Here is a 55,404-nt window from a genome sequence, read left to right on the forward strand (position 1 = left end):
TACGGGCTGCGGCCGGGCGGCATCGAAGCGGTCCTGCTGACGGACGAGCAGGTCAACACCGCCTATGTGCGCTGCCCGCACTGCTTCTGGGAGCAGACCGTGCCGCCCGCTCAACTGGCCCAGTGGGACGGCCAGCCCTGCCCCACCTACCGCTGCACCCGCCGCCCGGACGCGCTGCTGGTCGCCGGGGACCGGGCGGCCGAACAGAACATCCACCACCGGGACCGCGACTACCGCGACGACTACTACCGGCGGCTGTACCGCGAGGCCGGCACGTACCAGGTGATCACCGCCGAACACACCGGGCTGCTGGAGCGGGCCCAGCGCGAGGAGACGGAACGGGCCTTCAAAGCGGGCGAGCGGTTCAACGATCCGAACGTCCTGGCCTGTACCCCGACGCTGGAGATGGGCATCGACATCGGGGACCTCTCGGCCGTGGTGCTCGCCTCGCTGCCGCGCACCCCGGCCGGCTACACCCAGCGCGTGGGCCGGGCCGGCCGCCGGGACGGGAACGCCTTCCTGCTCACCATCCCGGAGCGCAAACGGCGCGACCTGTACTTCCTGGAAGAACCGGTGAAGATGATCGCCGGCGAGATCGTGCCGCCCGGCTGCCATCTGTCGGCGGTGGAGATCCTGCGCCGCCAGTACCTGGCGCACCTGCTGGATCTGGCGGCACGCGGGGAACTGGCCCATCCGGAGCAGGGCGTAGGCGCCCCGTCCTCCGGTGGCCCCGTGGCGCTGGGCGCGCTGCCCCGCAGGGCACCCCAGTTGTTCGGGCCTCTCGGCTATCTGGCCGAGCTGGTGGAGTGTGCCCTGGCCCGGGGCGAGGAACTGGCGGACCGTTTCCTGGCGTTGTTCCCCGAGGGCGTGAGCGAGGAGTCGGCGGACGAACTGCGCCGGTACGCCACGGGCGGTCTGCGCGGCGCCGCCGAGCGGGCCGAGGCGGAGTGGTGGAGCCATGACCGCGCCCTGCGGGCCCGGCTGGACGCCATCGCCGACGCCCACCAGGAGCTGACGGAACGGGAGGAACGCCAGGGCGCGGACGAGGAGGAGAAGCGGCAGCTCGCCGAACTGGACGCCGAACGGCGCGGGGTCGGCAAGCAGCTGATGCGGCTGGGCGAGGTGCCCGCGCAGCAGGCCCTGTGCGATGCCGGGCTGCTGCCCAACTACGCGCTCGCCGACACCAGGACCACCCTCAGCGCCGGCCTGTACACGCGGGACGGGGAGCACCCTGTTACCGGCCGGGCCCAGTACCGGAACGATCCCCGGACATACGAGCGGCCCCGGCGGTTCGCGGTGACCGAGCTGGCGCCGGGCAACACCTTCTACGCCAACGGCTACCGGCACCGGATCACCGGCCTGGAGATCGGCACCCCTGGCCACCGGGCATGGCAGACCTGGCGACTGTGCCAGGACTGCGGCTACGTGCGTACGGCGGACGCGGAGACCGACACCAGCCCGTGCCCCCGCTGCCACTCGATGCGGCTCGCGGACGACGGCTCCTCGCTCTTCCGGGTGATCCAGCCATCCACCGTCACCTCCTGGGACCGGGCCGAGGACGCCCGGATCCGCGACGACCGGGACGAACGCGACTTCCGCACCTACCAGGTGGTGGACGCCGTGGACATCCCGCCGGAGGCGATCGAGCCCGGGAAGTCCTGGCGGCACACCTCCCAGACGTTCGGTGTGGACTTCACCCGTGCCGCCGTGATCCGCAAGGTGAACGTCGGCGTGGCCCGCCAGGGACTGCCCGCCCGGGAGGAGATCGCCGGGCAGTCGGTGCGGCTGAACCCGTTCCACGTGTGCACGGGGTGCGGGGCAGCCACGGCCGACGGGCAGCCGCTGTTCGAGCACGAGCCGGACGGGGCCTCGTCCTCGGGCGGTCGTGAACCCCGGCTGCGGAACCACCGGCCGTGGTGTCCGCGCCGCAGGGGCCGTACGTCCTCGGCAGCGGGGGAGCCGGTCCGGGACGAACGGCTGCTGCTGGCCCACGAACTGCACACCGAGGCGCTGCGGGTGCTGCTGCCCGCGGCCACCATGCTGGTGCAGGAGAAGATCCACTCCTTCCGGGCGGCTCTGCGGCTCGGAGTGGACCAGCACTTCGGCGGCGACCCGCAGCACCTGGACACGACCATGGCCTCCATGCCCGACGCGGGGACCGGGGAGCGGCGCTGGTTCCTGGTGCTGTTCGACACGCTGCCCGGCGGCACCGGCTACCTGCACCGGCTCGTCGACCCGGACACCTTCCGGCAGACCCTGGCCGACGCCCACCGCGCGCTGACCGAGTGCCCGTGCGCGGAGGAGGAACGCCGCGCCTGCCATCGCTGTCTGCGCCGCTACACACCCGACGAGCACCAGGACGTGGTGTCCCGGCGGGAAGCCCTCGATCTGATCGAGTCGCTGCTGACGGGCCCCGACGGCGAGGACATCTGGGCAACGGAGCCGGTGGGGCACACCGGCCTCATCGGACTGGACGCCCAGGTCGAATCCGATCTGGAGGCCCGGTTCCTCGCGATTCTGCGTGACTGGTCGAAGCGGCAGGAGGACGCGGCGCTGGACGAGGACGGCCGGGCGAGCGGACATCTGCGGTTCACGGGCGGGTCCTCGGTGACGCACTGGCGGCTGACCGCGCAGCAGCGGCTGCGGGGGACGCGTACCGACTTCACCTTCACCCGCGCCGACGGTCAGGCCCGCAGTGTCAAGGTCTACCTCGACGGCCGCCGCTTCCACGCCACCGGGGAACACAACCGGCTGGCGCAGGACGCGGCGCGGCGCAACGCGCTGCGGGCGGACGGACAGGTGGTCTTCCAGCTGACGTGGGACGACCTGGACCTGTTCGAAGGGCGTTCCGGGCGGGCGCGTCCGGTGTGGCCGCCGTACGGGCCCGTCCCGCAGGAGGGTGCGAAGGACCTGTACGAGCAGTGCGGGGGCAGCCGGGCGGGCTTCGCCGGGCAGGTGTACGTCAATCCCCTGGACACGCTGCTGGCCTATCTGCGGGACCCCGAGGACCGGGTGTGGGCTCTGCGGGCCGGTGCCCTGGTCAGTGGGCTGATGGCGGTGCCGTCGGTGGAGCCGGTGGCGTCCACGCGCTCGCGGGCCGGTGTCGTCCAGGGGCTGAGGAAGGCCCTCACCGGTGACGGGACCGGGGAGAGCGAACCGGCCGAGGACGCCGTGCACATCTTCCGGGCGCACGACGCCACCGGGCTGCCGCTGGTGTTCACCACGGTGGTCGACGACACGGGGCTGCCGCGGTGGAGCCTGCTGGCCGTACTGGACGACTCGGCCCCGGCCCTGGAGCGCGAGCAGCACCGGGACCAGTGGCGCGCGTGGCTGTACTGGACCAATCTCGCCCAGTTCCTGGACCGTGCCGGCGGGGACGGTGTCCAGCTCACGACGGGCGGCGTGGACGCCTACCCGCTGGAGGCGCTCGCGGTGTGCGGCGGCGCGCGCTCCGGGAGGGAACCGGACACGGAGCCGGTCGCGCGGGCACGGGCACAGGACCCCGAGCACGCCGCCGTGGTCCGGGCGCGGCTCGCGGATGTGCTGCGCGACCCGGAGTGGGAGCGCGGCATCCTGCCGTTCCTCAACGAGGACGGCACCGAACCCGAACTCGCGGAGCTCGCCGACCGGCTGGCCGCGGCCGGAAAGAAGGCCCCGGTCTGCGGCCACGAGCTGGGATCCGGACACTGGCTGGCCGAATTCGCCTGGGAGGAGCACGGACTGAAGGTCGCTGTCGTACCCGGCGGTCATCATGGACCGGGGGCGGAGGGCGATCAGGAGGCCGAGCGGCGGGACGCGGCCTACGCCGCGGCCGGCTGGACGGTACGCACCGCCGCCGGCTGGCTGGAGCACTTCGAGTCGATGATCGCGCTGCTGCCCGACGCGCCGCAGAAACCGAAAAGTGAGGGTGCCGCCCGATGAACGCCCGGCTCAGTCTGTACCAGAAGGCCGAAGAGGAGCTGTACAAGCTCGACCGGACCGTCAAGAGCGACTTCTACAACTTCTGTCACCGGTTCCGGCTCAACCCCGATCACCCGGGGCTCGACCTCAAACCGCTCAAGGGCAACGCGCGGATCTACCGGGCGAAGCTCGGCAGTTCCTACCGCGTCCTGCTGGCACGGGCCGGAGAGGACGTCAAGGGCCTGCCGAGCTGGCTGGTGCTCGCCGTCCGGCACCGCAAGGACGTGTACGAGCAGCTCGATGTCGCCGTCAACCGGATCAGCGGCGAGATCGAGTTCGTCGATCTGTCCGTGGTCGGGGAGAGCACCTTGCGCCGGGCCGGGGTGCGGCTGACCCGGGCGGAACCCGAAGCGGCGCCGGCGCCCGAGGAAGTTCCCGCGCCCGCTGCCGAACCCGTCAGCACCCCGCCCGCCACCCCGTTGCTCACCGGGCTCACCGCCGCTGAACTGCGGGACCTCGGTGTCGCCGAGCCGCTGATCGACCTCGCGCTGGCCGTCACCGACGAGGCGGAGCTCGACTCCCTGGTCCGGGACGCCCCCCTGCTGTCCAAGGACGTGCTGTACGGACTGGCGGCCGGAATGCCGCCGGAGGACATCCGGGCCGAGATCACCAGTCAGATGCGGGCCGACTCCCCTGTGGACCCGGACGACTTCGGCTCGGCGCTGAGCCGGATGACGGTCACCACGGTGGACGAGGATGTCCAGGCCGCCATCGAGGAGGGCGACTTCCGGCTCTGGAAGGTCTTTCTGCACCCCAGCCAGGCGCGGCTGGTGGAGCGGGAGTACAGCGGCCCGGCCCGGGTCTCCGGGGGGCCGGGCACCGGCAAGACCATCGTCGCCCTGCACCGGGTGCACCACCTGGCGCGGCAGCTTCCGTCCGGTCACAGCAAGCCGATCCTGCTCACCACCTTCACCAAGAACCTCACCACCGAGCTGCGTGCCCGGCTGTCCTCCCTCATGGCGCCCGAGCTGATGGCCCGGGTGGACATCGTCAACATCGACCAGCTCGCGGCCCGGGTGGCCGGCGAGAGCGCGCCGCCCGGACGGATCAAGAACCGGGTCGAGGACCGGGTAGCGCTGCGCGAGCTGCGGCACCTCCTGGCGGAGGCGGAACTGGAATCCGGACCGGTCGGCTGGGACGCGGAGTTCCTCTTCGAGGAGTGGGAGCAGGTCATCCTCGGCCAGTCCGTGCCGACCCGCGCCGCGTACTTCCGGGCCCGCCGCGCCGGCCGGGGCAAGGCACTCACCCGCCCCGACCGGGACCGGGTGTGGAAGCTCATCGAGCAGTTCACCGCGCGGCTGGACAAGCTCGGCGTCGAAACCTGGGGCCAGTCGGCCGAGCGGGCGGCCCGTTTCGAGATCGAGCGTGCCGCGAAGATCGCGGCACGCCGTGAGCACAAGGCGGAGATCGGCGGCGGCGACCTGGTGCACCGGGACGGCGACGACGGCTCCGGCATGCGGTATCTGCGGCACCGCTACCGGCACATCGTGGTGGACGAGGCCCAGGATCTGCGGCCCGCCCACTGGAAGATGCTGCGGGCCATGGCCGAGCCGGGCCCCGACGACCTGTTCATCGCGGGCGACACCCACCAGCGCCTGTACGGCAACCAGGTCGCGCTGGGCGCCGTCGGGATCAACATCCGGGGCCGGGCCTCCCGGCTCACCCTCAGCTACCGGACCACCCGCGAGATCCTGGCCGAGGCCATGGCGGTGGTCCGGGGCGAGAGCTTCGACGATCTCGACGACGGCACCGACACTCTCGACGGGTACCGCTCGGTCCTGCGCGGCCCGGCCCCCCTGCTGGCCGGCTACGCCACCTGGGACGACGAACTGGCCGCGCTGGCACAGACCCTGCTGGCCTGGCGGACCGAGCTGACCGGGGGAGAGGGCGGCGCGGCCGGTGTTTCGGGCAGGATCGCGGTGTGTGCCGCCGACCAGGAGCGGGTCGGCCGGATCGCGGAGTACCTGGCCCGGCACGCGGGACTGACATGCGCGGAACTCACCAAGGACGGGCCGCGGGGCGGCGGCGAGATCCATGTGGGCACGATGCACCGGCTGAAGGGCCTGGAGTATCAGCGGCTCGCCATCGCCGGAGTCAGCGAGGGGGTGCTGCCGCGTTCGGCAGTGTCCGGCAGGCCGCGGACCGAGGACCCGCAGCGTTCCGCGCGCGAGCTGCGGCGGGCCCGCTCCGTCCTCTTCGTGGCGGCGACCCGGGCCCGCGACGTCCTGAGCATCACCTGGCACGGGGCCCCGAGCCCGCTGCTGGGAGTTCGCTGAGGAGAGCCCCATGGGGGGCTCGCAAGCCCATGATTTCTGTACTTGAGTGCCTTGTCATGCTCTATCCTGATGGGTTCGCCGGTTGGAGGTGAACTCCGGTGGTGCCTGGCCGGGATGAGTGATGGTGTACCCGGGAGGGGAGCTGTGAACGGCACGGACCCGTACGCACAGGTGGACAGGGTGACCGCCGAGGCGCATCAGTGGGCGGATGACCTCATCGATCTGGGGCCCAGGAACACCCTGCTGCACTTCAAGAACACCAAGACAGCAAGCCTGGATCTCACGGGTGCGCCCGCCGCTGCTCTCGGCGCACTGGTGGAGGGCCGGGGTGTCCGGCTGAAGGATCTGTTTCCGGGAGCCACCGAGCACCGCGACGCGTGCGCCAGGGCACGTGGGCTACGGCGCAAGCTTGTCGAACTGGCCGAGGAACAGGGCGTCGAAGCCGGTGGGCTCGGCCGCGGCCTGCTGTGCGTCGAACCGCCGACAACGCGCGGCACCACCCCTGTGAAGCCGCTGCGGGCCCCGCTGCTGCTGCAACCGCTGACGGTGCGGGCGCACACCGCTTCGGAGAACGACTTCGTGCTGGATGTCGGCGCCGACGCGGAGATCAATCCCGTCCTGCTGTACGCGCTGAGCCGCCTGTTCGGCCTGAACTCCGACATCGAGGAACTCACCGACAAGGCCGTAGCCGCCCTGGAGGAGTGCGCCGATTCCGCCGACCAGTTGTGTGCGGTGTACGAGGTGATCGCCAACGCGCTCACCGAAGCGGGCCTGTCCGGGACCATGGAAGACGCCGTGGTGGCGGGAGTCTTCAGCTTCGACCGCCTGCCGATGGTCAACGATCTGCGCAACGCGGGGGAACTGCTCGGCACCCATCCCATCGTCGCCGCCCTTGCCGGGGACGATGTCGCTAAACGTCAGTTGGCTGAGGGATCGGGCCTGAGTGATCCGGTCGGCGCCGACGCGCTGCCGCCGCGTCTGGAGTACCTCGTCCAGGACGCGGACGCCTCCCAGCAGCGCGCTCTCAGTACCGCGCTGGCCGGTGAGCACCTGGTCATCGAAGGGCCGCCCGGCACCGGGAAGAGCCAGACCATCGCCAACCTCATCGCCGGCTTCGCCGCGCTGGGGCAGCGCGTGCTGTTCGTGGCGGAGAAGCGGGCCGCCATTGAAGCCGTCACCGACCGACTCGCCCGCGTCGATCTCGACGGCCTCGTGTTCGATCTGCACGGCAACAAACTGAACCGGGGACAGATCGCCAAACAACTGGCGGACAGCCTGGACCGGGCCGGACAGGAACCGCAGCCCCGCCCCGGTGACCTGCACGAGCGGCTGGACCATCACCGTTCTCAGGCGATACGGCATGCCGAGGAGTTTCACCGGCGGTACGACCCGTGGGGCATCAGCGCCTACGAGGCCATCAGCAGTCTTGCCGAGTGCAGCACCGAACACCGGATCAGGCTGCGACTGCGCGGAGCGGATCTGCAGCGGCTGGGAGAAGGCCAACTGCGACAGGCCCGGCACGACCTGCGCTCGTTCGTCTCGCAACAGGGCCTTCGCGTCCGGCGCGCGGAGTCACCGTGGTCCCGGGCCCGCGTGCGCGATGAGGCGGAACTGCGCTCCGTGGTGGCCGTCCTCGACCAGTTGACCGGCACGGCCCTGCGTGACACCCGCCGCGAGATGGAGGACCTCGTCCGTGCGGCCGGACTGCGGCCGGCCACCGACCTCAACGGCTGGCAACGGCTACTCGAGTTGCTGGAGGAGATCACCGGCACTCTGGCGGTCTTCGATCAGGAGATCTTCGGAGAGCAACTGGACGAGCTGACCGCTGCGACTGCCGATCGTGCCTGGCGCAGGCATCGTGGCATACGGATCGGGTGGTGGCAGCGACGCAGACTGCTCGGTACGGCCCGGGGACTGCGCAGCGACGCCCTTCGGGACCGGCACGCACTGCACGCGGCTCTGGTCGGCGTTCAGCAACAGCGCACCGCGTGGCGGTCACTGGCCGAGCACGGTGGCACGCCGTCAGCCGTCGAGGGTCTGCCCCGAGTGCTGGCGCATTTTTCCGAACTGCGCAACTGGCTTGCCGCCGTGGCCCTCCACACACGGTTTGAGGGGATGGAATCCCGCCCTCAGGAAGAATTCGACCATGTGATCCAGCAGTTGGAGGATGACCGGGACACCCTGATGCGCATGCCGGAGCTCAACCAGCTCACCGAGCGGCTTCACTCCGTCGGTCTCGGCCCCCTGCTGGACGAACTCGCGAAGCGCGACGCCGACACGGACGCGGCCGTCCGCATCCTCGACGCGGTCTGGTGGTCCTCGGTGCTGGACGAGATCACCTTCCGGTCGCCCCACATCCGTACCTTCAACGGCGGCGAACACGGTCACACGGTGGAGGAGTTCCGCCGGGGGGACATTCAGCACATCGCCGGCAACGCCCAGCGGGTGCGCTACAAGGTCGCCACACAGCTGCGGAAGACGCGTGACCTGCATCCGGATCAGAGCGCCTTGGTACGCACCCAAGCGCGGCGCAAGAGGGGGCACCTCGCGTTGCGCAAACTGGTGGAGAAGGCTCCCGATGTGCTGCTCGCTGCCAAGCCCTGCTGGGCCATGTCGCCGCTCGTCGTGAGCCGGGTGCTCCCCTTGGAGCAGCTGTTCGATGTGGTGATCTTCGACGAGGCCAGCCAGATCCTGCCATCCGACGCGGTCACGTCCATCATGCGTGCGCAGCGCGTCGTCGTCGCCGGTGACTCCCGTCAGCTGCCGCCGACCAACTTCTTTCAGCGAGCACTCAGTGGTGCATCGGACGAGGACGGGCACGAGGAGTCGGCGGATCTGCGGGACTACGAATCGCTGCTCGATGTGCTGGGCGCCCGGTTGCCGCACCGCCAGATGCTGCGCTGGCACTACCGCAGCAGCGATGAACGGCTCATCGCCTTCTCCAACCGCGAGATCTATGACAATCAGCTCGTCACCTTCCCCGGTACCGCACTGGAGAGCCCCGTGCGCCTGGAAGTGGTGGACGGCCGTGCCGCTCCCGGCCAGAACGGATCCGCACCACAAGAAGTCGAGCGCGTGGTGGCACTGGCCCTGGAGCACGCCGCCGAACATCCTCGGCTCAGCCTCGGGGTCATCACCATGGGGCGGGCGCACGCCGACCGGATCGACATGGCGCTCCGCCAAGCTTTGACGAAAACCCCCCAGCTCCAGCCGTTCTTCAGCCCCGAGGCCGGGCCGGGACGCCGATTCTTCATCAAGAGTCTCGAACAGGTACAGGGCGACGAACGGGACGCCATCATCCTGAGCATCGGCTACGCCAAGGCCGCCACGGGCCGTCTGAGCATGAACTTCGGCCCGCTCACCAACGAGGGAGGCGAGCGGCGGCTGAATGTCGCCGTGACCCGGGCGCGGGAACTCATGACCGTCGTCAGCTCCTTCTCCCACGAGGATTTCGACCCTCGGGCCCTCGCCGCCACGAAGCATCAGGGTGCCGAGCTGCTGCGCCGTTTTCTGGAGTACTGCGCCCATCGGGGCGACACCAGCTCGGCCGGAAGGGCACAGCCTGCCTACGAACTGAACGGCTTCGAACGGCAGATCCTGAGTGCCCTGGAGCAGGAGGACGTGCCCGTCGTTCCGCAGTGGGGGGTATCGGGATATCGCATCGACTTCGCGCTCGGACACCCCGACCGTCCCGGGCAGATGGTGCTCGCGGTCGAGGCGGACGGCGACCGCTACCACCGGGCACCGAGCGCCCGGGACCGGGACCGGCTGCGGCAGGACCATCTGGAAAGGCTCGGCTGGCGCTTCCACCGCGTCTGGGCTGCCGACTGGTTCCGGGACCCGGGGAAGGAGAGCGCTCGTGTCCTGGCGGCATGGCGAGCAGCTGCCGCAGCTGTCGGTGAGCCGCTCTCCTCGGTCGACGACCCGGTCATCCACCCGGTCGCCCCCGCTGTGGTCCTGCCCGACCCGCCGACGGCGCGCCGTGCGCCGCGCCCAGCGCTGCCGTCGCACCGGAGCATCAAGGACTACACCGATCGGGAGCTCTACCGGCTCGCCCTCTGGATTCTCGGTGACGGTTTCCAGCTCGACCGGGACGCCCGCATCGGTGAGGCCATCGCAGAACTCGGCTTCAAGAAGCGGGGCCGGATCATCGTGGAACGCCTCACCCAGGCCTTCGACCAAGCCCAACGTGCCATGGACAAGGAGAGCCCCGCATGACCCAGCCGCTCGACCCGAAGACCATCGAGCGCATCGCCTGCCTGATCGTCGACATGGACGGCCCTTACGAACGCCGTGGCTGGCAGCTCGACCAGTTGCTCCGGCATGCGGGGTGGCACAACCCGCCGGAATACGACGGCAGCCAGCGCATCGCCTGGATGACAGAGGTGATCACGGAGGCAGCGGGGGACTCGGTCGCCATTGAACGGCTGTTGTGCCGTATCTGCGACCCCTTGGAGTATGACGACGGCTCCGCTACCGCGGACGTGATCCAGGAGGAGCTCAACCGCATCCTCGCGGCGGAAGGGCTGGCAGTGCGCCGGATCGCGGGCCGTCCCGCGCTCGGCCGGCTCACCGACGACAGGCAGTCCACCGTCTTCACCGCGCCGGACGACCTCGAAGCACGTCTGCGGCCGTTGGTCAGCAGCGAGGACGTGCTCCGGCAACTGCTCGACAGGGCAAACGAGGCGCGGATCTGTGAACAGGGCGGCGCCTATGTCATGGCTCTCGCCGGTATCGGCAGCTTCACCGAAGGACTCCTTCTCGATGTCCTCACCTTGAGGGACCCCGATCTGCTCAAGGGCTTCCCTTACCCGCAGAGCACCAAGCGCAAAGAGCTGAAGCGGGTGGGGCTGGCACAACTGCTTGACACAGCTCATCAGCGCGGCCTGATCCGCACAGATCGCCACGAATTCATGAAGATTGTCACCGACTACCGCAACTTCGTTCATATCCGAGCCCAGCAGACCCGCGGGGTTACGCCCGACCGGCACACGGTCGGTATGTGCTGGGGGCCGGTACGCGTCGTCTTGGAGGACCTGGAGACCAGTAACGCATCCCATTCGTAAGGGAGGGCCGGCGCTCACCTGTCGGCTGTACGGGCCCCGGCGCAGCGCGTCAGGGCCCGTTTCGGGGAGTTCTGCGCGTCAGCCGTTGACCCAGATGTTGGAGTTGCCGCTGCTCTGGTAGCCCTCGGTGGCCATGATCATGTAGTAGTTGAAGGAGCCCAGGTTCATGCCGGAGCGTGACCAGGCGTCGAAGTGGTTGCCGGTCGTGATGGTGCCGCCGACGCGCCGGGACTGGCGGACGCTCCAGTACTGGGGGAAGGTGCGGGTGCCCTCGACCGAGGGGGCGTTGTAACGCATCGTGTGGTAGATGTCGTACGTGCCGCCGTCGCTGTTGACCGAGCCGCGGTAGTCGCCGGTGGGCCGGTAGTTGCCCCAGCTGTCGACGATGTAGTACTCGACCAGGGGGTTGCTGGTCCAGCCGTACAGGCACAGGTAGCCGTTGCCCGAGGGGTTGAAGCTGCCGGAGTAGGTGACGTTGCGGCGCGAGCCGTTGGGCCAGCCCTTGCCGCAGACGAAGTTGCCGGTGTTCCGCCACGAGGTGCTGTAGTTGCCGCCGCTTCCCAGGGTCATGGAGACGGTGTTCTGGGCGTCGGTCCAGAACGAGTAGTAGAAGCCGTTGTGGGTGCCGGTCTGGTTCTGGGTGATGGTCTGGGCGTGCGCGACGCCCGGCAGCACCAGGGCCGAGGCCGAGGCGGCGGCCAGGCTCACGGCACCGGTACGGGCGATGAAGCGCCGGCGGCTGAGCGGCCGGGCGGGAGTGCTGTCCTCGTGCATGCGTCCTCCAAGCAGCGGGACATGACCGTGCGGGTCTGTCGGTGGGGGTGGTGCTCGGTGTGCCCAGAAGTGTTGGGCCGGGCCGCGGGTGCGTCAACGGTTCTCGCAAGGATTCCGGAAGGAAAAATCGCTTCCTTCGCTTGTATAGAGGGCTTTCCGGTCAATCGTCGGGCGGTTGGATAGGGATGGGTTCTGAAAATTTTCGACGTTTTTCCGGAGTGATGGCGCGCGCCGTTGACGCGGTCGCCGTGTACGCCGTCAGCCGCCCGGAAGCCCTTCCTTCCTGACGCGTCATCACTGTCAGTGACGTGTGTCACGATGCGGGTCATGGGAGGTGGTGTCCGTGGAGCCGATCGAGCCCGAGGCGCTGGGAGAGCTGGCGCGGGGTGTGGTGGCCGATCACGCCGCGGCCGTCGGCCGGGTGCGGGAGGCGGTGCGGCCGCTGCGGGAGGACGTGGTCGCCGAGCGGCTCGGGACGATGGCGGTGGAGCGGCTGCGGGAGGTCACCGAGGGGCGGTTGCGGGTGGCCGCCCTGGAGGAGGGCGGGTACCGGACGGTCGGCAGTGTGTGGGCCGCGACCGTGGGGGAGTTGCAGCTGGTCCCGGGGGTGGGGACGCAGACCGCCGGGCAGGCGCTGGCCGCCGCGCGCCGCATCGGGCGCGCGGTGGAACGCACGGTCTCGGTCTGGCTGGACGTGGAGGAGCCGGGCCCGGCGACCACCGCCGTCGTCATCGCGCTGCACCGGCTGCTGGTGGCCGGGCCCGGGCTGCGCAGGACGGTGGAGGCGGCGCGGGGTGTCGAGGAGCGGCTGGCGGAGTTGTTGCCGGCGGCCCGGCCCGCGAGGGGGCGGCTGCGGATGCTGCTCGCCGGGCGGGAGGGGCGGGCCAGGGCGCGGGCTGCGGTCGCCGCCATTGAGAAGTTGACGGCGGACGCCGAACGCCGGGGCCTGACCGGGGCGTTCCGGCAGGCAGCGGTCGATCTGCTGCGCGACCCGGCCACCGAGGTCGAGGCCTGGGTGGACTTCGAGCTGCGGTCCGCCGACTACTACAGCCTTCTCGCGGAACTCGACGGGCAGCCGCCGGACTCCGACGCCGCGCAGGGCTTCGTGCCGGCCGAGATCGGCGACCGCGTCCGGGCCTTCGAGCTGGACGACTCCCAGCTGCGGGTGTCGCTGCGCGGGTACCAGTCCTTCGGGGCGCGCTTTCTGCTCGCCCAGCGGCGGGTGCTGCTCGGCGACGAGATGGGCCTGGGGAAGACGGTGCAGGCCGTCGCCGCGCTCGCGCATCTGGCGGCGCGCGGCGAGAGCCACTTCCTGGTGGTCTGCCCGGCGAGTGTGCTGATCAACTGGACGCGGGAGATACGGGCGCGCAGCACGCTGCGGGCGGTGCCCGTGCACGGCCCGGAGCGTGCGGCGGAGTTCGCGCGCTGGGAGGCGGACGGAGGCGTCGCCGTGACGACGTTCGACGCGCTGCGCGGGACGGAGTCCGTGGTGCCCACGGCCATGCTGGTGGTCGATGAGGCGCACTTCGTGAAGAACCCGGACGCCCTGCGGTCCCGGGCCGTGGGGCGGTGGGCGGCGCGCGCCGGGCGGGTCGCCTACCTGACCGGGACCCCGATGGAGAACCGGGTGGCCGAGTTCAGGTCGCTGGTGCGGCAGTTGCAGCCCGAGGTGCTGCCACGGGTGGCCGGGCGGGAGCTGGTGGCCGGCTCGCGCGCGTTCCGGCAGGCCGTGGCCCCCGTCTATCTGCGCCGCAACCAGGAGGACGTGCTCGCCGAACTGCCCGCGCTGGTAAGGGTCGACGAGTGGGAGGAGTTCGGCCCGCAGGACGGGGCCGCCTACCGGGAGGCCGTGGAATCGGGGAACTTCATGGCCATGCGGCGCGCCGCGTACGCCTCCCCGGAGTCGATGAAGGTGCGGCGGATACGGGAGTTGGTGGCCGAGGCCGCCGACGCCGGGACGAAGGTGGTGGTCTTCTCCTACTTCCGGGCGGTGCTGGAGACGGTCGGGGCCGCGCTCGGCGCGGACCGGGTCACCGGGGTCATCAGCGGGACGACATCGGTGGCCGGACGGCAGGGGCTGGTGGACGCGTTCACGGCGGCGCGCGGGCACGCCGTGCTGCTCAGCCAGATCCAGGCGGGCGGCGTGGGGCTCAATCTCCAGGCCGCCTCGGTGGTGATCCTGTGCGAGCCGCAGATCAAGCCGACGATGGAGCACCAGGCGGTGGCGCGGGCGCACCGGATGGGGCAGGTGCGGAGCGTGCGCGTGCACCGGCTGCTGGTCGCCGACAGTGTCGACCAGCGGATGCTGGAGGTACTGGCCGGCAAGAGCACGCTGTTCGACGCGTACGCGCGGCGCAGTGAGGTGGCCGCGGCCACGCCGGACGCGGTGGATGTGTCCCAGGGGGAGCTGGCCCGGCGGATCGTGGAGGAGGAGCGGCTGCGGCTCAGCGCACGTGCCCTGCCGTCAGGGTGAGCACCAGGTCCGCCGCTGCCGCTTCGTCCGGGTGGTGGGTGGCGTGGACGACGGTGGTGCCGTCCTCCGCCGCGATCCGGGACAGGGTCGCGGTGATCTGCCGCTGGGCCTCGGCGTCCAGGGACGCGGTGGGTTCGTCCAGCAGGAGCAGCGGGGAACGCTGCGCCAGGGCCTGGGCGATCAGGGCGCGCTGGCGCTGACCGCCGGAGAGGCCGCCGAGTTGGCGGCGGGCGAGGTGGGCGATGCCCAGCCGGTCCAGGCACTCGTCCACGATCTCGCGGTCGGCGCGGGTCAGCCGGCGCCAGGGTCCGCGGTCCGCCCAGCGGCCCATGGCGACGGTCTCGCGGACGGTGAGAGGGAGGGTGTCCGGCACCGCGCTGCGCTGGACGACGTACGCGGGGCGGCAGGGGCGCGCGTACGTGAGGGTGCCGCTGGTGGGGGTGAGGGTGCCGGCCAGCAGGTTCAACAGGGTTGATTTGCCAGAGCCGTTGGGGCCCGTGAGCGCGGTGACCCGGCCGGCGGGAAGGGAGGCGCTGACGCCGTGCAGGGCGCGGTGGCCCGCGTAGTCGGCGGTGACCTCGTGGAGTGTGACCGGCATGACAGTCCTTAATCGCTGACGATAATCATTTTCATTATAGAGTGACCCGTCATGGAGTGGTTGCTCGAACCGTTCGCGGTGTCCTTCGTTCAACGGGCGCTGTGGGGCGGGATCCTCGTTTCGCTGATCTGTGCCCTGGCCGGCACGTGGGTCGTGCTGCGCGGCATGGCTTTCCTCGGCGACGCGATGGCGCACGGGATGCTGCCGGGCGTCGCACTGGCCTCGCTGCTCGGCGGGTCCCTGCTGATCGGAGCGGCGGCCAGCGCCGGGGCGATGGCCTTCGGGGTGACCGTGCTGGGGCGCTCGAAGCGGATCTCCCGGGACACGGGGATCGGGCTGCTGTTCGTCGGCATGCTGTCCCTCGGCGTCATCATCGTGTCGCGCTCGCAGTCGTTCGCGGTCGACCTGACCGGCTTCCTGTTCGGCGACGTGCTCGCGGTGCGGGACGGAGACCTGGTCTTCCTGACCGTGGCGCTGGGATGCGCGGCGCTGGTGGCCGCGCTCGGCCACCGGGCCTTCCTGGCCCTGTCGTTCGACGCCCGCAAGGCGCACACCCTGGGGCTGCGGCCCCGCTGGGCGCACGGGGTGCTGGTCGGCCTGGTGACGCTGGCGATCGTCGCGTCCTTCCATGTGGTCGGCACGCTGCTGGTGTTCGGGCTGCTGATCGCCCCGCCCGCCGCGGCGGCGCTGTGGGCGCGGCGGGTTCCGCTGATCATGCTCGGCGCGGCGCTGCTCGGTGCCCTGTCGACGGCCGCGGGCCTGGTCATCTCCTGGCACGCGGGGACGGCCGCCGGGGCCACGATCGCCGCTGTCGCGGTGGGGCTGTTCTTCGCCTCCGCGCTGGCCACCCTCGCCAAGTCCCTGCTGGAGAAGAGGGCTCAATCATGAGACTCAGGAATGTCATGCTCGCGGCAACCCTGCCCGCGCTGCTGCTGGCCGGGTGCGCCTCGGCCGACGATGGGACCGCGCCCGGAACGGAGGAGGAGAACGGGAGCGAGGCCGCCGAGTCCACCCCGCACGGCTATGTGGAGGGCGCCGAGGAGGCCGCCGAACCCCAGTCCCGGCTGGTCCTCGCCGACGCCGCCACCGGTGAGATCCGGGTGCTCGACCTCATCACCGAGGAGATCACCGACGTGGGCCACGCCCCGGAGCCCACCGGGATCCGCGGCGACGGCCGGTACGGATACCTGACGGCGGCCGACGGCTCCGTCCAGGTCGTCGACAGCGGTGCCTGGACCGTCGATCACGGCGACCACGCGCACTACTACCGCGCCGCCATCGCCCTGGGCGAGACCCTCCCGGCCGGCACCGTCCCCTACAAGGACGCCGAGGTGACCGTCGCGGACGGCACCGTACGGGCGCCCGGCGTCGACGAGTCGTGCGCCGCCCCCGCGGGCACCGCCGTCACCCGGGCCGGCCTCGTCCTCGGCTGCGCCGACGGCGCCCTGCTGATCACGGCGGCGGAGGAAACCGAGGCGGAGGAAAAACAGTTCACCGCCGAGCGGCTTCCGTACCCGGACGGTACGGCGGAGGACGAGCGGGCCGGCGAGTTCCGGCACCGGGCCGGCAGCACCACGCTGGCCGCCATCGCCGTGAACGGTGAGGGCTTCTGGACCCTCGATGTCCTCACCGGACAGTGGGATTTCACGGCCGACGACTCCGTCATCGCCGTGAACGCCGTCGGGAACGGGGGCGTGGTGCTCGCGCTCACCGACGGCGGGGAACTGCTCGCCCTCGACCCCGACAGCGGCGAGGAGATCGCACGGACCGAACTGCCGGGAGACAGCGTTGAGGTGGACAGCAGCCGTGCCTATGTCAGTGATGTGGCGGGGCAGAAGGTTCATGAGATCGATTACGCGGATGATCTCCGGATAGCCCGCACCTTCGACCTCGACATCGCTCCCTCCCACATGGTGGAGACCGGGCGATGAGGGCGCACACGATCCGCGCGGGCCTCGCGGCACTGGCCGCGGCCCTCGGGCTCGGGCTGCTCGGGACCGGCTGTTCCGCCGCCGCCGAGGACCGGGCCGGCGTGGTGGTCACCACCAACATCCTCGGCGACATCACCCAGCGGATCGTCGGCGATCAGGCCGAGGTCACCGTCCTGATGGGCGCCGGAACCGACCCGCACTCCTTCGGCATCTCCGCCCGCCAGGTCGCCGGCATCGAGAGCGCCGCGCTGCTCGTGTACAACGGCCTCGGCCTGGAGGAAGGCGTCCTGCGGCACGTGGAGGCGGCGGCCGGAACCGGCACCCCCACGCTGGAGGTCGGCGCAGGCGTCGACCCCCTCCCGTACACCTCCGACGCCATGGCCGGGGAGCCCGATCCGCACTTCTGGACCGACCCCGCCCGGGTCGCCACCGCCGTCGGTCTCATCGCCGACCAGGTCACCGAACGGGTCCCGGGCGTCGACCCGGAGGCGGTCCGCGCCAACAGCGAGGCGTATCTCGCCGAACTCGACGAGTTGGACGCCTGGATGACGGAGCGGTTCGCCGGCATCCCGGACGAGCGCCGCAGCCTGGTCACCAACCACCACGTCTTCGGCTACCTCGCCGACCGCTACGCCTTCGACGTCGTCGGCGCCGTCATCCCCAGCGGCACGACGCTCGCCTCACCGTCCGCCGCCGACCTGGAATCCCTGGCCGGCGCCATCCGGGAATCCGGCGTCCCCGCGATCTTCGTCGACGCCGAACAACCCGACCGGCTCGCCCGGGTGCTCGCCGAGGAGACCGGACTGCACGTCGACGTCGTACCCCTGTTCTCGGAATCCCTGAGTGCCCCCGGCGGCGGGGCCGAGACCTACCTCGACCTGATGCGTTCCAACACCGAAGCCATCGTCACCGGCTTGCGGTAAGAAGAGAGAAGAGAAGAGAAGAATCATGCGGAAGAAGAGAATCGCCGTGTCGGTGGCCGTGCTGGCCGCCTCGGCCCTCGTCCTCGGCGCCTGCGGATCCTCCGAGGACAGCAGCGCGGCGAAGGAGGGCGAGAAGCCGCAGGACAGCGCGCCGCCCACCGTCGAGGCCGCCGAACCGCTGGTCGTCACCTACGACGGCGGGCTGCTCGTCCTGGACGGGACCACGTTCGAGGTCGTCGGGGACCTCCCCCTCGACGGCTTCAACCGGATCAACCCCGCCGGTGACGACCAGCACGTGCTGGTCTCCACCTCCACCGGGTTCCAGGTCCTGGACGCCGTCGGCGCCCGGCTGACCGGCGCCGAGTTCGCGGGCGAGAAGCCGGGCCACGTCGTCCGGCACGGCGACCGCACGGTGCTGTTCGCGGACGGCACCGGCGAGGTCACCCTGTTCGACCCGCACGACCTGGGCGGGGACGGCCTGCCGGACACCGACACCTACCAGTCCGCCGAGGCCCACCACGGTGTCGCCGTCGAGCTGGAGAGCGGCGACCTGCTGGTCACCCTCGGCAACGAGGAGAGCCGCGTCGGCGCCATGGTCCTGGACGCCGACGGCGAGGAGATCGCCCGCAGCGAGGAGTGCCCCGGCGTCCACGGCGAGGCCGCGGCCAAGGACGACGTCATCGTGATCGGCTGCGAGGACGGCGTCCTCGTCTACCGCGACGGCGCGTTCACCAAGGTGGACAGCCCCACCGCGTACGGCCGGATCGGCAACCAGGCCGGCTCGGACGAGTCCACCGTGGTCCTCGGCGACTACAAGCAGGACAAGGACGCCGAACTGGAGCGCCCCGAGCAGATATCCCTCATCGACACGGTCGACGGTTCGCTGAAGCTCGTCGACCTCGGGACCAGCTACACCTTCCGCTCCCTGGCGCGCGGCCCGCACGGCGAGGCCCTGGTCCTGGGAACCGACGGGCAGATCCACGTCATCGACCCGGAGGCCGGCGAGGTCACGGACACCATCCCGGTGATCGACGCCTGGGAGGAGCCGCTGGAGTGGCAGCAGCCGCGCCCGGCGATCTTCGTCCGTGACCACACCGTCTTTGTCACCGAGCCGGGCAGCAAGGAACTGCACGCCGTGGACATCCATGCGGGCGAGGTGCTGAACAGCGTCGAACTGCCGCAGGTGCCCAACGAACTGAGCGGCGTGGTCGGCGCGGCCGGCCACTGACGTGCGCGAAGCGCCCGGGGGTGCGCCCCCGGGCGCTTCCCGCGCGCCGTCAAGCGCCCTGGTGAGGCGGCCGATCCGTGCTGATCATGAGGTGTGACGCAAGATCCTGTGACCTCCAACGCCGAGTACGCCGCCTCCCGGCACGCCGTATGGGTGTGTGCCACCGCGCTGATGACCGACCCGTGGGGGCGGGTGCTGCTCGTACGGCCCTCCTACCGCGACACCTGGCTGCTGCCGGGCGGCGGAGTGGAGGCGGGCGAACTGCCCAGCGAGGGCTGCCGGCGCGAGGTGTGGGAGGAGACCGGCCTCACCAGGACACCGGGCGCGGCCCTCGCCGTCGACCACGTCAGCCCGCGCATCGAGGGGCTGCCCGAGGACCTGCCGTTCCCCGGTGAGTTCCACACGGTCTTCGACGGCGGCACGGTCGGGCCCGCCGACGCGGCGCGCATCCGGCTGCCCGCCGGCGAACTGGAGGACCACGCCTTCCTCGACGCCGCCGAGGCGGCCGACCGGATGGCGGGCCCCGACGCCCGCCGCATGCTGGCCGCGCTGCGCGCCCGGCTCGGCGGCACCGGCACCGTCTACCTCCAGGACGGCCGGCACACCGGCCCGCGCCCTCCGCTGGAGGAGCACTCGGTGATCACCCGGGTCGTGCGGGGACACGACTGGCCCTGGCGCACCGACCGCCCCGTGGCGCACCGCACCCCCGTGACCCAGGTGTGGGGCTGGCTGTTCGCCCCGGACGGGCGGGTGGTGATACTCGTCGACCCGAAGGAGGGCGTGGTCCTGCTCCCGGGCGGAACGGTGGAGGCGCCGGACGGCCCCGACCCGGCGCGCACGCTCACCCGCGAGGCGTACGAGGAGGCCCGGCTCACCGTCGACGAGGCGCGCTGGCTGGGCTGGGTCCACTCCCCGGCGGGCCCGGAACGGGCGCTGGCCCGCATGGTGGGGCGGGTGACCGCGATCGGCCCGCGCGGTGTCGACCCGGCCACCGGGCTGAGGTACCACCGGCTGCTCGCCACCCCGGCACAGGCCGCCGAACTCCTGGGCTGGGGGCCGGCCGCACGCCACCAGGCGGCCGAGGCGGCCCGGATCGCCGCCGAACGCTGGGGTATCCCGTACGCCACGGACCGTCCCGTCACGGAGGTCGACGCATGAGCCCGTCCACGCACCGCGAGCCCACTCCCGTACCGCCCGAACACCCCCGGCCCCCGGCACCGCCCGACCGGCCGCCGCCGCCCACGCCCGCCGAGCCGCCGGTGCCGCCCGAGCACCCCACCCCGCCCCCGACCCCGCCGTCGCCGCAGCCGCAGGAGCGGTGAGACGCGGCGCGGCGCAGGCCCGGGCGCCGTCCTGGCCGAGAAGGCGCTCTGGCGGACGCGGGCGCGTACCTCCCACACTGGCGCGCCATGGGCGGAAAGCGGCAGAACCAGCGGAATCGGCGGAAGCGGCAGGTGCGGCGCAACCGGTGGGGCGCCACGGGGATCGCGGTGGTGGCGGCGGTGGTGATCTTCTGGCCCTACACGCTGATCGCGCTCGGCGCCGCCGCGCTCGGGGCACTCGGCTGGTGGCTGTGGCGGCGCGACCGGCGGGCCAGGGCGGCGGACCGGGAGTTCCGCGCGGCGGACCGGCGCGCGCGGGCGCGAGCCACGGTGGCGGCGCTGGACATACTGAGCTGGCGGGAGTTCGAGGAGCATGTCGCCTGGCTGTGCCGCCGCGACGGCTGCGGCCAGGTGGAGGTGACGGGGCGGGCCGGTGACCTGGGCGCCGATGTGACGGCGCTGCTGCCGGACGGGCGGCGGCTGGTGGTGCAGTGCAAGCAGTACCGGGCGGACCGCTCGGTGGGCAGCGCGGACATGCAGAAGTTCCTGGGCACGGTGTACCAGCACCACCGGGCGGACCTGGCGGTGTTCGTGACCACGGCGGGGGCGTTCACCCGGCAGGCGCTCGAACTGGCGACGCAGCAGCGGGTTCTGGCCATTCACCGCGACTATCTGGGCCTGTGGAACAGCGGTACGCCGCTCCTCGACCTGATCGCCGTCAACGGGGCGGGACAGGGCCGGCGTGAACGGCGCAAGGACGGGTAAACAGGGGGCGGGAACGGAAGGGGGGCGGTCACCCATGGTCGATCCGCTGTCATTGGCGGCCATCACCGCGGCGGTCTCGGCCGCCGCCGGAGCACTCGGCACGGAGGCGGGAACGCGCAGTTGGGCGGTGCTCGCCCGGCTGGGCCGGCGCGCCCTGGGGCGCACCGACACCGAGCCCGACCCGGACCCGGAGCCCGCGCCGTCCCCCGCCGCAGGCCCCGACCCGCAGCCCGTGCCCGCCGTACGGCCCGATGACCCCGAGGTGCAGCAGCTCGCGGCCGTCATCTACGCCCGCGCGCTCCAGGACGCCGCCTTCGCCGCCGACCTGCGGACCTGGATGCGGGAGAGCGAGGAGGCGCGCGACGCGGCCGGCGGCGTGACCGTGCACAACGTCGTCCAGGGCCATGCCCGGGTGCGCAACCTGATCCAGGCGAACGAGGTGACCTGGCACTCCACCCGGTAACGTGGCCGCTGTGTCCGGTCCCCGTCACCGGCCCGAGCGGTACGACCCCGCCTGGGCGACGCTGCGCCCCCTCCCGGCGGTTGACGTTCTCGGGGTGGCCCGCACCCTCACCTCCGCGACCCGGCTGCGCGATCTGGTGCGGCTGCTGCCGCCGCAGGACGTGGAGCTGTTCTTCACCATCAACACCGGGTCCGCGTTCTCGGCCGGCCTGGAGGAGTACGTACGGTCGCTCCCCGGCCGCTTCCTGACCTGGGAGGAGGCCACGGCGCCCGGCCGCGGCTTCGATCTGGCCGTGGCGTTCGCCGTCCACCCCAGCATGCGCGAGGTGGACGCGCCGCTGATGGTGCTGCCGCACGGAGTGGGCTACAACCGGCTGGTGCCGGAGGTCACGGGCGGCGAGCCGGTGGCCGCCGGGCTCTCCCGGGGGGAGTTGACGCACGAGGGGCGGATCGTCCCGGCCGTGATCGGGGTCTCGCACCCGGAGCAACTGGAGCGGCTGGCGCGCAGTTGCCCGGAGGCGCTGCCCCGGGCGCGCGTGGTCGGCGACCTGTCGTACGACCGGATGATCGCCAGCCTGCCGCGCCGTGACCACTACCGCCGGGCCCTGGGGGTGACCGGTGGCAGGCGGCTGATCGTCGTCAACAGCACCTGGCGCGCCCACTCGCTGCTCGCCCGCGCCACGGATCTGCCGCTGCGGCTGGTCACGGAGTTGCCCGTGGACGAGTACGCGGTGGCGCTGGTGGCGCACCCCAATGTGTGGGCCCACCACACCCCGGCCGGCGTGGACCGGCGGCTGGCACAGGCCCTCGACGCCGGACTGATGATCATCCCGCCCGAAGAGGGCTGGCGTGCGGCGCTGGTGGCCGCCGACTGTGTGATCGGCGACCACGGCTCCACCTCCTTCCTCGGCGCCGCCCTCGGCCTGCCGGTCCTGCTCGCCGCCACGGGAGAACACGAACTGGACCCGTCCTCACCCAGCCACGCCTTCGGCACCGGGGGACCGCGTCTCGACCCGGACGCGCCGATCGAGGACCAGGTGCGGCGGGCCATCGAGGACCACGACCCGGACGCCCTGCGCGGCATCACGGACGGCGGGCTCGGCGCGCCCGGCGAGGCGGCGGCCCGCGTGCGGCAAGCGCTGTACGGCTTCTTCGCCGGGCGGGGCGTACGGGAGCCGGCCGGGGACGCCCGGGAGGCGCTCGGAGCGCTGCCCGACCCGCCCCGGCGGACGGCGCACACGGACGCCCCCGGCGTGTGCACCTTCGATGTGACCGGGGACCGCACGGACGGCGTGGTGACGCTGCGCCGCTTCCCGGTCGTCGCGCGCACCGGACGGACGGAGCCGCGCGGCTTCCTGGCGGTGACCGACGGCGAGACCAGCCCGCTGTGGCGGCAGGCGGCCGAGGTCGCGGCGCGCACCGTGACCGACGCCGGACTCCCGGCGGCGGACTGGCTGGAGCGCCGCGCGGCGGACAGCCCCGCCCTGCTGGTCGCGACGGCCGCGCTGAGCCCGCACCGCTGTCTGCTGCGGCTGCGCGACGGGCGGCTGCTGGAGGCCGAGACCGCGCGGGAATGGGGCCGGCCCCGGCCGAAACTGCACCCGCTGGTGCTGGGCGCGGCGGTGAACCTGTGGCAGTACGGGGGCGGTCGCGCCGCCGAGCTGGCCACCGGCGGCCTGCTGATCCGGACCGGGGCGGCGGCCGTCCGGGTGCGGTTCGTCCCGCAGGACCGGACCGGCGACTGAGACGGTGCGCGCGCCGGCCGCGCGCCGGGACGCGCCCCGGGGTCAGCCGTCCTGACGCAGCGCGCTCCGCCGGGCCTGCGCCGCCGTGCGCAGCGCGGTGTCGCCCAGGCGCTCCGCCGCCCCGATCACCAGGGTCAGGGCCTGGTCCAGCTTGGGGTGCTGGCCCAGGCGGGCGGCCCACTGGGCGGCCGTGGTCGCGTGCCGCAACGCCGTCCGGGCGTCGTCCGCCGCCAGCGCCGCCTTGGCCAGCACGATGCCGATCCTGGACCGCATCGGGTCGTCCCCGCTCCGTTCCACCACCGCCAGCGCGTCCTCCAGCGCCGCCGTCGCGGCCGGGAGGTCCCCGGCGGCCAGGTGGGCCTGGGCCAGGTTGTAGGTCTGCACCGCCACACCGTGCCGGTCGCCGGCCGCCTCGTTGGCCGCGAGCGCGCGGGCGAACAGCGGCAGGGCCCGGCGCGGTCGGCCGTCCGCCACCCACAGCAGCCCGCCGGTCTCCCAGATCACCCCGCGCAGCACCGGCGGCACCGGACCCGGATCGCCCGGACTGTCCGCGCCGTCCGGACCGTCCGGGCCGTCCCCGTCGGCGGCGCCGAAGAGTTCCTCCGCCACCGACAGCAGTTCCCTGGCCGAGGCCCGGTGCGCCCGCGCCTCCTCGCCGTCCGCGCTCTGATCGGCCATCGCGTGGTGGTAGCGCGCCAGCTGATTGAGCATCCGCACCTGCGCGGGCGTCCGCCCCTCCCAGCGGGCGGCCTCAAGACCGAGCCGGTTGGCCTCCAGCCAGTCCGCGTACAGCAGCCGTCCGTGGTGCAGTGCCCACAGCGACTCGCTCAGCCGCCACACCGGCTCGTACCAGCCGCTCTCGTACGCCGCCCGCTGCACCGCCAGCAGATTGCTGCGCTCCGCGTCCAGCCAGCCCACCGCCGCCTCCCGGCCGGAGAAGGGGGAGGGGCCCTCGGGCGGCGGCGCGATGCGGTAGCGGTCGCCGAGCACGAGCGTGTCCGCTGCCGCCGCCAGCGTGACGTAGTCGTCGACGACGGCGCGCAGCAGCCGTTCGCGGTCGGCGGCGGTCAGCTCCCGCCGGGCGCGGTCGGCGGCGTGCTCGCGTACGAGGTCGTTGAGCCGGAACCAGCCGCTCTCCTTGGCGGGCCCCGCCAGGTGGGACCGGGCCAGCTCGCGCAGCCCCGCCCCGGCGGCCGGTCCGGCGACGCGGGTGACCAGGTCCTTCGTGAAGGTCGTACCCGGGTGGACGCCGAGCAGCAGATACGCCTGGCGCGCGGCCGGCGGGAAGTCGGCGAACGCCGCGTCAAAGACCTGGGACACCGACAATTCCCCCATCCGCTGGCGCGCGTCGCGGAGCCTGGTGAGGATCTCGGCGCTCGTGTCGCCGAAGCCGCCCTGATCGGCGAGGAGTTCGCTCACAGCGAACAATGCCTGCGGATGCCCGGCGCACAGCCGCACCAGTTCGAGCAGTTCCTCCGGCGCCGTCGTGTCCGCCGGCCCCACCAGGGTGCGGACGAGGTCGGTCCCCGCGGCGCCGTCCAGCGGTCCCACGGGCAGGGTCAGATCCGCCCGCAGCGCGAGACCGGGCAGCGCGCGCCGGGCGGCCACCACCAGAACGCCCCGGGTGGGCAGCAGCGGCAGCACCTCGGAGGCGTTGAGCACGCCGTCCACGAACAGCAGCAGCCGCCGTTCCGCCGTGAGGGTGCGGAACCGCTTCTCGCGGGCCGGCAGCGAGGCGGGCGGGCCCGCGCCCTCCCCCTCCAGCGAACGCAGCAGGTCCGTCAGCACCGCCCCGATGTCCACCGCCCCGTCCCGCCGGTGCTGGGCGAGATCGACGTACAGGTCCCCGTCCGGGGAGTGCAGCTCCCGGTCCAGGGCGTGGATCCAGTGGCCCAGCAGCGAGGTCTTGCCGATCCCGCCGAGGCCCGTGACGACCACGACCACCCGGCCGTCCCGGTGCCGGCCGGTCTCCAGCAGGGCCGCCAGCCGGGTGAGTTCGGCGGCGCGGTTGACGAACGGCCCCAGCGGCGGCCGTACCTCGCGCGGCAGCGGCCGGGGGCGGGCCGGCGGGGCGGGGTCCAGATTCATGATGACGTGCCGCGCCTGGACGATGGTGTCCGCCCGGACCTGCCCCGAGACGGAGTTGACGGACACGTCCTGGGCGTCATCGCGGCCATCCATCCGTCGGACGCTATCAGCGGGGCAGGCCCTTGTCAGGAGAGCGCACGAGGGAGGCCCCGCGGTCCGCCGGGCCCGAGGGCGCGCGGCGGCGGCTCAGCTGTTCGCAGGGGGCGTGGGGGCGGGCCAGTTGCGCAGCAGGGCGTCGAGGGAGTCCAGGATCCGGATCCAGGTCTCCTGGGTGTCGGGGGCGCTGTGGCTGAAGCCGCCGCCCAGCTCCAGGCTGACGTAGCCGTGGAAGACGCTGCCCAGCAGCCGCACGGCGTGCGTCTGGTCCGGCTCGTCCAGCGCGTACCCGCGCAGGATCGCCCGGGTCATCCGGGCGTGCCGGCCACCGGCGCTCGCCGCGGCGGCCTGCGGATCCAGGCGCAGCTGGGCGGCGGCGTAGCGGCCGGGGTGCGCGCGGGCGTAGTCGCGGTAGACGTCGCCGAGGGCGGCGAGCGCGTCGCGCCCGGACCGTCCGGCGAGGGCGGCGTCGCCGCGCTCGGCCATCTCCTCCAGGGCCAGCAGCGCGATGCGGGTCCGCAGGTCCTGGGAGTTCTTCAGGTGGGAGTAGAGGCTGGCGACCTTGACGCCGAGGCGGCGGGCGAGCGCGGAGACGGTCACCTCGTCGAAGCCGACCTCGTCGGCCAGCTCCGCTCCGGCCCGCACCACGCGGTCCGTGGTCAGCCCCGCACGCACCATGACGTTCCTCGCTCGCTCTTGTGGACCGTTTCCCGATAGCGATTATGCATTTGCCTAACATCTTTAGGCAAATTAGCCTGGCTCTCCATGAAGGCACTGACCGAGAACGAGATCCGCGCCTCCTTCGTCAACTGCTCCAAGGGCGAGACGAAGCGGCTGTACGTCCCCCTCGACCTGGCCACCCGCCCCTGGGACGAGCTGGACTACCTCGGCTGGCGGGACCCCCGGGCGCCCGACCGCGCCTACCTGGTCGCCGACGTCGCCGGCCGTCCGCAGGCCATCGCCCTGCGCAGCACCGCCCCGTCCCCCGGCCGCAAGCGGCACAGCATGTGCTCGATCTGCCTCACCACCCGGGCGGGCGGCGTCGCCCTGATGGTCGCCCCGCGCGCCGGGCGGGCCGGCAAGCAGGGCGACTCGGTGGGCAGCTACCTCTGCGACGACCTGGACTGTTCGCTGTACGTGCGCGGCAAGAAGGACCCGGGCGACGGGGCCCGGGTGTACGAGACGCTCACCGTGGAGGAGAAGATCCGGCGGACCGTGGACAACCTGGCCGCGTTCATCGCCAAGGTCACCGCCACGCCGTAGCGCGCCCCGGCGGCGCGATCACCGTCCTCGCGGCGGGAGTAGGTTTCCCCCATGCCCCGCTACCTCGCTGTCGTTCCCGTCCGCTTCACCCGCGAGCCCACCGAGGACGCGCTGAACGACTTCAACGATGCCCTCGCCGCCTACGATCCCCGCGGCCGCAGGGGCAGGATCGTCACGCGGCGCACCGACGCCGGAGACATCACCTTCAGCATCATCGTCGAATCCGCCGACGACCAGGAGGCGAAGCGCGTCGCGGGGGAGACCGCCGCCTCCGCGCTCCTCGACACCGGCCACCGGAGCGACGCCGCCACCGTGCGGGGCGACGCGATCGAGGTCATCCCCGGGTAGCGGCGGCGCCCACCCGGGGCGGGCCACCCGCGCCCGCGCCGAGTCGGGGGGCGGCCGTCAGTCCAGGCCCCGTACGGGCAGCCGCGCGGGCGCGTGGCTGCGGAAGGTGGTCCGCCACGCGGGTTCGCCCGCGAGCCGCAGGCCGGGGAAGCGGCGCAGCAGGGTGCCGAGCGCGATCTCGATCTGGGCGCGGGCCAGCGGCGCGCCCAGGCAGTAGTGCAGGCCCTGGCCCAGCGCCAGGTGGGCCTTCTCGGCACGGTGGATGTCGAAGTGGTCCGGCCGCGGGTACCGGGCCGGGTCACGGTGCGCCGCGGCCAGGCCGAGCAGCACCGTCTCACCGCGCGGGATGACGGTACCGCCCACCTCGATGTCCTCCACCGGGAAGCGGCGGATGGCCGTCACATTGGGGTGCACGTAGCGCAGGAGTTCCTCCACGGCCTCCGGCAACAGCGCGTCGGGGGCGCCGCGCACGGCGGTCAGCTGGTCCGGGTGGGTCAGCAGGGTGTAGAGGCCGCCCGAGATGAGGTGGGTGACGTTCTCGATGCCGGCGCCCACGATGAGGAAGGCGAGCGAGACCAGTTCGCTCTCGCTGAGCTGTTCGCCCTCGTCGCGGGCGGCGATCAGGCCCGAGAGCAGGTCGTCGCCGGGTGCGGCGCGCCGGTCGGCGATCAGAGCGCGCATGAACGCGGCGATCGCGTCGACGGCCTCGCCCGCCTCCTGCGGCCTGCGGGCCGAGATGACGGTGCCGATCAGCGCGGCGAAGGACTGCCGGCCCTCGGCGGGCAGCCCGAACAGTTCGCCCATGACCGTCATCGGCAGCGGTCCCGCGTAGGCGCGGACCAGGTCCACCGGCCCGGACCGTCCCGCGAGGGCCACCGCCTGCGCGAGCTGTCCGGCCGCCTCCGCGATCCGGGGCCGCAGCGCCTCCACCCGGCGCGGGGTGAACGCCTTGGAGACCAGCCGGCGCAGCCGCAGATGGTCGGCGCCGTCCATGTTGAGGAGGTTGGCGTCCAGCTCGGGCGGGAGGGAGAAGCCCTGGTAGCCGGTGGTGGAGTGCGACTTGTCGAGTGACAGCCTCGGGTCCCCCATCCAGGCCCGCACATCGGCCTCCCGCGTGATCACCCAGGCCGCCGTGCCCTCGGGGAGGGTGACCCGCGCGACGGGGGCGTCCCGGCGCAGCCGCGCGAAGGTGCCGTGCGGGTCGGCGGCGAAGACCTCGGGGTCGAAGGGCATCGGTGCCTGAGCGAGCGTCATGTGCCCAGCGTAGGGGGCGGCCCGCGGCGCGGCCCGGCGCGCGGTGGTTCGGTGCCGGCCGGTTCGGTGCCGGGTGCGCGCCGGGCCGTCGCGTGCCCGGGATCAGCGGGCGCCGGCGGTGTACTCCGCGGCTGCCGCCGCGACATCGACGGCGAAGGTGCCCTGGGTGACCGAAGTGGCGCCGCCGTCCACGGGGATGATCGCGCCGGTCACGAACTGGGCCAGGTCGCTGGCCAGGAACGCGGCGACGCGGGCGATGTCGTCCCCGGTGCCGACCCGGCCCAGGGGCTGGCTGCCGCCGAGCCGGTCGGCGAGGAACCCGGTGAACGCCTCGGCCTCCTCCATCGGTACCCCGAAGGACCGGGCCATGATCGGCGTCATGATGATGCCCGGCGCGATCGCGTTGGAGCGGATGCCGAGCGGGGCGAGTTCGGCGACGGCCTGGTGGACGACGCCGACCACCGCGTGCTTGGCGATCGTGTAGCCGGCGGCGCTCCAGCCGCCCTGGAGCGCGGCGGCGCTCGCGGTGCTGATGATCGAGCCGGGGCCGCCCTGTGCCTGGAACTGGCGGGCGGCGTACTTGTGGCCCAGCACTACGGACCGGGTGAGCAGGTCGATGGTGCGGGAGAAGCCCTCGGCGCCGATCTCGGTCAGCGGCGAGGGGTCGCCCTGCGCGCCGGCGTTGTTGAACATGACGTCGAGCCGGCCGAAGTGCTCGGCGGTGCGGCGCACGACGTTCTCGATGGCGGTCTCGTCGGTGACGTCGGTGTGGACGTACAGGGCCCGCTCGCCCAGCCGCGCGGCGAGCGCCTCGCCCGCCTCGTCCTGGATGTCGGCGATGGTGACGCGGGCCCCGTCGGCGATGAACCGCTCGGCGGTCGCCTCTCCGATCCCGCTGCTGCCGCCGGTGACGATGGCGACCTTGTTCTCCAGAAGTCCTGACATGGTGGTACCGGCTTTCCTGCGATGTGAGGCGATGCGTTGGGTGGTGGGGGGTCAGCGGGCCCCGGCGAGAGCGCCCGACGCGAAGGCGTCGAGATGGGCGTCGAATAACGGCTCGGGGTCCTGGCCGGTGCGGGCCATTCCCTCCAACGCGAGCCGGGTGGCGGAGGCCACGGCCGCCGCGGCCGTTCGGGTGCTGATGGCGTCGGGCGCGCTGCCGAGCCGGGGGGCGAGCGCCTCGGCCAGCGTGGTCTCACCGTGGTGGACGGCGCGCAGGAAGACGGACCACATGCCGGGATCGGCGAAGACCAGCGGGAACAGGGCCCGGGTGCGGGCGGCGTGCGGACCGCCGAGCATGACGCGGAAGCCGTCCCGCAGCACGCCGGTCAGCGGCCCCGGCGGGGCGGTGCGCACGTGCGTGTTGAAGGTGTCCGTCGTCCAGTCGAAGACCGGCTGGACGGTGTCGGCCTTGGTGGGGAAGTAGCGGTGGAACGAGCGCGCGGAGATGCCGATGGCCGCGGTCAGCTCGGCGACGGTGAGGGAGGTGGTGCCGCGGCTGATGTACAGCTCGCAGCACCTCTCGGACGCCCTCATCGTGGCGTCGTCCCTGACGCTTCCCATGGCTCGCACCCTACGCCCGGGTGGCAGAATCTGCCAGGGGGATCGGATGTGAGCCACGGGACGCCTGGCGGGCCCCGCCTCAGCCGGCGCGGTCCGCCTCCCCGGCGGCAGCGGCCGGTGCTGCGGGGCCGGATGCCGGTGCGGGCGCCGGTCCCGGTACGGCGGCGGGGCCGGTCTCCGGCTCCGGATCGGGCAGGGTGTACGTGCGCAGCGGCCGGTTCGCCAGCGCCACCACGCAGACCCCGGCCGCACCCGCCAGACCGCCCGTCACCAGCGCGACCGGTGCCGAGGTGAGCGAGGCGACCAGCCCGCCCCGGAAGTTGCCGACCTCGGGTCCCGCCATGCCGATGACGTGCTCCACGGAGGACACCCGCCCCCGGTACGCGTCCGGCGTCTCCAGCTGGACCAGCGCCCCCCGCGTCACCACCGAGATGGTGTCCGCGCCGCCCGCCACCGCCAGGCAGCCCAGCGCCAGCCACAGCGGCCCCGCCAGCCCGAACCCGGCCAGCGCCAGCCCCCACACCAGCGCGGCGGTCAACTGCACCGCCCCCGCCCGCCGCAGCCGGGTGACCGTGCCGGAGAACAGTCCCGCCGTGATCCCGCCGACCGCCACCGCCGACAGGAACAGGCCGAGGGTGCGCGGATCCCCGTCGAACCTGATCTCGTTGATCAGCGGGAAGAGGGAGATGGGCATGGCCAGCAGCGTCGCGGACAGGTCCGTGGCGAAGGCGCCCCACAGGGTGGGCCGGCGCAGGATGTAGAGCCAGCCGCCGCGTTCGGGCCGGCGCAGCCGGCCGGTTCCGCCGCCGTTCCCCGCGCCGGCCGCCGTCGGGCTCAGTGGCGGCATCGGTGGCAGCCGGAACAGGACGGCCAGGGAGACCAGGACGGCGCACGCCTGGAGCCCGTACGCCGCCGGGAAGTGCCACTGCGCCAGCACGAGTCCGGCCAGCGCGGGCCCGGCCAGCATCGATACCTGGAACGCCATGCCCTGCAGGGCCAGCCCCGCGGCCAGCTGGTCGGACGGCAGCAGCCGCACCGGGAACGTACGCCGGGCGGGCGCCCCCAGCGCGTTCGCCCCGCTGCTCGCCCCCACCAGCGCGAGCAGCAGCAGGACCGAACGGTTCCCGGCCGCCGCCTGCCCCACCAGCGCCAGCGCGGCCAGCAACTGGACGGCGGTGGTGGCCCGTACCAGGGAGCGCCGGTCCATCGCGTCGGCGAGCGCACCCCCGGCCACGCCCAGCACGATGGCGGGCCCGGCGGCGGCCAGGCCGATGGCCCCCGTCCACAGCGGACTGCCCGTCAGCTCCCACACCTGCGCCAGCACGGCCACCGTGGCGATCTGCTGGCCGAGCGAGCCCAGCGAGGCGCCGATCCACAGCGCGCGGAAGGGCGGACTGGTGCGCAGCGGCCGCAGGTCCAGGAACCGTGTCCGGCGGCTCACGAGGGTTCTTCGAGGCGGTCGAGGATCCGGTCCTTCATCGACCGGCGTTCCAGCGCCGCGGCCAGCGCGACGGCGGCGGCGCTCAGCGGGTACGGCAGCTCCTCGTCCAGCTCGGCGACCACCGCGTGGGTGGCCCGCCACTCCGCCTCCAGGAAGGGCACCAGCGCGCGGCCGCGCTCGGTGAGCGTGATCTTGCGGGTGCGGGCGTCCTCCTCGCCGGGCGCGGAGTCGATCAGGCCCTCGCGGCGCATGGCGGTCAGGGTCTGGCTGAGGGCGGAGTGCGAGCGGTCCAGGGAGTCGGCCAGCTCCCGGATGGTGAGCGGTCCGGTGTGCGCGAGGCGGATCAGCGGATAGGCGAACCGGGGCCGTACGCCGTGGATGCCGCGCAGCGCGTACACCTCGCCGATCTCGTCGTCCATGGCGCGGAAGAGCTGGTGCAGCGGCACCCAGCGGTCCGGCTCGGAGGTGGGGTCGCCACCGGCCGGTTCAGAAGGCCCGGGAGATGTCATAGCGCTAATATAACAGCGCTTGTGGAATCTGACCCCGGGTCGGAACCCACCGTCCGCCCCGGGCCGCGCCCGTTGTCGGGGCTGTCGCCGCCGGGGCCCCGGGGCGGGGGCCGTTAGGATCCAGCGGGAATGGACGGGTATGGAAGGGCAGGTGCACAGCCATGAAGTACCGCATGATCGGAGCCGCGCAGGTCAGCGAGATCGGCCTCGGGGCGATGCCGATGTCGATCGAGGGACGGCCGCAGGACGAGAGCCGTTCGATCGCCACCATCAAGGCCGCGCTGGACGCGGGCATCACCCTCATCGACACCGCCGACGCGTACAGCCTCGGCGACGCCGACGACGCGGGGCACAACGAGTCACTGATCGCCCGGGCGCTCGCCGGGGACCCGCGCAGGGACGACGTGCTGATCGCCACCAAGGGCGGCCACACCCGGCCCGGCGACGGCAGCTGGGGGCTGAACGGCTCCCCGCAGTACCTGCGTTCGGCCTGCGAGGCATCGCTGCGCCGGCTGGGGGTGGAGGCCATCGGCCTCTACCAGTTCCACCGGCCCGACCCGGCCGTGCCCTACGCCGAGTCGGTCGGCACGCTGGCCGAACTGCTGGACGAGGGCAAGATCCGGATGGTCGGCGTCTCCAACGCCGACCCGGAACAGATCGAGCAGGCCAACGCGATCCTGGGCGGACGGCTGGTGTCCGTCCAGAACCAGTACTCGCCGGCCTTCCGCTCCAGCGAGGCGGAGCTCGAACTGTGCACGGAGCTGGGCATCGCGTTCCTGCCGTGGAGCCCGCTGGGCGGCATCGCGCAGGCGGGCGACCTGGGTTCGCGCTTCGCACCGTTCGCCCAGGTGGCGCGGGATCGCGGGGTGAGTCCGCAACGGGTGTGCCTGGCCTGGATGCTGGCGAAGTCCCCGATGGTCGTCCCGATCCCCGGCGCCAGCCGCCCGGAGACGATCACGGACTCGGCCGCCGCCCCGGAGCTGACGCTGACGGCGGAAGAGCTGGCAACACTCGACTGAGCAGGAACAGGTGACACGATGCGACTGATGCGCATAGGCGAACCGGGCCGCGAACGCCCGGTACTGGCGGCGGCCGACGGCTCGCGCCACTACGATCTGCGGGGCGTCACGCAGGACATCGACGCCGCCTTCCTGGCGGCGGTGACGGAGAACCCGGGGATCGTCCCGGCCGTGGACACCCTGCCGGAGACCAGCATCGAGGGGGAACGGATCGGCGCCCCGGTCACCCGCCCCTCGGCGGTGCTGTGCATCGGGCAGAACTACGCGGCACACGCCGCCGAGTCGGGGTCCGCGCCGCCGAAGTGGCCGATCCTCTTCTACAAGTCGCCGAACACCGTGGTCGGACCGAACGACGCGGTGCACATCCCGCGCGGGGCCTCGACCACCGACTGGGAGGTCGAACTGGCCGTTGTCATCGGCCGGCGCGCCCGCTACCTCGACAGCCCGCAGGACGCGTTCGCGCACATCGCCGGATACACGATCGCCAACGACGTCTCCGAGCGCACGTACCAGAAGGACGAGTCGGGCGGGCAGTGGTCCAAGGGCAAGAGCTGTGAGACCTTCAACCCGCTGGGCCCGGTGCTGGTGACGGTGGACGAGGTGCCGGACCCGCAGAACCTCACGCTGCGTTCCTGGGTCAACGGCGAGCCGCGGCAGGACTCCACCACCGCCGACATGATCTTCAGCGTGGCGCACCTGGTCCACCACCTGTCCCAGTACCTGGTGCTGGAACCCGGCGACGTGATCAACACCGGAACGCCGCAGGGTGTCGCGATGTCGGGCAACTTCCCCTACCTGGCCGCCGGTGACGTGATGGAGCTGGAGATCACCGGTCTCGGCCGCCAGCGCTCGCCGCTGCGGGCCGCTCCGTCATCGTGATGGCCGTCACCCGTCCGAGTGAGGAATCGGGGGCGGCCGTCCGATTTGGCGGCCCTTGACATGATTCACGGGGGGAAGCCCAAGGTGACACCTGGTTAGGTTGGGCGCCATGGCTTCCCCCCACGTGATCAAAGTCCGCTTCGACGGCGGCCCCCGTCACGGCCGGACGATCGATCTCGTCATCACCGGCCATGTCCCCCTGATGCTCTCCGGCCGCCCCGACAGCAACGGCCTGTACGAACTGCGCTGCACGGAGGGCCGGGGCACCCGCTACGCCTGGATCGACGACGTCCCGGTCCGCAAGTAGCGCGCCGCACGCGGGCACCGCCCGGGAGGACGGCCGGTGCCCCCGGCCGGCTCCCGGCGGGCGCGCGGTGGCGGACCGGTGCTCAGCGGCCCAGGGACCGGAAGCGGCGCAGCGCCAGGGGAACGGCCAGGCCCAGCAGCACGAGGGGCCACACCACCGCGAGCGCGACGGGGTGTTCGGCCGCCCAGGAGGCGCTGCTCCAGGTGGGGTTGCCGAACAGTTCGCGCACCGCGCCCGCCGTGGCCGACATCGGGTTCCACTCGGCGACCGCCCCCAGCCATCCCGGCATGGTGTCCGGTGAGGTGAACGCGCTCGACAGGAACCCCACCGGCCACACCAGGATCTGTACGGCCTGCACCATCTCCGGGCGCCCCGCGACCAGGCCCAGCCAGATGCCGACCCACAGCATCGCGAAGCGCAATAGGAGCAGCAGCCCCACGGCCGCCAGCGCCGCCGCCGCGCCGCCGTGCCAGCGCCAGCCGATGGCGAGCCCGGCGCCGATCATGACCAGCAGCGCGGCGGCCGAGCTGAGCATGTCGAGCAGACTGCGCCCGATCAGGAACGAGGACGGGGCGATCGGCATCGAACGGAACCGGTCGAGCACCCCCTTGTTGATGTCCTGGGTGAGCGCCACCATCGTGCTTTCCAGGCCGAAGGCCATGGTCAGCGCCAGCATCCCCGGGATCAGGAACTCCTTGTAGTCCCCGCCGCCGGCCACCTCCATCCCGCCGCCGATGAAGTACGCGAACATCACCAGCAGCATCACCGGGAAGATCAGCTGCGCGGCGAACTGGCCCGGCTGCCGCGCCCAGTGGGCCAGGCCCCGGCGGGTCATCGTGACCGAGTCCGTCCACAGGCGCGGTCCGGTGTACGCGGTGGTCATGCCGTCTCCGTTCCGGTCAGGGTGAGGAAGACCTCGTCGAGGGTGGGGCGGCGCAGGGCGATGTCCTGGGCCTCGACGCCGGCCGCCGCCAGCGCCGTCACGGTGGCGGTCAGGGCGGTCATCCGGTCCGGCGCCGGGCGGCTGACCAGCCGGCGGTCCGCGTCCACGACGGTTCCGCCGACGGCCGCCGCCGCGGCGTCCAGCCGGTCCCGTTCGCGCACCACGATGTCGATCCGGTCGGCGCCGGCCCGCGCCTTGAGCTCGTCGGCGGTGCCCTCCGCGATGCGCCGGCCCCGGTCGATGACGGAGATCCGGTCGGCGAGCTGGTCGGCCTCCTCCAGGTACTGGGTGGTGAGCAGGACGGTCGTGCCGCCGCCGGTCAGCCGGCGCACCGCCTGCCACACCTCGGCCCGCCCGCGCGGGTCGAGCCCGGTGGTGGGTTCGTCGAGGAAGAACACCGGCGGGTGGACGAGGAGGGAGGCGGCGAGGTCCAGGCGGCGGCGCATGCCGCCGCTGTAGGTGGCGACGGGGCGGTGGCCGGTGTCGGCGAGCGAGAAAACCGCGAGCAGCGCGTCGGCCCGCCGTGCGGCGGCCGTCCCGCCCAGGTGGTGGAGGCGGCCGAACAGCTCCAGGTTCTGCCGTCCGCTCAGCCCTTCGTCCAGGGCGGCGTGCTGCCCGACCAGGCCGATGCGGTGGCGCACCGCGTCCGGGGCGCGGGCGACGTCGTGGCCGGCCACTTCCGCCAGCCCGGAGGTGGGGCGCAGCAGGGTGGTGAGGATGCGGACGGCGGTGGTCTTGCCCGCTCCGTTGGGGCCGAGTACGGCGTGCACGGTGCCTTCGTCGGCGGTGAGGTCCAGCCCGTCGAGGGCGTTCCGGTTTCCGTAGGTCCTGGTGAGTTCGCGGACTCTGATCATCTGGCGCACTGCGTGCCCTCACTCCTCTCGCTATTCAAACTTGATGAGCGAGGGCCGAGGGTAGAGGGCGCGGGGCGACTAGTCAAACTTGAAGAGTGAGCCCGATGAGAGACTGTCCGCACAGACACACCCCAGACGATCCGCGCAAGGGGAGGGCGAGTGATGTCGGTCATCCGGCTGCTGGTGCTGGGTTCGGTGCGCCAGCACGGGCGCACCCACGGGTACCAGGTCCTCAACGACCTGGAGTTCTGGGGCGCCCACGAGTGGTCCAACGCCAAGCCGGGCTCGATCTACCACGCGCTGAAGGCCATGGCCAAACAGGGACTGCTGCTCGCCCACGAGGCCGCCCCCAGCCCGGCCGGCGGCCCGCCCCGTACCGAGTACGAGATCACCGACGCCGGCGAGGACGTGTTCTTCGACCTGCTCCGGCACGCGCTGCGCGCCCACGACGAGCGGATCGACGTGCTGACGGCGGGCGTCGGCTTCATCGTCGATCTGCCGCGCGCCGAGGCCGTCGGCCTGCTGCGGGAACGGGTCGCGGCACTGGAGGGCTGGCGCGCCGAGGTGCGCAAGCACTGGAGCCCGCCCGAGGACACCCCGGAACAGTGGGGGCACATCGGCGAGATCATGCGGCTGTGGGTGCACGAGTCGTCCAGCGACGAGGCGTGGACGCGCGGCCTGATCGACCGCATCGAGGCGGGCGCGTACGTCTTCGCGGACGAGGGCGAACGGCAGATGGACGTACTGCCGCCCGGCGTACCGAATCCGTACGCGAAGAACTGAACCGGGGTCCGGCGCGGTGCCGGGCCGCTCGGACTCAGAGAAGCTTCCGCACGACGCGGTTCAGCAGCTCCCGCGACTCCGCCGGCGGCTGCGCCGCGTCGGAGAGCCGGTCCAGGACCGCCTGGTAGGAGGCGACGTCCTCGCGCTTGTCGAGATAGAGCGCGCCCGTCAGCTGCTCGACGTAGGCCACGTCCGACAACTCCCGCTCGGCGAAGCGCAGCACGGTGAACGCCCCGCTCTCCGCGACATGCCCGCCGTACGCGAAGGGGACGATCTGGAGCGTGACGTGGGGCAGCTCGGAGAACTCCAGCAGCAGTTTGATCTGGTCCGCCATGACCTGCCGGCCGCCGTACCCCCGGTGCAGCGCTGCCTCGTCCAGCACACAGTGCAGTTGCGGTGCCTGCTCGCCGAACAGCAGTTTCTGGCGCTGCATGCGCAGTTCGATCCGGCGCTCGATCTCGGTGCGCGGCAGTCCGCCCCGGTGGCCGCTGATGATCACGGCCTCGGCGTACGCCTCGGTCTGGAGCAGGCCGTGCACGAACTGCACCTCGTAGGCGGCGATCCGGGCGGCCGCCGCCTCCAGGCCGACATAGGTCTGGAACCAGCCCGGCAGCACGTCGTTGTAGCTGTGCCACCAGCCGGCGTGGCCGGAGGAACGCGCGAGGCCGAGCAGCGATTCGCGCTCGGCCTCGTCCACCACCCCGTACAGCGTGAGCAGGTCCGCCACGTCCCGCTGCTTGAAGCTGACCCGCCCCAACTCCATCCGGCTGATCTTGGATTCGGAGGCGCGGATCGAGTAGCCGGCCGCCTCACGGGTCACCCCGCGCGATTCGCGCAGCCGGCGCAGCTGTGATCCCAGCAGGATCCGGCGGACCATCGAGCCGCTGTCATCTCGCTCGGCCATGGCCATGCTGGCACTGCCCCCTGTGTTCCGCTGCTGCGGCTGTCGCTGCCGGTGGGTGGTGGTCGGTGCGGTCATTCGGTCAGCCCTCCACTTCGGACTGTGCGAAGTCTGCCATCTCCAGGCTTCATTCGGTGGTGGCTTGATTACAGTCAATCGATTTTTGAACTTGCACGTGCATCTGCCCTTGCATTCGGCCGGGGCGTTGGGAAGCATGAGGATCTACGCGCTGGGAGTCGGTGCGTCTGCAGGAGCCTGCCCGGACCACCGCCGCCGTGATCGCCAGGAGTGCCGCATGGGGAACGAGAGAACGCCCGTGCTCGATGTGTTAGGGCCGTCGTTCCCCGCCTTCGACAGCCGCACCGTGGCCGGTACGGCGACCCTCGATCTCCCCGACCGGCCGGAATCGGTCCGCAGCGCACGGGATTTCACCCGCAGCACGCTGCGCTTCTGGCGGCTGAGCGAGCGGTTCGACTCCGTCTCCCTGGTGGTGTCGGAACTGGTCACCAACGCGCTGCGGTACGGGGACCCCGCGATCGAGCTGGAACTGGTGCGCGGCAGCCGTCGGCTGGTGTGCGCGGTGCGTGACGCCAGTGCCACCGCGCCCTGCCGCACGGAGGCGGACCCGGGCGCGGAATCGGGACGCGGGCTGCACCTGGTGGAGTGCTTCAGCGACGGCTGGGGCTGGCGCCATCAGACCGGGAGCGGCGGCAAAGTCGTCTGGGCGGTCTTCCGCATCTGAACTCCCCCGTACCATGGGCGCGTTACGGACGGCCGTGTCGGGGGGACGATCATGCGGCGCCAGGCAAAGGGATCCATACGCGCGACCACATCGGGGGCGGTGCTGCTCACCCTGCTCACCGCCCTGGCGGTGGGCGGCTGCGGGAGCGGCGGCGACAAGGAGTGCGAGACCGGGGAGGTCGGCACCGTCGCGCACCCCGGACGCTCATCGGGGGGTTCGGGTGGCGGACGCGGCGGTGGCCGCACCCGGCCCGGCGGCATCGCGACCACGGGCGGCGGCAGTAGCAGCGGTGGTTCGGGCGGTGACGACTGCCCGCGCCCCTCGCCCACGCCGACGCCCACCGCACCCGCGTTCCGGCCCTGACGGCCCGCGACCTCACCCCGCCCCGCCGGGGCGATATTCACTGTCCGGACGGGCAGCCGCTGTGCCAGGGTCGGCGGATGCACGCATCCCGCACCGCGCTGCTGCGGTGGCAGTTCGAGATGACCTGGTCGCTGTTCGAGTACCACCTGGAGCGCCTGGAGCCCGGCGACTTCCTGTGGGAGCCGGCGGGCCCCGAGCACTGCTGGACGGTACGGCCCGACGCCGAGGGCCGCTGGCTCCCGGACTGGGCGGACATCGAGCCCGACCCCGTCCCGGTGCCCACGATCGGCTGGGTCAGCTGGCACATCGACTGGTGGTGGAGCGTCACCCTCGACCATGCGCGAGGGCGCACGCCCAGGGACCGCACCGAGGTCCACTGGGCGGGCGACGGTCCCGCCGCCATCGCCCGGCTCCGCGAGCTGCGGACGCGATGGCTGGCCCTGCTGGAGGACCTGTCCGACACCGACCTGGACGCCACCGCCCCCTTCCCTTGGCAGGACGACCCGGCCCACACGGTCGGCCACATGCTGAGCTGGGCGAACGCCGAACTGATGAAGAACGTCGCGGAGATCGGTCAGCTCCGTATGCTGCGCGCCGCCTCCGTCGCCTCCGCCCCCCGGTAGGCCGGGCGCCGCCCGTCAGCGCACCAGGTGGTCGAACTCGCCGTCCTTCACGCCCAGCAGGAGGGCGGCGACCTCCGCACGTGTGTAGACCAGCGCCGGGCCGTCGGGGAAGCGGGAGTTGCGCATCGCCACCTCACCACTGGGGAGCTGGGCGAACTCGGCGCAGGTGCCCTGGGAGTTGCTGTGGCTGCTCTTGAGCCACCGCACATCTTCCAGTTGCTGCGCGGCCATGCCGTTGTAAACGTCGGGCACTGGGGCTCTCCCGGGGGTCGTGCTACATGTGCAAAGTCTCAACTCCCGTACAGCATAACGTCGTTCATGTGCAGGTGCACGTGAGGATGCACGTGCACAACGGGCAGTCGTCGCCCCATCACCCCTGGTCAGAGCCCATCCCCGACGACCGGCTCAGCGGGAGGCGTACGGCAGCAGCGCCATCTCCCTCGCGTTCTTGATCGCCCGCGCCAGCGCCCGCTGCTGCCGCACCGTGACCCGGGTGACCCGGCGGCTGCGGATCTTTCCCCGGTCCGAGACGAACTTCCGCAGCAACTCGGTGTCCTTGTAGTCGATGTACGTGATCCCCGCCGCGTCCAGCGGGTTGGGGCGGGGTTTCGCCGACTGCCTGCGGTCCTTGGACGTACGGCGCTGGTTCATCGTTCCGGCACTCCCGAGGTGGTGGGGTCGAGCAGTTCGTCGAAGGAGGACGGCCGCAGGCCGGCCCAGGCGGTGCGCCCGGCCGCGTACTCGGCGTCCGTCAGCAGGCAGGAGTCCAGCAGTTCCGTCAGCCCGCCGCTGTCGAGACCGGGCGAGGTGAACACCAGATGCTGGACGCGGTCCCCGCACACCGGGTCCCAGTCCAGCGCGGCGGCGGCGCGGCGCACCGGCGGCACCAGGTCCCAGGCGGCGTCCGGGAGCGAGGCCAGCCACGGTCCGGCGGGCTCCACGCACAGTGCCCCGCCCGCCGCGTCCCAGGCGAGCAGCACATCGGGCCGGTCGGCCAGCCAGAACCGCCCCCGGCTGCGGGCGGCGGCGCAGGTCAGATCCTCCAGCGCCGCGTACAGCCGGTCGGGGTGGAAGGGCCGCCGCTGCCGCCACACCAGCGTGGTGACCCCCGACGCGTCGGCGGCCTGCGGCAGCAGCGCGGACGCCGGGTGCAGCCGGTCGGCCGCCGCCGCCGGGTCGAACCCGGCCATCGCCAGCGCCGCGAAGTGCGGCTCGGTGACCTCCACCCGCCGGGCGGTGGGGTGCAGTTGGGCGAGCAGCGCGTGGTCGGCGTCGTCCGCCTCCTCGCTCTCCGCGCCCGGCGCGAGGGCGAGCAGCGTCGCGTACTCCAGTTGTCGCGCCCAGGTGTCGCCCACCGTGCGCTGATCGGTCGCGGCGGCGGCCAGCCCGTGTTCGGCCAGGTCGTCGCCGCACCCGAGGAAGGGCAGGCCCAGCGCCGGGTCCACGGCGGTGACCACTCCGGCCACGCGCAGGGCGTCCGGGTCCGCGTGCTCGGTGATCACCTCGGCCATGGACTTGGGCTCCACCGAGTCCCACAGTTCGACGACCGCCAGGGCGCAGTCGCCGCCGGCCGCCAGCCGGGCAAGCTCGGGGACCAGGTCCTCGCGCAGCGCGCAGCAGGCGCAGTCGTTGACCAGCGGTGCCTCGCCGCTGCCGATGACGCCGAGCGGCGCGTTGCGGATGGTCCGGGTGACGGTGCCCCGGGCGGCGCCGTCGGTCAGGTCGTGGTGCAGCGCGACCGAGCCGGGCACGGTGCGCAGCAGCGCGTCGACGGCGGCGCGGCGGGCGTCGGCGTGCAGCCCGGCGACGATGACGACGGGCAGGCCCGCCGCCGGCTGTGGGCCGTGGTCGGCGCCGGTCATCGCTGCCGCCCGTAGCGGCGCTCGAACCGTTCCACCCGTCCCGCCGTGTCCACGACGCGTGCGTTGCCCGTGTAGAAGGGGTGGCTGGCGGAGGAGATCTCCACGTCGATGACGGGGTAGGTGGCGCCGTCCTCCCACTCCACCGTCTTGTCGCTGGTGGCGGTCGAGCGGGTGAGGAAGGCGAAGCCGGCGGCGCGGTCACGGAAGACGACGGGCCGGTACGGGGGGTGGATGCCTGGCTTCATGGTCGTGGGTGCTCCTCAGCGCTCTTCGCGGAACTCGACGTGGCGGCGCGCGACCGGGTCGTACTTGCGCAGGACGAGGCGGTCGGGGTCGTTGCGGCGGTTCTTGCGGGTGACGTACGTGTAGCCGGTGCCGGCCGTGGACTTCAGCTTGATGACCGGGCGGATGTCGTTCCTGGGCATGCCAGCTACTATACAGAAACGGTAACCATTTTCATTAAGGAGTTCTTCCTTGTCCGCGCACTGCCAGCTGACGGGCCGCGCGCCCCGCTTCGGCAAGACCATCTCGCACTCCCACGTGCGCACCCCGCGCCGCTTCGACCCCAACATCCAGCGCAAGCGCTACTGGCTCCCCAGCGAGGGCCGCTTCGTCCGGCTCACCCTCAGCACCAAGGGCATCAAGGCCGTCGACACCCTCGGCATCGAGGCCGCCGTCGCCCGCATCCGCGCCCGGGGAGGAAAGGTCTGATGGCCAAGAAGAGCAAGATCGCGCAGAACGAACGGCGCAAGGCCGTCGTCGCCCGCTACGCCGCCCGCCGCGCCGAACTCAAGGAGCTGATCCGCTCCCCGCGCACCGGCGACGCCGAACGCGCCGCCGCCCAGCGCGAACTACGCGCCCAGCCGCGCGACGCCAGCGCCACCCGGATCCGCAACCGCGACAGCACCGACGGCCGCCCCCGCGGCCACCTGCGGGCCTTCGGACTCTCCCGCATCTCACTGCGGCAGCAGGCGCACGCCGGGTATCTGCCCGGCGTGCGCAAGTCCAGCTGGTAACGGGGCGGGGTGCGCCTCAGTCGGTGTGCAGACTGAACGCCAGCACCACCTCGTCCTCCGCGCCCGGCAGATAGTGCACCCTCACCATCCGCCCCACCTGCACCTTCGGCACCGCGTCCGCCGGCAGGAAGCGCCGCACCGTGGCCGGGAAGGTGGAGCCGTCGCCGGGGTTGGTCACCACCAGCTCCAGCGCCAGCTCCGCCATCCCGTCCCGCACCGCGCCCGTCACCTCCAGCGCCCGCACCACCGCCTGCGCCGCCACCCCGCGCGCCGCGATGTCCAGACGGCGCTCGGTCGTCAGCCCGCGCTTGACCATCGCGCGGTTGATCGCGGACTGCGCCTCGGCGGTGTCCCCGGAGAAGTCGATCTCCACCCGCACCACTTCCCCCGGACGGTGACCGGGCAGATAACGCACCGGCAGCATCGCCCCCGGCCGCACCAGCTGAGTGCCGTCCATCGGCCCGAGCGCGACCTTCGCGTACGCCTCGAACGTCTCGTCCCGCGCCCCCAGCACGCTCAGCGCGACCCGCAGCACCGGACGGCCGTTGATCTCCACCCCGGCCGGCCGCGCCGACAGCACCGTGCCGACCCCCAACAGCCCCTCCTTGCGCATCCTCGCGCTGTTGCCGCCCGCGCCGTACGCGCCGAGCAGCCGGCGGGCGAACGCGCCGGCGCTCAGACTCGACAGCACGATGCCGCCCACGATCGGCAGCGCCATGTGCGGCCCGACCCACGCACTCGGGTACAGGTCCGTGTCGGCCTGACCGGTGAACCCGTACCAGAGGTAGTAGCCGATCGCGCCCAGCGCCGCCAGGGCGAGCAGAACCCGGACCAGTACGGAGACTTTGCTGACCATGACGCGCACTCCTTCATCGACGTGATGCCGTGACGGTAGGAAACGAATCCGCGCTACCGATCCCAGGTTTGCGGGCCGCGCCTTAGGCTGGCGGACGTGGCGCACCTACCGGACATACAGGCGGGGGCACGGCCGCGCGCGGCCGTGATCCACGAGGCGTGGCAGCGGCTGGAAGGCGTCGCCCCGCTCAGCGGCGCGCACGGCGGCCCGCTCAGCCGTACCGTCAAACTGATCCTGGATCCGCTGGTCATCCGCCCGTTCCAGCACCCGCAGTGCGCCGGGAGCGTGGTCGGCGCGGACGGCGCCGTCCTGCTGGCCTCCCTCCTCTACGCGGCCGGGGACGTCCTGAGCGAGACGGCGCGCTGGTACGAACTGCTCAAGCGGGTACGGCGCGAGCTGCGGATCACGGACGGGCATCCGCAGGACCGCTACTTCCAGCGCTGCTTCGAACTGGCCACCACCGGAGAACCCCGCGACCGGGCCACGGCGGAGCACATCCTGCGCGCACTCCACGGGACGGCGGACGGCCGCACCACGCGCGACCTGCGGGAGCACCTGGCCGACCCCGCGCGGGCGGCCCGGCTGGCGGAACTGATCGACACCACCTGGACGCGCCGCGAGCGGACGGCCGACCCGGACCCGGCCAGGACCGCCGCGCTGATCACCGCCGTGCTCGACGGCGCGGGCGCGGACGTCGCCGCACCCCTCGCCGAACTGACCGCCCGCCGGGCCGGGTCGGCCACGGGCACCTCGCTGACCGACCCCGACCGCGTCCCCCCGGCCCGCCGGCTGGGCCTCACCGAGCGGCCGGCACCCGACCGGCCCCGGCTCACGGCGAGCACCATGACCTTCGGCGCACCCCTGGACCGCACCGTCCACGAACGGGTCTTCACCACCCTGCGGGCCGCCGCCGACCGCTCCGCGCTGCCGCCGCTGCCCGCCCTGGTGACCGAGGAGATCACCCGGGGCTGCGCGCCGTGGGGGCTGACCGACGAGACGCTGCGCGTGACGGCCGCCGTCGGCGAACGCCTCGCCCTCGGACTGCGCCCGCTGGGCGCCGCCCCCGGCGACACCGCGGCATCGCGGGCCCTCAACGCCCGCTGGCGGCGTGAGGCGTACGTCCTGCGGGCCCGCCGCATGCTGATCCGGCCCGACGCGCCCGCCGCGGGACCGGACGATCCGCTGCACCGGATCGCGCGTGAACTGCGCCTCCCCTGGCAGGGCTACCTGCGCCGGCTGTGGGCCCGGCTGCACGGCCGGGACGTACGGCAGGCGCCCGTCGAGGCGTCGCAGGAGCTGTGGGATCTGCTGGACGGGGTGGCCCGCTCGGTGATCCTCGACCACCGCACCCGGGTACGCCGCGCCCTGACCGTACGGATGACGCGGCCGGACACGGCGACCGAGACGGACACGGAAACGGTGAACGCCTGATGGCCGGTGCGGACAGCGCGGTCCTGGAGGTGGCGGGCGGGCATCTCACCTGGACCGTGTGGGACATCGCGGCCGACCCGGTCGCGGTGCTGGACGACCTGCCGGCGGCGCAGGACTGGCTGTGGGCCCTGTACGGCGAGGCGGCGGCGCTGCGCGCGGCGGCCGGGGAACCGCTCGGCCCGGCCGTCCCCGCGCTGCCCGGGCTCGCCCGCGCGGCACGGCGGCTGGCGTACGCGCACTGGGCGGCCCGCTGGTGGCCGGCCTCCGTCATCGACGGCATCCCGCCGCTGGACGACCGGCTGCTGGCGGCGGAGATCGCCGAACTGGAGCGGGAGTGCGAACTGCTGACCGGCGGCGAGGAGTACGAGGAATACCGAGAGCACGGAGAGCACGGTGCGTCCGAGGAGTACGGGGACGGCGGGGCGGCCACCTCACCGGCGGGCACCCCGCCCCGTACGGACTACGCCCTGGCGGCCGGGCCCGGCGCGCCCGGAAACGTCCGCGTCCTGGCGCGCGGCACGGCCGGCACCGACTGGCGACGGGTCCCACCCGGCCTGCTCGACGCCTCGGAACAGGCCCTGAGCTGGGAGATCGTACGCTCCGCGACACGGCGCACGGAGGTCGCGCTGAGCGTCGTGGCCGGTGCGGGACTGACCGACCGGGTGCCGGTGCCCGCCCATCTGCTGCCCCGCGCCACCGTCGCGGCGGCCGACGGGAGCACCGCCGAAGTGCCACTGCGCCTGACCGACGACAGCTGGACGGGCACCGCCGAACTCCCCGGCGCGGGACCGCTGGCCTTCACCGTCCACCTGCCCGCCTTCCCCGATCCGCCGACCCCCGACGACGCCGCGCAGCGCGCCCTGCGCGAACGCGTCCGCGCGCTGGCCCGCGCCCGCCTCGCCGGAGCCCCCTCGGACATCGCCCCGCTGCGCGCCGAACGCGCCGCCGAGCAGGAGTTCTGATGACCGATCCCTTCGCGGTCTCCGTCACGGTCGCCGAACTGGCCGACGCGGGCATCGAGGAGTTCCGGCGGGGCGCGCCGCAGGCCGCGCACGACCTGTTCGAGCGGGCCGCCCGCGCGGCCGAACCCCACCCCGAACTGGCCGGCCAGCACCTCCAGATCCTCGTCAACCTCGCCACCACGGCCGCCCGCCTGGGCGACCACCCGGCGGCCATCGCCACCCTCCGGCGCACGCTGGACGCCCCCGGCGCCGACCCGGCGCTGCGCCCGGCGATCCTGCTCAACCTCTCCCAATCCCTGCTGGAAACCGGGGCGTACGACGAGGCGGAGGCGGTGCTGGCCGAGTGCCATGCCCTGGCGACGGCGGCGCTCCCGCACCCCGGCGCCCGGGGCCCGGACGCGGAGACCGGGCCCGCCGCCACGGTGACAGCGGAGACGGCGCCGCTCCCCGGGCCCGGCGACCAAGAGATCCCGGCGGGCGACACCCTTGCCGACGCCGCCGGTTCGCCGCAGTGGCCCGGCCCCGCCGCCACGGCCCCCGGCCCGTACGGCATTCCGGGCACCGGCCCCGCCGCCCCCGATCCCGACGACCCCCCGTCCGACGCCGCCGAACTGCTGATGGCCTGCCTCGTCGCCCTCAGCACGGTCGCCATCCAGCGCGAGGACTGGCCACGGGCCGAACAGCTCACCGCCGAGGCGCTGGAGGTGGTGACCCGGATCAGGCCGGACCTGGTCGGGCGCCCCCTGATGAACGTCGCCGCCCTCGCGCTCGCCACCGGACGGTACGAACCCGCCGAGGACTTCGCCGAAGCGGCACTCGCCGCCTGCGAGGCCGGCCGCGAACCGGCGGGCGCCGCCTCCGTACGCCTCATGCTCGCCCAGCTGTACACCGCGACCGGCCGCGCGGAGCAGGCCGAACCCCTGCTGCACGCCGCACTCGCCCACACCGGGCCGGCCGGGCTGACGGTGGAGAGTGCCGTCGGCTGGGAACAGCTCGGCCTGCTCGCCGCCCTGCGCGGCGAACTCGACGAGGCCCAGGCGCTGTACGGCCGCGCCCAGACCCTCCTGCGGCAGGCCGGCGCCACCCCCACCGAGGCCGCACTGGCGGTACGCCGCGCCGAGGTCGCCCACCTCGCCGGGCGGCCGGCCGAGGCCGAGGAACTGCTCACCCACGCCGCCGACACGTTCGCCGCGCTCGGCCTCGGGCTGCGCCGCGCGCAGACCCACCTCGCCCACGCCGCCCTCCTCGAACAGGGCGGCGACCCGGGGCAGCTGGCCCGCGCCCTGGACCTGGCCGTCCCGGCGGCGCTGGCCATCGACGCCGTACGGTACGGGCTGGCCGCCGGACGGCAGCGCGACCGCTGGCGGCGCAACGTCGCCGAACCCGCACTCCAGCTCGTCTTCCGGCTGGCCGCACGCGCCGGTGAGGCGCTGCTCGTCGCGCACCTGATCGAGGTGCAGTGCGCCACCACGCCGATCCTGCGCGAGGACGCCGTCCCGCGCCCGGACGGCCCCGGGCCGCTCGGCTCCTACCTGGACGAACCGCCCCCGCACGCCCATGCCTTCGCCGTGGCACCGCCGCCCCGGCTGCTGCTCACCCCGGACGGGGCCGGCGAGGGGGACGGCGAGGTCGCGCTGGCCGATCGGATCGCGCTCGCCGAACAGCGGTACGGCCTCCCGGTGCGCGACACGCGAACGGTTCCGAGCTGGTGACCCGCTACACGGTGCAGGTGCGCTTCGCGGACGCCGGGGACCTGTACGTCTCCTGGCGCTGGACCCACGCCCTGTCCGAGGTGGGCGTCACCGTCATCCCGCAGGACCAGGTCAGCGCCGCCATGACAGCGCTCGCCGCCGCCCGCCCGGGGGACCCGGCCGGCGGGTTCACGGCGTACGACACGGAACGCGCGCTCGCCGAGCAACTCGCCCGCACCCTCGTCCCGTACGGCCTCGCCTTCCAGCTCCACCAGCTGTACCGGCAGGGCATCCGGCCGCTGCTGCGCGTCCAGCCCTCCCCGCGCATCGCCCAGGTGCCCTGGGAACTCCTGGCCCTCGACTCCGCTCCCGAGATCCGGCTGCTGGAGGTGGCGGACGTCAGCGTGCTGGCGCCGGCCAGCGTCGTGCACGCCCCCGGGCGTACCCCCCGCTCGTGGGCGGCGACCCGCACGCTGCCGGTGGTCGCCGTACTGGACCCCCGGGTGCCGGGGTACGGCACCGGCTCCCGGCTCGGCTCCGTCCTTGGGCCGGTGCCGGCCGACGCGCCGCTCGCCCGGCAGCTGGCCGGTTACGCGTCCGCCGGCCGGCTGGTGCCCGCCCCGCCGGGCGGGCTGTTCCGCCGTACCGACACCGACCGCGCCTGGCTGTCCGCCGCCCTCACCGCGGGCGCCGGCCGGCTGCTGTACGCGGGCCACGTGACGGCCGCCGACCCCGGCTCCGGACAGAGCGAGGACGCCCGGCTCCACCTCGCCTGCACGGACGCGCACCCCGGCCACGCCCCGGCGCTGCGCGGCCACCGCCCGCTGTCCGCCAAGGACCTGCTGCTGGGCGCCGACCGCTGGCCAATGCCCGGCAGAGTGGCGCTGATCGCCTGCGAGAGCGGCGGGGACCTGCGGTTCGGCGACGCGCTCGGCCTGGCGGCGGCGATGATCAGCGGCGGCGCCGAACTGGTGACCTCCACCCGCTGGTCGCTGCCCACCGACCACGCCTTCGCGCTCGCCGGCGCCGACCCTGCGGCGTACCCCCTGCGGGAGGCGATCCGCGCGATCGACGCCGCGCACGAGAGCGAGGATCCCGTGCGGGCGCTGGCCGGCTGGCAGCGCGAACGGCTCGCGGCATGGCGGGAACGGCGTACGGTCGAGCATTCCCCGGTGCTGTGGGGCGCGTTCGCGACCCTCACCGCGTGACGGCCCCCCCGGCCGCGGCTCTGGTGGTCCATGCCGCAGGTGCCGGCGTCCGCTCCGCCCGATGGCGGCCGGAGCTCGCACCTGCGATGCCCCGATAGTTCCGGCTGAGAAGGGGAGGGCGGGTTGTCTGCGGGGCGGGTCTTCTGTCACGACTTCGCACCTGGATTCGCCCAGATCTCCCGCCGGGTTCCGGCCATCGCTAGGGTGGCGCGCGTGACGAGCAGGATGCGTGAAAAGCGAATCAGGCGCGCGGGCCTGGCAGCCGGCCTGGCCCTCACCCTGGCCACGGTCGCCGGCTGCTCATCCGACGGCGGCGACAACGACGAACCCATCAACACGGGCGACGAGTCGTCCGCTTCCCCGGACGCGGAGGGCGGGGAAGCGGAGGACGAGGCGGCTCTGGTGGCGCTGTACGAGGCGTACTGGGACGCGGTGACCGCGACCGAGAACGGCGCCGAGTTGGATGCCCGTCTCTTCGACGGCATCACGACCAGCAGCGTGATGGAGCAGGAACTGAGCAGAATCGGAACATGGAAGGACGTGGGCGGTAGCCGTGAGGGGGCACCAGTGATCGAGAACATCACGGTCACGGTGGACGGTGACACGGCGCGCATCGAAGCCTGCAAGAACGAGGCCCACTGGCGTCTCATCCAGGACGGTGAGGAGTTGGAGGACAGCTTGCCCGAGAGTCTCACTGTGCCCCATCCCAACGTGGTCACTGCCGAGCGCACGTCCGGAAACTGGCTGATCAACGCGTCGTTGACGACGGATGAGGCGACCATCTCATGCTGATGGCCGTGCGCGGGGGAACCGCGGCAGGAATCAGACTGATGCTTGCGGTCGCGCTGATGGCGGGCGCCCTGATGTTCGTCGGCGCACGCCCGGCGTTCGCCGATCCAGAATGTGGAACGGTCGAGTCGGGGGACGGCAAGTTCGTCTACCAGTGCTCCGAGAACGTGCCGGGTGATGACGGCTCGGGTGGCAGCGATGGGGACGGGGGCGGCGGCAGCACGAAGCCGGCTTGCGATTTGGCTGGCGTGAAGGAAAGCGCTCCCGGCGCCGACGAGTGGTACTGCCAGGGTCAGGACGCCTGCTGGGTGAACAACCCAACCGCCCGGTACCCGGATCCGAAGGACTGGCCGGAGGAGCCGCCGTCCGAGGGGGCCGTCTACGTCTACAAGAGCTGCACCGCCCCTGATGGGACCAAGACCTTCGACGACTACACCTGGTACACCGGGCCCGAGGACGAAGGTCCGTCGATCGAGGAACTGGCGCTCCAGGCGTTCGGCGCGCTGGAGACTCCGGGCTTCTCGCTCGCCCACAGCCCGCCTCGCAACTCCATCATCTACATCGACACCTGGTGGTGGGCGGACGGTCCGTCCAACGGTGAGATCTCCAGTGGCGCAGCCCTCGGCGTCGTCGCCGTCGGGACTCCCTCGCACATCGAGGTGGATCCCGGTGACGGCAGTGGCGTGATGACCTGTGACTTCGTCACGTCCGAGAGCGACGCCTGCTCGTACACCTACGACCGGGCCGGCGACTACACGTCGCGGGGCCGGCTGGTCTACGACGTGCATTTCGAGCAGAACGGCTCCCCGCTCGACATCGCCGGCCTGCCGGACTCCCTGGAGAGCGGCTGGCAGGAGAGCGCCATCACCGTGGCCGAGTCCCAGGCGGTCGTGGTTCCCTGACCGACCCGCAGCGCGTAGCACGACAGAGGTGACCCGCCGGGCTCCGGCGGGTCACCTTCTGCGTGCATAGCGGGCATATGTGGTGAACTTCCCCGCATGAGAGTACGTGCGCTGGTCCTGGCCATGGTGCTGGGTGTTCTGGTGGCCGGGTGTGGTGGTGGCGGTGGGGACGGTGGAGGGGGTCAGAGCGACGGAGGTGAGACCAGTGGGGCCAAGGCGGCCTCACCGTTCACCGGGGAGGATGTCGCCGCCGGGCCCGTCCTGGCCGTCAAGGTGGACAACGCCCCGCAGGCCAGGCCGCAGGTTGGCCTCGGGGACGCCGACATCGTGTACGCCGAGCAGGTCGAGGCGGGGCTGAGCCGTTTTCTCGCGGTGTTCTCCGGGACGCTGCCCGACGAGGTCGGCCCCGTCCGCTCGGCGCGGCAGTCGGATCTGGAGCTGCTGCGGCAGTTCGGTACCCCGGCGCTGGCCTACTCCGGGGTGCAGAGCGCGCTCCAGCCCGAACTGGACGACGCCCGGCTGATCCAGCTGACGCCGGGGATGGCCCCGGAGGCGTACGAGCGGCACGACGACCGGGACGCCCCGCACAATCTCTTCGGCAAGCCCCAAAAACTGCTCGCCGCCGCGCCCGATGCCTCCGACGCCGCCGACATCGGCTTCCGCTTCGGGGACGCTCCCGCCTCCGGGGGTACCGACACCACCGAGGAGAAGGTGTCGTTCCCGGCGGCCGAGTTCGGCTTCAGCTGGTCGGCGCAGGACAAGCGCTGGAAGGTGAGCCTCGACGGGGACAGCACCGACCTGGCCCCGGCCACGGTGGTCGTGCAGCACGTGACGATCACTCAGTCGGAGTTCCACGACAGCTCCGGCGCGTTCACCCCGTTCACCCAGACGACGGGTGAGGGCGCCGCCACGGTGCTGCGGGACGGCAAGAAGTACGAGGGCCGCTGGTCACGGCCGGACGCCGACAGCGGTACCACCTTCACCACCCCGGACGGCGAGCCCTTGCGCTTCGCCACCGGTCAGGTCTGGGTGGTGCTCGCCGAAGCGTGACGCGGACGGTGATGCGGGCAGGGGCCCGGCGCGCCGTACCTCCGGACCCGCACCTGTCGTGGTGCGGGTCCGGCGCTCTGTCCGGGCCACGTCCGCAGGGCGCGCGGGCCGGAGCCGGCCGCGCGCCGGGTGGACCGGTCAAGCCCTCGCGACCCGCACCGACCACGCCACCAGTGTCATCGTATGTACTTCATACGGCCATGTCGGTGGTTGTACGTGCTCTGACGGAGTGTTGGACGCCCCGTGCGGAGCACTCCAGCGGGCGTCTCCGGTGGCGGGTACACAAGATGATCAGTATGACCCTCAGTCTTGACCATCTCCGTCGTTGCACTGTGGCCGCCGACCTGGGCGCGTCCCGTACCCGCGTCTACCTCAAGCAGTCAGGACTCATCGTCGACGAACCGTCAGTCGTCGCCGTCAACACCAAGACCGGCGCCCTGCTCGCGGTCGGCTCCCCCGCCGAGCGGATGGCCGGACGCACCCCCGCCAACATCCGCGTCGTGCGCCCCATCAACGGCGGCACCGTCGTCGACATCGACATGGCCCAGCGCATGCTGCGCGCCATGGTCGGCCCCAAGCTGCGCCGCGCCTTCCGCCGCAAGCCGCTGCTGCGCGCCGCCGTGTGCATCCCGCACGACGCCGACCCGCTCGCCCGCCGCGCCGCGCTGGAGACCCTCATCGGGCTCGGTGCCCGCCGCGTCGAACTCGTCGACTCCCTCGTCACCGCCGGCATCGGCTGCGGGCTCCCGGTCGAGCAGCCCGAGGCCACCATGATCGTGCAGGTCGGGGCCGCCACCACCCAGGTCGCGGTGCTCTCCCTCGGCTCCATCGTCGCCGCCGAGAAGGTGCCGATCGGCGGCGAGACGTTCGACCGCGCCCTCGTCCAGCACCTGCGCAACCAGCACGAGCTGCTGCTGCCCTCGCTGGCGGTCCGGCCGCTGCACCAGGTGCTCAACGGCGACATCCCGCAGATCACCGAGGTGCACGGGCGCGACGTCGCCACCGGTCTGGCCCGCACGGTCAAGGTCGACCCCGAGAGCCTGCGGCTGGCGGTGCGCACCCCGCTCACCTCCCTGCTGGACGCCATCCGCGCCGTCCTGCACCGCTGCCCGCCCGACCTGGTGGCCGACCTCGCCGACCGCGGCATCATGCTCACCGGCGGCGCCGCCCAGCTGCCGGGTCTGGACACCACGCTGCGCGAGAACACCGGCATGCCGGTCAACGTCGCCGAGGACCCGGGGCTGTGCGCGGTCCAGGGGCTCGGCGCGATGCTGGAGGGCCGGGTGCGGCCGCTGCCCGTTCCCGAGCCGGCGAACTGACCCGTGGCCGGCGTGGGTCCCGGCGTTAACATGACGCCACCATGGACAAGCTCAGGCCGCCGCGCCCGTCCGCCGGGCCCGCGCCCACGGTGGTACTCGCCGTGGCGCTGGGCGGCGGACTGGGCGCGACGGCACGGTACGGCGCGACGCGGCTGTGGGAAGTGCCCGCCGAGAGCGGCTTTCCCTGGACGATTCTCGCGGTCAACGCCCTCGGGTGTGCCCTCATCGGGGCGCTGATGGTGATCACCGAGGAACGCGGCCACCCGCTGGCCCGGCCCTTCCTGGGCACCGGCGTGCTGGGCGGCTTCACCACCTTCTCCGCGTACGCCGAGGGCATCCGCGCCCTGACGGACGCGGGGCGGGTGGGGCCCGCGCTGGGGTATCTGGTGGCGACCCTGGCGGCGGCGATGGCCGCCGTGTGGGCGGGCACGGCCTCCACGCGCGCCGTCCTGGCCCGGCGACGGAGGCCGGCGTGACGTCCGGGGCGTCCGGGGCGACGGCGGTGACGGGGGCAGCGGGAACGCCGGAACGAACGACGGCGGGGCTGCGGCTCACCGTGCTGGTCGGTGAGGGCGACCTGCACGGGCACCGGCCGCTGTACAGCGAGATCGTGCACCGGGCGCACCGGGCCCGGCTGGCGGGGGCGAGCGTCTTCCGCGGTATCGAGGGCTTCGGCGCCTCCTCGCTGATCCACACCACCCGGCTGCTGTCGCTGAGCGAGGAGCTGCCGGTCGCGGTGGTCGTCGTGGATGTGGCGGAACGGGTGCGGGCGTTCGTGGCGGAGCTGCGGGACGTGGTGGGGGAGACCCTGGTGGCGTGGGTCGACGAGGTGGAGATCGTCCGGTGAACTGGATCCTGGTGTTCGTGGGCGGCATGGTGGGCGCGCCGCTGCGCTACCTGACCGACCGTGCGGTGCAGGCCCGGCACGATCAGCTCTTTCCGTGGGGCACGCTCACGGTGAACGTGACCGGCTGCGCGGTGTTCGGCGCGCTGACCGGCGCGGCGGCGGCCGGGGCGGCCTCCTCCTCCGCGCAACTGCTGCTGGGCACGGGGATGATGGGGGCGATGACGACGTACTCCACCTTCTCCTACGAGACGCTGCGGCTGGCCGAGTCGGGGGCCAGGCTGCTGGCGGCCCTCAACATGGCGGTCAGCGTCATCACCGGCACGGCGGCCGTCTTCGCGGCGCACGCGCTGGCCGAGCGGCTGCTGTGAAACCCCGGTGTGCGACGCGCGGCGGGCGGACGGGTGACACGGCACCGTGCCACCGCGAGCTCACCGGGTCACCGGGTCACAGGGTCACGCCGTGGTCGCGCAGCCAGGGGGCCGGGTCGATGGCCGAACCGACGTACGGGGTCAGGCGGATCTCGAAGTGCAGGTGCGGCCCGGTGGAGTTCCCGGTGCTGCCGGACAGGCCCAGGCGCTGACCGACGGCGATGCGGCTGCCCTCCGCCACCTCGGTGAGCGAGAGATGCGCGTACTGGCTGTAGTAGCCGTTCCCGTGGTCGATGATCACACTGTTGCCGAAGGCGTCTCCGCAGCTCACCGACACGACGGTGCCCGAGCCGATCGCCCGTACGGGGGTCCCGGTGGGCACCGCGAAGTCCTGGCCGGTGTGGGCCGAGGACCACATCCCGCCGTTCTGCGCGAACGACGCCGACAGCGTGTACCGCTCCACGGGCGCCACCCAGGAAGCGCCGCCGCCCGCCGGTTCGGCCAGCTCGGCCGCGTCGCGGACCCGCGTCGCGCAGTCGCCGGCCGGAACGAGGGCGGGCAGCGCGGCGGCGGGCTGCGCGGTGGCGCGCCGCTTCCTGGCCTCCTGCCGTTCGCGCAGCTCACGCAGTTCCGTCAGCCGCCGCTCCGCCTCCGCGAGGCTCCGCTCGACCTCCTCGCGCACCTCCCGCTGCCGCTCGGCCTCCTGCCGCATGCGGGTGTAGGTACGGGAGGCGCGCAGTTCGTCCCTGGCCAGTGCCGCCTCGGCGTCGCGCACCTCCTCCAGCAGCTGGCGGGCCGCGTGGTCGCCGCGCCCCAGCAGGGAGACCCGGCGCAGGAAGATGTCGGGGGAGTCGGCCAGTATCAGCTGGGCGAGCCCGGTGCCGCCGCCGCCCGAGCGGTACTGCTCGCGGGCCCGCTGCCCGGCGATGTCCCGCAGGGCGGCCAGCCGTTCGCGCTCCGCCGTCAGCCGCTCGCGCACCTCGGCCACCTCGGCGCGCTGGTCGATCTGCCGTCTTCGCAGCCGCTCGTGGGTGGCGGTGGCGCCGGCGGCCTCCGCCCGCAGCTCCCTGACCTCGGCGGTCAGGGACTCGACCGTCGGTGGCGTCGCGGCCGCCCCGGGGGAGGGACACGCGGCGGCGAGCACCACCGCGAGGGCGACGCCTCGCTGAAATGTACGGATTCGCTGACGCACGTCGCCGATGCTGGCGCCGCCACACCGTACGGCCGCCGCTGACACACCTTCAGCCCCCGACCAGAACCCGGATGCCGTAGTCGCCCCCTGCTGTCAGGATGACGGCCATGGCCGCACCCGCACCACAGATCGTTCACACCGCGCAGCTGGACGCCGACACCCGCACGGCGGTCCGCACCCTCCTCGACGAGGCGTTCGACGGCGACTTCACCGACGAGGACTGGTCGCACACCCTGGGCGGGCTGCACGCCCTGATCCGGACACCGGACGGGCGCCTCATCGGGCACGGCGCCGTCATCCAGCGCCGGCTGCTGCACGGCGGGCGGGCGATCCGGACCGGGTACCTCGAAGGGGTCGCGGTCCGTGCCGGACACCGCGGGCACGGCCACGGCGCCGCGCTGCTGCGCGCGCT

At 72.8% G+C, this 55,404-nt stretch carries 55 protein-coding genes and 1 pseudogene (2 of these 56 cut by a window edge); 37 read left to right on the plus strand and 19 right to left on the minus strand.

Translation table 11 applies throughout. The features are described from left to right. The 4 genes from H7827_RS16410 to H7827_RS16425 all read left to right on the plus strand — a co-directional run. On the plus strand, nt 1-3,921 hold the 3' portion of the coding sequence (locus H7827_RS16410) for a DEAD/DEAH box helicase (RefSeq protein ID WP_432746123.1). 2,901 nt of this gene lie to the left of the window's left edge; 3,921 of the gene's 6,822 nt are visible here — the last part of the coding sequence; the start codon falls outside the window, past its left edge; its stop codon occupies nt 3,919-3,921. Continuing rightward, a complete protein-coding gene (locus H7827_RS16415; RefSeq protein ID WP_432746126.1) occupies nt 3,918-6,236 on the plus strand; it encodes a UvrD-helicase domain-containing protein in 2,319 nt (772 codons plus the stop codon). Before H7827_RS16410 ends, H7827_RS16415 begins: the two co-directional genes overlap by 4 nt. A gap of 144 nt (nt 6,237-6,380) precedes the next feature. Beyond that, nucleotides 6,381-10,454, plus strand: a complete 4,074-nt coding sequence (locus H7827_RS16420; RefSeq protein WP_432746127.1) for an AAA domain-containing protein — start codon at nt 6,381-6,383, stop codon at nt 10,452-10,454. Continuing rightward, nucleotides 10,451-11,302 carry a hypothetical protein gene (locus H7827_RS16425; protein WP_432746129.1) on the plus strand — a complete coding sequence of 284 codons (852 nt, stop codon included), beginning with the start codon at nt 10,451-10,453 and terminating at the stop codon, nt 11,300-11,302. Before H7827_RS16420 ends, H7827_RS16425 begins: the two co-directional genes overlap by 4 nt. 78 nt (nt 11,303-11,380) lie before the next feature. On the opposite strand, the gene H7827_RS16430 is transcribed toward H7827_RS16425, so the two are convergent. Further along, complete coding sequence (locus H7827_RS16430) at nt 11,381-12,076, minus strand: glycoside hydrolase family 11 protein (protein ID WP_432746131.1); 696 nt, start codon at nt 12,074-12,076, stop codon at nt 11,381-11,383. Between the two features lie 343 nt (nt 12,077-12,419). On the opposite strand from H7827_RS16430, the gene H7827_RS16435 reads away from it, so the two are divergent. Beyond that, nucleotides 12,420-14,549 (plus strand): DEAD/DEAH box helicase, encoded by a 2,130-nt coding sequence (locus H7827_RS16435; RefSeq protein WP_432746133.1) that lies wholly within the window; start codon nt 12,420-12,422, stop codon nt 14,547-14,549. On the opposite strand, the gene aztA is transcribed toward H7827_RS16435, so the two are convergent. After that, nucleotides 14,521-15,147, minus strand: coding sequence for a zinc ABC transporter ATP-binding protein AztA (gene aztA, locus H7827_RS16440; protein ID WP_386532280.1), 627 nt, complete (start codon nt 15,145-15,147; stop codon nt 14,521-14,523). The genes H7827_RS16435 and aztA overlap by 29 nt on opposite strands. A 51-nt stretch (nt 15,148-15,198) precedes the next feature. Between aztA and aztB the strand changes: the two genes are divergently transcribed. The 9 genes from aztB to H7827_RS16485 all read left to right on the plus strand — a co-directional run bounded on the left by aztB (nt 15,199) and on the right by H7827_RS16485 (nt 23,523). After that, a complete protein-coding gene (aztB, locus tag H7827_RS16445) occupies nt 15,199-16,035 on the plus strand; it encodes a zinc ABC transporter permease AztB (RefSeq protein WP_386532277.1) in 837 nt (278 codons plus the stop codon). A gap of 14 nt (nt 16,036-16,049) precedes the next feature. Then, nucleotides 16,050-17,078, plus strand: a complete 1,029-nt coding sequence (locus tag H7827_RS16450; RefSeq protein WP_432746135.1) for a hypothetical protein — start codon at nt 16,050-16,052, stop codon at nt 17,076-17,078. After that, nucleotides 17,075-18,001, plus strand: a complete 927-nt coding sequence (gene aztC / locus H7827_RS16455) for a zinc ABC transporter substrate-binding protein AztC (RefSeq protein ID WP_432746137.1) — start codon at nt 17,075-17,077, stop codon at nt 17,999-18,001. Before H7827_RS16450 ends, aztC begins: the two co-directional genes overlap by 4 nt. 25 nt (nt 18,002-18,026) lie before the next feature. Continuing rightward, a complete protein-coding gene (gene aztD / locus H7827_RS16460; RefSeq protein WP_432746139.1) occupies nt 18,027-19,229 on the plus strand; it encodes a zinc metallochaperone AztD in 1,203 nt (400 codons plus the stop codon). Nucleotides 19,230-19,322: 93 nt separating this feature from the next. Further along, nucleotides 19,323-20,387 carry an NUDIX hydrolase gene (locus H7827_RS16465; RefSeq protein WP_432746141.1) on the plus strand — a complete coding sequence of 355 codons (1,065 nt, stop codon included), beginning with the start codon at nt 19,323-19,325 and terminating at the stop codon, nt 20,385-20,387. Further along, complete coding sequence (locus tag H7827_RS16470; RefSeq protein WP_432746143.1) at nt 20,384-20,551, plus strand: hypothetical protein; 168 nt, start codon at nt 20,384-20,386, stop codon at nt 20,549-20,551. Before H7827_RS16465 ends, H7827_RS16470 begins: the two co-directional genes overlap by 4 nt. An 87-nt stretch (nt 20,552-20,638) precedes the next feature. Then, nucleotides 20,639-21,316 (plus strand): restriction endonuclease, encoded by a 678-nt coding sequence (locus H7827_RS16475; protein WP_386532260.1) that lies wholly within the window; start codon nt 20,639-20,641, stop codon nt 21,314-21,316. A gap of 34 nt (nt 21,317-21,350) precedes the next feature. Beyond that, a complete protein-coding gene (locus H7827_RS16480) occupies nt 21,351-21,779 on the plus strand; it encodes a hypothetical protein (protein ID WP_432746145.1) in 429 nt (142 codons plus the stop codon). 10 nt (nt 21,780-21,789) lie between these two features. After that, a complete protein-coding gene (locus H7827_RS16485; protein WP_432746147.1) occupies nt 21,790-23,523 on the plus strand; it encodes a hypothetical protein in 1,734 nt (577 codons plus the stop codon). Nucleotides 23,524-23,565: 42 nt separating this feature from the next. Here the strand turns inward: H7827_RS16485 and H7827_RS16490 are convergent, their stop codons facing one another. Further along, the gene (locus H7827_RS16490) at nt 23,566-25,704 is read right to left on the minus strand and encodes a hypothetical protein (RefSeq protein WP_432746149.1); all 2,139 of its coding nucleotides are present in this window, start codon (nt 25,702-25,704) and stop codon (nt 23,566-23,568) included. A 93-nt stretch (nt 25,705-25,797) separates the two neighbouring features. Next, on the minus strand, nt 25,798-26,385 hold the full coding sequence (locus H7827_RS16495) for a TetR/AcrR family transcriptional regulator (RefSeq protein ID WP_432746151.1): 588 nt from the start codon (nt 26,383-26,385) through the stop codon (nt 25,798-25,800). Nucleotides 26,386-26,472: 87 nt separating this feature from the next. Between H7827_RS16495 and H7827_RS16500 the strand changes: the two genes are divergently transcribed. Beyond that, the gene (locus H7827_RS16500) at nt 26,473-26,970 is read left to right on the plus strand and encodes an FBP domain-containing protein (RefSeq protein ID WP_432746153.1); all 498 of its coding nucleotides are present in this window, start codon (nt 26,473-26,475) and stop codon (nt 26,968-26,970) included. Between the two features lie 51 nt (nt 26,971-27,021). Beyond that, nucleotides 27,022-27,318, plus strand: a complete 297-nt coding sequence (locus tag H7827_RS16505) for a hypothetical protein (RefSeq protein WP_386532243.1) — start codon at nt 27,022-27,024, stop codon at nt 27,316-27,318. Between the two features lie 57 nt (nt 27,319-27,375). On the opposite strand, the gene H7827_RS16510 is transcribed toward H7827_RS16505, so the two are convergent. The 5 genes from H7827_RS16510 to H7827_RS16530 all read right to left on the minus strand — a co-directional run bounded on the left by H7827_RS16510 (nt 27,376) and on the right by H7827_RS16530 (nt 32,085). Further along, nucleotides 27,376-28,572, minus strand: a complete 1,197-nt coding sequence (locus H7827_RS16510; protein ID WP_432746156.1) for a cytochrome P450 family protein — start codon at nt 28,570-28,572, stop codon at nt 27,376-27,378. 102 nt (nt 28,573-28,674) lie between these two features. Continuing rightward, entirely contained in the window at nt 28,675-29,517 is an 843-nt protein-coding gene (locus H7827_RS16515) for an SDR family NAD(P)-dependent oxidoreductase (protein ID WP_432746158.1), read from the minus strand. A 51-nt stretch (nt 29,518-29,568) separates the two neighbouring features. Beyond that, a complete protein-coding gene (locus H7827_RS16520) occupies nt 29,569-30,135 on the minus strand; it encodes a TetR/AcrR family transcriptional regulator (protein ID WP_432746160.1) in 567 nt (188 codons plus the stop codon). Nucleotides 30,136-30,214: 79 nt separating this feature from the next. Beyond that, the gene (locus H7827_RS16525; RefSeq protein ID WP_432746162.1) at nt 30,215-31,576 is read right to left on the minus strand and encodes an MFS transporter; all 1,362 of its coding nucleotides are present in this window, start codon (nt 31,574-31,576) and stop codon (nt 30,215-30,217) included. Continuing rightward, on the minus strand, nt 31,573-32,085 hold the full coding sequence (locus tag H7827_RS16530; RefSeq protein WP_432746164.1) for a MarR family winged helix-turn-helix transcriptional regulator: 513 nt from the start codon (nt 32,083-32,085) through the stop codon (nt 31,573-31,575). Before H7827_RS16530 ends, H7827_RS16525 begins: the two co-directional genes overlap by 4 nt. Nucleotides 32,086-32,246: 161 nt before the next feature. On the opposite strand from H7827_RS16530, the gene H7827_RS16535 reads away from it, so the two are divergent. The 3 genes from H7827_RS16535 to H7827_RS16545 all read left to right on the plus strand — a co-directional run bounded on the left by H7827_RS16535 (nt 32,247) and on the right by H7827_RS16545 (nt 34,290). Then, nucleotides 32,247-33,104: an aldo/keto reductase gene (locus H7827_RS16535; protein WP_432746166.1), complete on the plus strand. Its 858-nt coding sequence runs from the start codon at nt 32,247-32,249 to the stop codon at nt 33,102-33,104. An 18-nt stretch (nt 33,105-33,122) separates the two neighbouring features. Next, nucleotides 33,123-33,983 carry a fumarylacetoacetate hydrolase family protein gene (locus H7827_RS16540; protein WP_200366295.1) on the plus strand — a complete coding sequence of 287 codons (861 nt, stop codon included), beginning with the start codon at nt 33,123-33,125 and terminating at the stop codon, nt 33,981-33,983. Nucleotides 33,984-34,092: 109 nt separating this feature from the next. Beyond that, nucleotides 34,093-34,290 (plus strand): hypothetical protein, encoded by a 198-nt coding sequence (locus tag H7827_RS16545; RefSeq protein ID WP_364241009.1) that lies wholly within the window; start codon nt 34,093-34,095, stop codon nt 34,288-34,290. A gap of 82 nt (nt 34,291-34,372) precedes the next feature. On the opposite strand, the gene H7827_RS16550 is transcribed toward H7827_RS16545, so the two are convergent. Both H7827_RS16550 and H7827_RS16555 read right to left on the minus strand, forming a co-directional pair. Next, the gene (locus tag H7827_RS16550) at nt 34,373-35,173 is read right to left on the minus strand and encodes an ABC transporter permease (protein ID WP_432746169.1); all 801 of its coding nucleotides are present in this window, start codon (nt 35,171-35,173) and stop codon (nt 34,373-34,375) included. Then, nucleotides 35,170-36,087: an ATP-binding cassette domain-containing protein gene (locus H7827_RS16555; RefSeq protein WP_432746171.1), complete on the minus strand. Its 918-nt coding sequence runs from the start codon at nt 36,085-36,087 to the stop codon at nt 35,170-35,172. The genes H7827_RS16550 and H7827_RS16555 overlap by 4 nt, the downstream gene beginning before the upstream one ends. A 162-nt stretch (nt 36,088-36,249) precedes the next feature. Between H7827_RS16555 and H7827_RS16560 the strand changes: the two genes are divergently transcribed. Then, complete coding sequence (locus H7827_RS16560; RefSeq protein ID WP_030735157.1) at nt 36,250-36,870, plus strand: PadR family transcriptional regulator; 621 nt, start codon at nt 36,250-36,252, stop codon at nt 36,868-36,870. Between the two features lie 34 nt (nt 36,871-36,904). Here the strand turns inward: H7827_RS16560 and H7827_RS16565 are convergent, their stop codons facing one another. Then, on the minus strand, nt 36,905-37,774 hold the full coding sequence (locus H7827_RS16565; protein WP_364241220.1) for a helix-turn-helix domain-containing protein: 870 nt from the start codon (nt 37,772-37,774) through the stop codon (nt 36,905-36,907). A 292-nt stretch (nt 37,775-38,066) separates the two neighbouring features. Between H7827_RS16565 and H7827_RS16570 the strand changes: the two genes are divergently transcribed. The 3 genes from H7827_RS16570 to H7827_RS16580 all read left to right on the plus strand — a co-directional run bounded on the left by H7827_RS16570 (nt 38,067) and on the right by H7827_RS16580 (nt 39,499). Next, nucleotides 38,067-38,513, plus strand: a complete 447-nt coding sequence (locus H7827_RS16570) for an ATP-binding protein (RefSeq protein ID WP_364241018.1) — start codon at nt 38,067-38,069, stop codon at nt 38,511-38,513. A 51-nt stretch (nt 38,514-38,564) separates the two neighbouring features. Next, nucleotides 38,565-38,876 carry a hypothetical protein gene (locus H7827_RS16575; RefSeq protein ID WP_364241021.1) on the plus strand — a complete coding sequence of 104 codons (312 nt, stop codon included), beginning with the start codon at nt 38,565-38,567 and terminating at the stop codon, nt 38,874-38,876. 77 nt (nt 38,877-38,953) lie between these two features. After that, nucleotides 38,954-39,499 (plus strand): DinB family protein, encoded by a 546-nt coding sequence (locus H7827_RS16580; RefSeq protein ID WP_432746174.1) that lies wholly within the window; start codon nt 38,954-38,956, stop codon nt 39,497-39,499. A 15-nt stretch (nt 39,500-39,514) separates the two neighbouring features. Here H7827_RS16580 and H7827_RS16585 read toward each other — a convergent pair whose 3' ends face one another. The 5 genes from H7827_RS16585 to rpmG form a co-directional block, all read right to left on the minus strand. Beyond that, nucleotides 39,515-39,730, minus strand: coding sequence for a DUF397 domain-containing protein (locus tag H7827_RS16585; protein ID WP_364241223.1), 216 nt, complete (start codon nt 39,728-39,730; stop codon nt 39,515-39,517). A 174-nt stretch (nt 39,731-39,904) separates the two neighbouring features. Beyond that, nucleotides 39,905-40,150, minus strand: coding sequence for a 30S ribosomal protein S18 (rpsR, locus tag H7827_RS16590; protein WP_386532214.1), 246 nt, complete (start codon nt 40,148-40,150; stop codon nt 39,905-39,907). Beyond that, the gene (locus H7827_RS16595; protein WP_432746177.1) at nt 40,147-41,361 is read right to left on the minus strand and encodes a CobW family GTP-binding protein; all 1,215 of its coding nucleotides are present in this window, start codon (nt 41,359-41,361) and stop codon (nt 40,147-40,149) included. Before H7827_RS16595 ends, rpsR begins: the two co-directional genes overlap by 4 nt. Beyond that, nucleotides 41,358-41,606, minus strand: coding sequence for a type B 50S ribosomal protein L31 (locus H7827_RS16600; RefSeq protein WP_030735119.1), 249 nt, complete (start codon nt 41,604-41,606; stop codon nt 41,358-41,360). Before H7827_RS16600 ends, H7827_RS16595 begins: the two co-directional genes overlap by 4 nt. A gap of 15 nt (nt 41,607-41,621) precedes the next feature. After that, a complete protein-coding gene (gene rpmG / locus H7827_RS16605; RefSeq protein WP_030735116.1) occupies nt 41,622-41,786 on the minus strand; it encodes a 50S ribosomal protein L33 in 165 nt (54 codons plus the stop codon). Nucleotides 41,787-41,835: 49 nt separating this feature from the next. On the opposite strand from rpmG, the gene rpmB reads away from it, so the two are divergent. Both rpmB and rpsN read left to right on the plus strand, forming a co-directional pair. Beyond that, nucleotides 41,836-42,072, plus strand: a complete 237-nt coding sequence (rpmB, locus tag H7827_RS16610) for a 50S ribosomal protein L28 (protein ID WP_030735113.1) — start codon at nt 41,836-41,838, stop codon at nt 42,070-42,072. Next, nucleotides 42,072-42,377 carry a 30S ribosomal protein S14 gene (rpsN, locus tag H7827_RS16615; protein ID WP_030735111.1) on the plus strand — a complete coding sequence of 102 codons (306 nt, stop codon included), beginning with the start codon at nt 42,072-42,074 and terminating at the stop codon, nt 42,375-42,377. The genes rpmB and rpsN overlap by 1 nt, the downstream gene beginning before the upstream one ends. A 16-nt stretch (nt 42,378-42,393) precedes the next feature. On the opposite strand, the gene H7827_RS16620 is transcribed toward rpsN, so the two are convergent. Further along, nucleotides 42,394-43,233, minus strand: coding sequence for a hypothetical protein (locus H7827_RS16620; protein ID WP_432746180.1), 840 nt, complete (start codon nt 43,231-43,233; stop codon nt 42,394-42,396). A 96-nt stretch (nt 43,234-43,329) separates the two neighbouring features. On the opposite strand from H7827_RS16620, the gene H7827_RS16625 reads away from it, so the two are divergent. The 11 genes from H7827_RS16625 (at nt 43,330) to crcB (ending at nt 53,800) form a co-directional block, all read left to right on the plus strand. Next, nucleotides 43,330-44,664, plus strand: coding sequence for a hypothetical protein (locus tag H7827_RS16625; protein WP_432746182.1), 1,335 nt, complete (start codon nt 43,330-43,332; stop codon nt 44,662-44,664). Next, a complete protein-coding gene (locus tag H7827_RS16630; protein WP_432746184.1) occupies nt 44,664-45,626 on the plus strand; it encodes a hypothetical protein in 963 nt (320 codons plus the stop codon). Before H7827_RS16625 ends, H7827_RS16630 begins: the two co-directional genes overlap by 1 nt. Further along, a complete protein-coding gene (locus H7827_RS16635; protein WP_432746186.1) occupies nt 45,626-47,338 on the plus strand; it encodes a tetratricopeptide repeat protein in 1,713 nt (570 codons plus the stop codon). The genes H7827_RS16630 and H7827_RS16635 overlap by 1 nt, the downstream gene beginning before the upstream one ends. Continuing rightward, nucleotides 47,335-48,525: a CHAT domain-containing protein gene (locus H7827_RS16640; protein WP_432746188.1), complete on the plus strand. Its 1,191-nt coding sequence runs from the start codon at nt 47,335-47,337 to the stop codon at nt 48,523-48,525. The genes H7827_RS16635 and H7827_RS16640 overlap by 4 nt, the downstream gene beginning before the upstream one ends. Nucleotides 48,526-48,738: 213 nt before the next feature. Further along, a complete protein-coding gene (locus H7827_RS16645; RefSeq protein ID WP_432746190.1) occupies nt 48,739-49,317 on the plus strand; it encodes a hypothetical protein in 579 nt (192 codons plus the stop codon). A 38-nt stretch (nt 49,318-49,355) separates the two neighbouring features. Beyond that, nucleotides 49,356-50,216, plus strand: a complete 861-nt coding sequence (locus H7827_RS16650; RefSeq protein ID WP_432746192.1) for a hypothetical protein — start codon at nt 49,356-49,358, stop codon at nt 50,214-50,216. Between the two features lie 96 nt (nt 50,217-50,312). After that, on the plus strand, nt 50,313-51,266 hold the full coding sequence (locus tag H7827_RS16655; RefSeq protein WP_432746194.1) for a DUF3048 domain-containing protein: 954 nt from the start codon (nt 50,313-50,315) through the stop codon (nt 51,264-51,266). Nucleotides 51,267-51,562: 296 nt separating this feature from the next. Further along, nucleotides 51,563-52,585 (plus strand): rod shape-determining protein, encoded by a 1,023-nt coding sequence (locus H7827_RS16660; protein WP_030735092.1) that lies wholly within the window; start codon nt 51,563-51,565, stop codon nt 52,583-52,585. Nucleotides 52,586-52,626: 41 nt separating this feature from the next. Next, on the plus strand, nt 52,627-53,061 hold the full coding sequence (locus H7827_RS16665) for a fluoride efflux transporter FluC (protein WP_432746196.1): 435 nt from the start codon (nt 52,627-52,629) through the stop codon (nt 53,059-53,061). After that, nucleotides 53,058-53,432: a DUF190 domain-containing protein gene (locus H7827_RS16670; protein ID WP_386532179.1), complete on the plus strand. Its 375-nt coding sequence runs from the start codon at nt 53,058-53,060 to the stop codon at nt 53,430-53,432. Before H7827_RS16665 ends, H7827_RS16670 begins: the two co-directional genes overlap by 4 nt. Then, nucleotides 53,429-53,800 (plus strand): fluoride efflux transporter CrcB, encoded by a 372-nt coding sequence (gene crcB / locus H7827_RS16675; RefSeq protein ID WP_432746198.1) that lies wholly within the window; start codon nt 53,429-53,431, stop codon nt 53,798-53,800. The genes H7827_RS16670 and crcB overlap by 4 nt, the downstream gene beginning before the upstream one ends. Before the next feature lie 76 nt (nt 53,801-53,876). On the opposite strand, the gene H7827_RS16680 is transcribed toward crcB, so the two are convergent. Beyond that, nucleotides 53,877-54,992 (minus strand): murein hydrolase activator EnvC family protein, encoded by a 1,116-nt coding sequence (locus H7827_RS16680; protein ID WP_432746200.1) that lies wholly within the window; start codon nt 54,990-54,992, stop codon nt 53,877-53,879. A gap of 98 nt (nt 54,993-55,090) precedes the next feature. Here H7827_RS16680 and H7827_RS16685 point away from each other — a divergent pair. Beyond that, nucleotides 55,091-55,404: pseudogene (locus H7827_RS16685) on the plus strand (GNAT family N-acetyltransferase); it runs 276 nt beyond the window's last position.

The organism is Streptomyces sp. JH002 (assembly GCF_050916115.1).
In the GTDB taxonomy this organism is placed as follows: Bacteria; Actinomycetota; Actinomycetes; order Streptomycetales; family Streptomycetaceae; genus Streptomyces; species Streptomyces xiamenensis.

What these genes read in the sequence shown, in the direction of transcription:
- H7827_RS16415 (WP_432746126.1), top strand. Translation starts at nt 3,918, where the DNA reads ATGAACGCCCGGCTCAGTCTGTACCAGAAGGCCGAAGAGGAGCTGTAC.
- H7827_RS16425 (WP_432746129.1), top strand. Translation starts at nt 10,451, where the DNA reads ATGACCCAGCCGCTCGACCCGAAGACCATCGAGCGCATCGCCTGCCTG.
- H7827_RS16430 (WP_432746131.1), bottom strand. Translation starts at nt 12,076, where the DNA reads ATGCACGAGGACAGCACTCCCGCCCGGCCGCTCAGCCGCCGGCGCTTC.
- aztA (WP_386532280.1), bottom strand. Translation starts at nt 15,147, where the DNA reads ATGCCGGTCACACTCCACGAGGTCACCGCCGACTACGCGGGCCACCGC.
- aztB (WP_386532277.1), top strand. Translation starts at nt 15,199, where the DNA reads ATGGAGTGGTTGCTCGAACCGTTCGCGGTGTCCTTCGTTCAACGGGCG.
- H7827_RS16450 (WP_432746135.1), top strand. Translation starts at nt 16,050, where the DNA reads ATGCTCGCGGCAACCCTGCCCGCGCTGCTGCTGGCCGGGTGCGCCTCG.
- aztC (WP_432746137.1), top strand. Translation starts at nt 17,075, where the DNA reads ATGAGGGCGCACACGATCCGCGCGGGCCTCGCGGCACTGGCCGCGGCC.
- aztD (WP_432746139.1), top strand. Translation starts at nt 18,027, where the DNA reads ATGCGGAAGAAGAGAATCGCCGTGTCGGTGGCCGTGCTGGCCGCCTCG.
- H7827_RS16470 (WP_432746143.1), top strand. Translation starts at nt 20,384, where the DNA reads ATGAGCCCGTCCACGCACCGCGAGCCCACTCCCGTACCGCCCGAACAC.
- H7827_RS16475 (WP_386532260.1), top strand. Translation starts at nt 20,639, where the DNA reads ATGGGCGGAAAGCGGCAGAACCAGCGGAATCGGCGGAAGCGGCAGGTG.
- H7827_RS16480 (WP_432746145.1), top strand. Translation starts at nt 21,351, where the DNA reads ATGGTCGATCCGCTGTCATTGGCGGCCATCACCGCGGCGGTCTCGGCC.
- H7827_RS16490 (WP_432746149.1), bottom strand. Translation starts at nt 25,704, where the DNA reads ATGGATGGCCGCGATGACGCCCAGGACGTGTCCGTCAACTCCGTCTCG.
- H7827_RS16495 (WP_432746151.1), bottom strand. Translation starts at nt 26,385, where the DNA reads ATGGTGCGTGCGGGGCTGACCACGGACCGCGTGGTGCGGGCCGGAGCG.
- H7827_RS16500 (WP_432746153.1), top strand. Translation starts at nt 26,473, where the DNA reads ATGAAGGCACTGACCGAGAACGAGATCCGCGCCTCCTTCGTCAACTGC.
- H7827_RS16505 (WP_386532243.1), top strand. Translation starts at nt 27,022, where the DNA reads ATGCCCCGCTACCTCGCTGTCGTTCCCGTCCGCTTCACCCGCGAGCCC.
- H7827_RS16510 (WP_432746156.1), bottom strand. Translation starts at nt 28,572, where the DNA reads ATGACGCTCGCTCAGGCACCGATGCCCTTCGACCCCGAGGTCTTCGCC.
- H7827_RS16515 (WP_432746158.1), bottom strand. Translation starts at nt 29,517, where the DNA reads ATGTCAGGACTTCTGGAGAACAAGGTCGCCATCGTCACCGGCGGCAGC.
- H7827_RS16520 (WP_432746160.1), bottom strand. Translation starts at nt 30,135, where the DNA reads ATGGGAAGCGTCAGGGACGACGCCACGATGAGGGCGTCCGAGAGGTGC.
- H7827_RS16530 (WP_432746164.1), bottom strand. Translation starts at nt 32,085, where the DNA reads ATGACATCTCCCGGGCCTTCTGAACCGGCCGGTGGCGACCCCACCTCC.
- H7827_RS16535 (WP_432746166.1), top strand. Translation starts at nt 32,247, where the DNA reads ATGAAGTACCGCATGATCGGAGCCGCGCAGGTCAGCGAGATCGGCCTC.
- H7827_RS16540 (WP_200366295.1), top strand. Translation starts at nt 33,123, where the DNA reads ATGCGACTGATGCGCATAGGCGAACCGGGCCGCGAACGCCCGGTACTG.
- H7827_RS16545 (WP_364241009.1), top strand. Translation starts at nt 34,093, where the DNA reads ATGGCTTCCCCCCACGTGATCAAAGTCCGCTTCGACGGCGGCCCCCGT.
- H7827_RS16550 (WP_432746169.1), bottom strand. Translation starts at nt 35,173, where the DNA reads ATGACCACCGCGTACACCGGACCGCGCCTGTGGACGGACTCGGTCACG.
- H7827_RS16555 (WP_432746171.1), bottom strand. Translation starts at nt 36,087, where the DNA reads ATGATCAGAGTCCGCGAACTCACCAGGACCTACGGAAACCGGAACGCC.
- H7827_RS16560 (WP_030735157.1), top strand. Translation starts at nt 36,250, where the DNA reads ATGTCGGTCATCCGGCTGCTGGTGCTGGGTTCGGTGCGCCAGCACGGG.
- H7827_RS16565 (WP_364241220.1), bottom strand. Translation starts at nt 37,774, where the DNA reads ATGGCCGAGCGAGATGACAGCGGCTCGATGGTCCGCCGGATCCTGCTG.
- H7827_RS16570 (WP_364241018.1), top strand. Translation starts at nt 38,067, where the DNA reads ATGGGGAACGAGAGAACGCCCGTGCTCGATGTGTTAGGGCCGTCGTTC.
- H7827_RS16575 (WP_364241021.1), top strand. Translation starts at nt 38,565, where the DNA reads ATGCGGCGCCAGGCAAAGGGATCCATACGCGCGACCACATCGGGGGCG.
- H7827_RS16580 (WP_432746174.1), top strand. Translation starts at nt 38,954, where the DNA reads ATGCACGCATCCCGCACCGCGCTGCTGCGGTGGCAGTTCGAGATGACC.
- H7827_RS16585 (WP_364241223.1), bottom strand. Translation starts at nt 39,730, where the DNA reads ATGGCCGCGCAGCAACTGGAAGATGTGCGGTGGCTCAAGAGCAGCCAC.
- rpsR (WP_386532214.1), bottom strand. Translation starts at nt 40,150, where the DNA reads ATGAACCAGCGCCGTACGTCCAAGGACCGCAGGCAGTCGGCGAAACCC.
- H7827_RS16595 (WP_432746177.1), bottom strand. Translation starts at nt 41,361, where the DNA reads ATGACCGGCGCCGACCACGGCCCACAGCCGGCGGCGGGCCTGCCCGTC.
- H7827_RS16600 (WP_030735119.1), bottom strand. Translation starts at nt 41,606, where the DNA reads ATGAAGCCAGGCATCCACCCCCCGTACCGGCCCGTCGTCTTCCGTGAC.
- rpmG (WP_030735116.1), bottom strand. Translation starts at nt 41,786, where the DNA reads ATGCCCAGGAACGACATCCGCCCGGTCATCAAGCTGAAGTCCACGGCC.
- rpsN (WP_030735111.1), top strand. Translation starts at nt 42,072, where the DNA reads ATGGCCAAGAAGAGCAAGATCGCGCAGAACGAACGGCGCAAGGCCGTC.
- H7827_RS16620 (WP_432746180.1), bottom strand. Translation starts at nt 43,233, where the DNA reads ATGGTCAGCAAAGTCTCCGTACTGGTCCGGGTTCTGCTCGCCCTGGCG.
- H7827_RS16630 (WP_432746184.1), top strand. Translation starts at nt 44,664, where the DNA reads ATGGCCGGTGCGGACAGCGCGGTCCTGGAGGTGGCGGGCGGGCATCTC.
- H7827_RS16635 (WP_432746186.1), top strand. Translation starts at nt 45,626, where the DNA reads ATGACCGATCCCTTCGCGGTCTCCGTCACGGTCGCCGAACTGGCCGAC.
- H7827_RS16650 (WP_432746192.1), top strand. Translation starts at nt 49,356, where the DNA reads ATGCTTGCGGTCGCGCTGATGGCGGGCGCCCTGATGTTCGTCGGCGCA.
- H7827_RS16655 (WP_432746194.1), top strand. Translation starts at nt 50,313, where the DNA reads ATGAGAGTACGTGCGCTGGTCCTGGCCATGGTGCTGGGTGTTCTGGTG.
- H7827_RS16660 (WP_030735092.1), top strand. Translation starts at nt 51,563, where the DNA reads ATGACCCTCAGTCTTGACCATCTCCGTCGTTGCACTGTGGCCGCCGAC.
- H7827_RS16665 (WP_432746196.1), top strand. Translation starts at nt 52,627, where the DNA reads ATGGACAAGCTCAGGCCGCCGCGCCCGTCCGCCGGGCCCGCGCCCACG.